We start from the raw sequence: 55,339 nt of genomic DNA on the forward strand, positions 1-55,339 counted from the left end.
GCCCGCCAGCACGAAGAGCATGACCACGCCCAGGATGACCGCGGCCCCGGTGGTCCCGGCGATGCGCGCGGCCTGCTCGGCCGGCAATCGGGCGAGCGCGGCGACCGCTGCCGCCAGCAGCCCGGCCACGGCCAGCACGGGCAGCAGCAGGCGCGCGCGCCACAGGGGCAGGCGCTGGCACACGGCCACGGCCAGCACGCCCGCCAGCAGCGAGGCGAAGGTGACGAGCAGGGTCGGCAAAAAGATGTCCGCCGCATTGAAGCCCGCGCCCAACCCCTGCTTGAGGGCCAGGCTCTGGCGGATGGCGATGACCGAGGTGGGAATGAGCGTGAGCCCCGCGGTGTTCATCACCACGAACAGGATCTGCGCGTTGCTGGCGGTGTCGGGCTGGCTGGCGTTGAGGGTCTGCAACTCCCGCATGGCCGTGAGGCCGAGCGGCGTGGCGGCGTTGTCCAGGCCCAGCAGGTTGGCCGAGAGGTTCATGGTCATCGCGCCCTGCGCCGGGTGGCCGTCGGGCACGCCGGGGAACAGCCGTCGCAGCAGCGGCGCGGCGGCGCGGGCGAGCAGCTCGATCATGCCGGCGCGCTCGCCCACGCGCAGCAGGCCCAGCCACAGCGCCATCACGCCGGCCAGGCCCAGCGAGATCTCGAAGCCCGAGCGGGCCGCATCGAACAGCGCGGCCAGCAAGGCCTGGAAGATGCCGTCCGCGCCCAGCAGCCAGCGCACGACGGCCGTGGCGAACGCCACGGTGAAGAACCCGATCCAGACCCAGTTGAGCGCCATGGCCGGGATGGTAGCCGCACGGACCCTAGAGAAATCCGATCCAGCGCCCCGCCAGCACGGCACCCAGCCACAGCGCGAGCGACACCGCGGCCTGCATGCGCACCCAGCCGCCGGCCTGCCCTTCGCGCAGGGCGCGCGCCCAGTGCCCGCCGGCATGCAGCGCCAGCGCATTCAGCAGCGCCAGGCCGATGACCACGACCTTGGCCAGGAACGCCGGATTGGCCAGGTAGTCGGCCGGCCGGGTGGCGAACAGCCACAGCCCGGTGGCCAGGGCCAGCGCGATCCCCGCGGCCGCCGCGCGCGACAGGAACGGACCCAGCAGCGCGAGGGGAATGCGCCGGCCGATGGCGCCCCACAGGCGCAGGTCCAGCAGCACGGCGGCGCCCACGCCCAGGCCCAGCACGGTGATGTGCAAGGCGTTGACCACCAGGTAGGCGGTGCCGGACTGGCGCAGCCACGCGGCCGGGGCCGACGCGGCCAGCGCATCCAGCAGGGGCGCGAGCCCGGCGAAATCCATGGGGGCCTTCTAGCGTTTGGGGTTCTGGATGCGCTCGGGGTAGAGGTCGTAGGTCTTGCCGCCGACCTGGATCTGCACGGCCTTCATGCGCCGCTGGGAGGCGTCCCGGTCACGGTTGCCGATGGCGGTGATGGCATCGCCCGGCTTGGCAGAGGCGGCGGTGAAACCGGAACGCTCGGTCTGCGACGGATTGCCCAGCTCCACGCGCCAGACGGCGCCCTCGGCGGTTTTCACGTCCAGCATCGGGTGGGGCGGCGCCATCTGCACGCGCTGCACGGTGCCGGCCAGCTCGGACTGGGCTTCCTCCGCCCAGGACCAGCCGTGGTGTGCCTGCGCGGGGCCGGCGATCAGCGCCGCGAGGGCGATGGCGCTACCAGCAATGGAACGGGTCATGACAGTCATCGGATACCTCCAGGCAGACATGGGAACAGGACGGCGGGGGTGCCATGAGCACCGCCCGTCGGTCAAAACGGCGCGTCGTCGTCGGCGTCGCCGGCCGCCGCTGCCGCGGGACTGCCGGCAGGCGAAGCATCGGCAGTCGCAGGCGCATCGGCGGCAGGCGCTGCGGGCGGCGTGCCGCCCAATTCGGTGCGGCCTTCGCCGCCCAGCGCCTCGATCAGGTCGGGGATCAACTTGCTGAGCTCGCCCGTGGCGATGGCCACGTCGGTGTCGAAGCCGCCGTCGTCGGCCTTGGTGCCTTCGAACACGGTGTCCAGGAACGATATCTTGCGCACCTGCAAGCCTTCGCTCAGCAAAAAGGATACGCGGTCGTCCCAGGTCATCGCGAGCTTGGTGGGCAGCTTGCCGGCGGCAATGTGCTCACGCACCTCGTCGATGTCGAGCGGATGGCGGGCATAGCGCACCACGGCCTTGGCCTCATCGGCGCTCTTGAGCTCGCATTCGCGGTCCACGCTGAAGCCCACGGGCGGCTCCTGCGTGCTGAGCCAGTGCGACATGGCGGCCTGGGGCGAGGTCTGCGTATCGAGCAGCGCCACCGACAGGCCGGGCAGCGCCTCCACCAGCAGGGTGACGACCTCGTCGGCGCGGCCCTGGCTGCTGGTGTCCAGCACCAGCCAGTGGGCCTGCGGGTCGATCCACACCCACATCGATCCCTGCTTGGTGAAGGCCATGGGCAGCAGGTCGAGCTTGGCCTCGTCTTTCAGCTCCTTGGCTTCCTTCTTGCCGGGCTTGCGGCCGGTTTCCTGCTCGATGCGTGCGGCCTTTTCCTTGACCTTGCGGTTGAGCACGGAGCCGGGAAGCATCTTGGACTCGACCATGAAGCGCAGCACCCACTGCCCGCCCACGGATTCGGCCATGAGGCCGTGGGCATCGCCCCGCGGCGGCACCCAGCCCAGCGATTTTTCCTGCGTGGCGCCGCACTCCACGAACGGCGTCTTGGCCAATGCCTCTTCCACCTGCGACAGGTCCACCTGCCATTGCGGCGCGATGCGGTACACGATCATGTTCTTGAACACGGAAATCCTTCAGCTCTGACGTTCATTGGCACACCCTGGGCGCGCGCCCGTCCGGGCGGCGCGGTGCAACGGGGTGCCATTGTCGGGGGTGCGGTCGGCGCCGGGCCCGCGGCCTGGCGTGGCTTTCACCGGCCTGGCACCCCGTTTGCTATCGATTCAATAGCTTCACAGGCAATCAATACGACGGCATGGAGCCATTTCAACCCCTCATCGCACGGACGGGGCAACCAACCCTTGTCACAACTTTACACAGCCACACGAACGCCTCACGCCGGCGTTACACAGGGGGAAGACACTGGCCCTCAACCGCTGCAACGGTCGTTGCGGCGGACCCACTCGCCCCCTGGGGCAAGAAAGGAACCACCATGTCCATCTTCTTCCAACGACGCATCGCCGGCGCTGCCGCCGCCACCGCCCTGCTGGCCGCTCTGGCCGCTCCCGCTTTCGCGCAGACCCCTGTTCCCGCTCCGTCCACGCCGCCTGCCGCCGGCCAGTCGCAGGACGGCCCGCGCCACCGCATGCCCAGCCCCGAGCAGCGCAAGGCGCACATGGAGCAGCGTGCCAACGCGCTCCAGCAAAAGCTGCAGCTCACCCCGGCCCAGCAGCCCGCCTGGGAAACCTTCAAGGCCGCGATGCAGCCGCAGGAGCGCGGCGCGCGGCTCGACCCCAAGGGGCTCGACCAGCTGACCACGCCCGAGCGCATCGACCGCATGCGGGCCATGCGCGCCCAGCACAGCGCGGAGGCCGATCGCCGCGATGAAGCCACCAAGGCGTTCTATGCCGCGCTGACCCCAGCGCAGCAAAAGACGTTCGACCAGGAAAGCCGCCGCATGCACCGCCACCCCGGCATGGGCGGCCCACGGGACGGTGAGCACGGCAAGGACGGACGCCACGGCGGCCCACGGGGCGATCGCCCGGCCGTGCCGCCGGTGCCCGCACCCGCGCCTCAGTAAGTAAGCGGTCGGTCCCTGGGGGTTTGCGCACAGTCCGGACATCCCTGCATACCCCCCGGTCAGATCCCGACCGATCAGTACGGTTGAGGCGACTGCCTACAACGCACCCCCCGATGGGCGGCATACAGTGGGTTACACACGTTGTGCAAACCCACAGTCATTCCATCGAGGGAATTTCCATGCCGATCACCCACCTCCTGCGTTCCCGCGCCCTGTTGCGCGGGAACGCTTTTTTTGTGGCTCTGGCCTGTGCCGCCGGCGCAGGCGCCGTCCAGGCCGAGCCTTCGGGCACCAGCCCTTCCGTGTACGTGCAAGGCGGCTGGGCCCGCCACCAGACCGATTCGGCCACCGTGGGGGTGACGCTTCCGTGGAACTGGCAGAGCGAGTTTTGGGGCAATGAGGTGCGCGGCTACTGGGACATCTCCGCCAGCCGCTGGTCGTTCAACGGCATCAATGGCCCGCGCGACATCACCGTGGTCGGCTTCACCCCCACTTTCCGCATGCGCCCGGACAACGGCCGCGCCAACTGGTTCTGGGAAGGCGGCGTGGGCATCACGTTTGCCGACAGCAAGTACCACATCCCCGACAAGGAATTCAGCACCCGCTACAACTTCGGCTCCCACCTGGGCGTGGGCTACAGCCTGGGTGCGCAGCGCCAGCACGAGATCGTGGTGCGGGTGCAGCACCTCTCCAACGCGGGCATCAAGAAACCCAACCCCGGCGAGAACTTCGTCCAGCTGCGCTACGCGTACCACTTCTGATCCCCCACACACCGTTTCCCGCGGCCATGCGCCGCCGGGGAAAAGCCAAGGGCCCTTCGGGGCCCTTTTTCTTTGTGTCGTCCGTGGAAGTAAGGCCCAAGCCAGACAGGCCTTTTGACCACCTCTCGGACGACGTGGGCAGCGCATTGTGGATAAGCCTGGGGATATTTCCAGGGCAACCCATGGGTTATCCACAGAAGAATCCAAAGTGCCGAAGTTGTTGTCGGCTGGCCTGCCAGTTCAACCGGCCAGCGCCACAGGGTTTGAGGCACTCCAAGTGCTTGGCGGCATTCAGGAAATTCCCCTTGTCCACAGAACGAGGCACCCTCTACTACTACTGCTATGTATTTATAGAACCTTTAATTGAATAACAGGAACTGCCAAGCCGCCGAAAAACGGACCGCCGTGCGCCGTGCCAAAAAAGGCCTGGCCCGAAAAAAATGGGGGAATTCAAACGACCGATGGCCGAAACCGCAATTGCTCGGGTTTGCAACGGCCATGTCCGGCTGCACGGGCCAGATGGCTCGGCTCTGGTGGCACCGGCCTGAGGGGTGGGCGTGCCGGCGGCCGATCGGGCAGAAAACGGCAACGGAAGGAACAAGTCTGTGGATATTTCCGGCACAACCGGCCACTTGTCCACAGCGAATGGGCCTGCGCCGGTTTTGTCCCCGCCGCAGCGACAGCGGCAGCCGGGTATCGCCCACAAGGTTCGCGGCGCGGCAACTGCATTGATCTGCAAAGGAAAAATGCAGTTATCCACAAAAAGCATGCGTGCTTACTACTACGACTATGGATTGATAAAGACATTAAGGAGAAGACAGAGAACCCAGCGCCCGCGCGTGCCCCGCGGAGGGATAGGGTGTCTGACAGAAAGGTGCTTGACGGTCAGGGAGGCGCGAAGCCTTGGGGCCCTGGGGGAGGGGGATCACCCCGTGCGTTCAGGCTGCCCAGAAGCCTTGCAGGGGCCTGCCCGGCCGCTTCAGGCCAGGCAGGTCAGACGGGCGCGTTGCGCAGGAACCGCTCGAGCACGTCTGCCGGCAGCGGACGGCTGAAGAAATAGCCTTGGTAGAGCTGGCAGCCCGCCTGGGCCAGGCGGTTGCGCTGGGCGCCGGTCTCGACGCCTTCGGCGATGACGTTCAGGCCCAGGCTGCGCGAGAGCGCGATGATGGTGTCCACGATGGCCGCGTCGTTGGGGTCGCTCAGCAGGTCGCGCACGAAGCTCTGGTCGATCTTGAGCTGGTCCAGCGGCATGCGCTTGAGGTAGCTCAGGGAGGAGTACCCGGTTCCGAAGTCGTCCAGCGAGAACCCCACCCCGTGGGCGCGCAGGGCCGACATGGTGGCGATGGTGGTTTCCATGTCCTCCACGAACAGGCTTTCGGTCAGTTCCAGCTTGAGCTGGTCGGCCGGCGCGCCGGTGAAGACCAGCGCGCGCACCACGTCGTCCACGAACCCGGCGTGGTGGAACTGGCGCGAGCTCACGTTCACCGCCATCGTGAGGTGCGACAGGGCCGGCTCGTCCTGCCAGCTGGCCAGCAGGGTGCAGGCGGTGTGCAGCACCCAGCGGCCCAGGGGCAGCACCAGGCCCGTTTCTTCGGCCAGCGGAATGAAGTCGCTCGGCGGCACCATGCCCCGCTTGGCGTGCGGCCAGCGCACCAGCGCCTCCACGCCCACGACACGGTTCAGCGCGTCCACCTGGGGCTGGTAATGGAGCAGGAATTCTTCGCGGGCGATGGCCGTGCGCAAGTCGTCTTCCAGGGCCGCCCGGGCCGTCACCACCGCCTGCATGCCGGGGTCGAAAAAGCGCAGCGTGTTGCGGCCGGCGGTCTTGGCCTGGTACATGGCCAGGTCTGCCTGCTTGAGCAGTTCGCCCACGGTGGACTGGCCATCGGTGAAGGGGGCCACGCCGATGCTGGGCGTGCTGCGGTACTGGTAGCCCTCCAGGGCATAGGGCGCGCTCAGCACCGACAGGATTTTTTCGCCCACCACCCGGGCGCTCACGGCCAGCTCGTCGGGCCGGGGGCTCAGCGCCTCGATCATCACCACGAACTCGTCGCCGCCCAGCCGCGCCACGGTATCGACGGTGCGCACACAGGTGTTCAGCCGCTGCGCCACCTGCTGCAGCAGCAGGTCGCCCTTGTCGTGGCCCAGCGTGTCGTTCAGCGTCTTGAAGTTGTCCAGGTCGATGAACAGCAGCGCCCCGCCCTGGCGGCGGCGCTGCGCCGTGGCCAGGGCCTGGTGCATGCGGTCCATGAGCAGCATGCGGTTGGGCAGGCCGGTGAGCGAGTCGAAGAACGCCAGGCGCTGGATCTCGCGCTCGGTGGCCTTGCGGTGGCCGATGTCGGTGTGGATGGCCAGGATGGATTCGGGCTGGCCGCCCTCGTCGCGCACCAGGGTCCAGCGGCCTTCCACGTCGATCGCATGCCCGTCCTGGTGGAACTGCACGATCTCGCCCGTCCACTCGCCCTGGGCCAGGGTGGCCTCGGTGGCGCGCAGGAATTCGGTGGCGTTCTGGTAGAGCAGCGTGTCGATGGTGCGGCCCAGCACCTGGGCCTGCGACCAGCCGTACATGCGCTCGGCGCCCTGGTTCCAGAACGTAATGCGGTGCTCCAGGTCGCGCACGATGATCGCGTCGCGGGCCTTGTCCAGCAGCGACGCCTGCCGGCGGATGTGGGCGTCCGACGCCTGGCGGGCCATTTCGGCGGTGGCGCGCGCCGCGAAGATGCGCAAGGTGGAGGAAACCAGGGCCGGCCGCTCCAGCGGCTCGCGGAAGATCACGAAGATCAGCCCGATCGGCCGCCCTTCGGCGTCACGCAATTGCTGGCCCACGTAGCTTTGCGCGCCCAGCGCCGCGATGGGCGAGCGCGGATACATCTCGGACACGCCGGAGGTGACGACGTATTCCGCATCGGTCGCCAGACGCAGGCTGGGCGTGCCTTCCAGCGAATATTCGGCATTGGGCTGCACCACGCCGTCCTGCACGCGCGAAAGCGTGATGGCGCGCGGCGGCTGCCCCTCCACCGGCGGCAGCAACCGGGTCACGCAGCCGGCCTGCGCGCCCAGCGCGTCCGCCATGTTGCTGGCCAGCTGCTTGAAGAATTCGGTCCCCGTGCTGGCCGAGATGGCGGCGGCGGCCTTGAGCACCACGCTTTGCAGACGCTGCTGGTCCTGGCGGGTGCGCAGGCTCTCGATGCCGAAGGCCAGGTCGTTGGCCAGTTGCTGCAGCAGCTCGGTTTCTTCGGAGCCGATCTCCAGCACGCCCGGCGGATACAGGTACAGCAGGCCGAAGGAGCGCTCGGCGTTGCGCAGCGGCAGGCTGATCACCGAGTGCAGGCCCTGCCGGAGCATGCGCTCGGTCCAGGTGGCAAACAGCGGGTCGAGCCGGATGTCGCGCACGATCACCGGGCGGCCGGTGCGCACCGCCACCCCGGCCGGGCCCTTGCCGCCCGGCTGGTCGGCCGATCCGCTCAGCTGAAGCCTTTCGATATAGCGGTCGCTGTCCTTGCCTGCGCAGGCGACGGGCTCGATGGTCTGGCGCGCGTCGTCGCGCACCATGCCGACCCAGGCCATCCGGTAGCCGCCCACGTCGGTGGCGATGCGGCAGACCTCGCGCAGCAGGTCGGCCTCGGAGGTCGCGCGCACCAGGGATTCGTTGCAGGCGGCCAGCAGCCGCTGGATGCTGCCCACCCGCGCCAGTTCCCGTTCCAGGCGCATGCGCTGGGTGACGTCGGTGGCCAGGACCTGGCGGGCGGGCACGCCGTTGAATTCGATGCCGCCGGCATACACCTCGGTGTCGATCACCGTGCCGTCTTTCTTGCAATGGCGCCGGTGCACGGCGTCGCGGCGCGCATTGTGGGGAATGTTGTGCGCCTCCCGGGTGCGGGCTTCGCGGTTGTCCTGGGGCCACAGGTCAGGCGTGGTCATGCACAGCAGTTCGGCCTCGCTGTACCCGTAGTGGCGCACCATGGCGCGGTTCACGGCCAGGATGCGCAGGGTGCCCAGCTCGTACACCCACATGGGCTGCGGGTGTGCATCGAACAGCAGGCGGTACTGCTGCTCGGACGCGTGCAACTGCGCGGCATAGCGGCGCAACTGCACCACGGCGCCCAGCGATTCGGCCAGGATCTGCACATGCGCCAGGTGGCGCTGCGAGAAAGAGGCCAGCGGATCGCCGTTGACCTTGAGCATGCCCACCACCGCATCGCCGGCGCGCACCGGCGCCGCGATGAAGGCCACCGGCCCGGGCTCGCACAGGGCGGCCGAGGGCATGGCCTGGGCAACGGCCGGTTGGCTGCAGACGGTCTCGCCCGCGTCGATGCGGTGCCACAGCTCGTAGCCTTCCAGCGGGCGCACGTCGTTCAGCGGCACGGCGCGCATGCCGGTGCTGGCCTGCACACGGGCTTTGTCGCCCTCGCGCATCACCACCATCGCGCCGCCGGCATCGGCCAGTTCCATCGCGGTGCGGGCCACCAGCTGCAGCACCTCGTCCATGGACAGTTCGAGCGACGAGATCTTCTGCTGCACGCGCACCAGTTCGGCGTGGGTGCGGGCTTCGTCCTTGGCCTGCAGGGCGCTGTCCTTTTGCGCGCTGATGTCCGTCATGCCGCCCACCATGCGGATCGCACGGCCTTCGGCGTCGCGGATCACGAAGCCGCGGTCCTGCACCCAGGCGTAGCTGCCGTCGTAGCGGCGAAAGCGGTATTCCTCGGCCCAGTGCTTGGCCGTGCCCTCGATCGCCGCGTGGATGCTCTCCAGCACCGCGTCGCTGTCTTCCGGGTGCAGGCGCATCGTCCACGATGTGCTGTCGTGCGGCAGGGTCTGCATGGGCACGCCAAACAGCGTCTGCATGCCCTCGTTCCACCACATGGAGTCGTCGTGGAGGTTCCAGTCCCAGATGGCGTCGGCCGTGGCGCGCGCCACCAGGTGAAAGCGCTCGTCGCTGGCGGCCCGCTCGGTGGCCATGCGCGCCTGGTTGCGCTGGCTGCGGCGCAACTCCAGGAGGGCCACCGCCTGCCCGGCGACCGCGCGCAGCGATTCGAGCTGGGGCGGCTGCAGCACGCACGGTTCGGCGGACATCACCACCACGGCGCCCAGCACCCACTTTTCCGCGGTGACCAGCGGCATGCACGCCACGGCGCGCACGCGCGGCCCGGCGATCACCAGCGGATGGCGGCGCAGCGTGGAATGGGCGTGCGTGTCCTGCACCTGCACCACCCGGCCGTCCACCGCCAGCGCGCACAGCGGGTGGGCCGCATCCAGCGTCTGCAGGTCGATGCCGATGCTGGCCTTGAACCACTCACGCCCCTGGTCGATGAAACCGATGGCCGCCATGGGCATGCCGCACAGCCGCGCGGCCAGCCGCACCAGTTGATCGAAAGCCTCCTCCACCGGGGTGTCCAGCACCGCGCAGGCACGCAGCGCTTCGAGGCGTTTTCCTACGGGAGCGGCCTTGGGCGGCATGCTCAGAAGGCCGGCTGACGGGAAAGTGGCCGTTGGCATGGATCGGTGGGCGACAGCACCTGCATGGGATTCGGACGCATCGGGGTCTGCGGTAGCAAATGACTACAAAAAGTAACGGTCAATGCTACACCGACACCGCCGCCGGCGGTGTTGCTTCCTGGCCCTATCGGCCTCGGCGCCGCTCGCGTACTGCCTGCGCCAGGTTCTGCAGCACCGGCACCGTCTGCGGCAGACTGATGCAGGCGTCCGTCACCGACACCCCGTGCGCCAGCGGCTGGCCGGCCACGATGTCCTGCCGGCCTTCCTGCAGGTGGCTTTCGATCATCAGGCCCATGATGCGCAGGTCGCCGCCCGCCACCTGGCCGGCGACGTCGGCCGCCACGTCGATCTGGCGGCTGTGCTGCTTGCTGCTGTTGGCGTGCGATACATCCACCATGACCTGCGCGCGCAATCCCGCCGCCTGGAGCAGCTGGCAGGCCGCGTCCACGGAGGGCGCTGCATAGTTGGGCTGCTTGCCGCCGCGCAGGATCACGTGGCAGTCGTTGTTGCCGCGCGTCTCGAAGATCGCGGACTGGCCCATCTTGGTCATGCCCATGAAGGCGTGCGGCGCCTGGGCCGCCAGGATGGCGTCGCTGGCCACCTTCACGCCGCCGTCGGTGCCGTTCTTGAAGCCCACCGGGCACGACAGGCCGCTGGCCAGCTGCCGGTGGCTCTGGCTTTCGGTGGTGCGCGCCCCGATCGCGCCCCAGCTCACCAGGTCGCTGATGAACTGCGGGCTGAGCAGGTCGAGGAACTCGGTGCCCACCGGCAGGCCCAGCGCCAGGATGTCCAGCAGCAGCGTGCGGGCCATCTCCAGCCCCTCGTTGATGGCGAAGCTGCCGTCCAGGTGCGGGTCGTTGATGTAGCCCTTCCAGCCGACGGTGGTGCGGGGCTTTTCGAAATACACGCGCATCACGACCAGCAGGTCCTGCGCCAGCGCATCGGCCTGCGCCTTGAGCTGGCGGGCGTATTCCATGGCCTGCCCGTGGTCGTGGATCGAGCAGGGCCCCACCACCACGACCAGCCGGTCGTCCTGGCCGTGCAGCACGCGCGAGATCGCCGCGCGGCTGGTCTCGACCAGTTGCAGCGCGCCGGGCGGCGTGGGCAGCCATTCCTGCAGCAGCGCAGGCGTGATCAGCGGCCGCACGGCCTTGATGCGCGTGTCGTCGATGCGGGTCGTGTCGTGGGTGGAGAGCGGGGTGGCGGTGCGGTGCACGTGGGGGGTGGGTGGGGTCGTCATGGCGGCGATTGTCGCGCGCCGCCCGCCGCCGCCCCTCGGCCCCGGTCAGGGCCGGCGGAAAGCGGTTTTCTGCCGTGACCAATAGCGCGAATCGAGCCGGTCCATCCGCACCTCGCCGCCGGTGGAGGGCGCGTGCACGAAGCGGCCCTCGCCCACGTAGATGCCCGCGTGCGTCGGCCGGCCCGCGCCGAACACCACCAGGTCGCCCGTGCGCAGGTCGCCGGTATCCACCGGCAGGCCGAAATCGCTCAGCTGCGCCACGGTGCGCGGCGGGGCGATGCCCGCGCGGCTCTTATAGACATAGCCGATGAGGCCGCTGCAGTCGAACCCGCCCTCGGGCGTGTTGCCGCCATAGCGGTACGGCGTGCCCACCAGCCCCAGCGCATGGATGGCGATGTCGCTCGACTGGTCGGGCGACAGCTGCGAATACTGCACGCTGGCGCGGGGCGAACGCGGCTGCGGCGTGGTGCCGCAGCCGGCCAGCAGCAAGGCGGCAGACAACAGTGCAAGGCAGAGGGAGGCACGCATGCGCCGAGGGTAACGGATGTGCTGCGGCACCACGCGCGCGAGGGGCTCAGCGGGGCGATGCGTCTGCGGGGGCCGCCGGCGCCGCGCCCACCTTGTGCAGCAGGTGATCCGCCAGCGTTTCGTAGAGCGGGCGCACCAGCATGCGCGACACCAGGCTGGCCAGCATGGCCGAGGCCATCAGGCTCAGCACCATGGCATGGCCGTCCACCATCTCCATCACGATGATGAAGGCCGTGAGCGGCGCCTGCGTGACCGCCGCCAGGAAGGCCGCCATGCCCATGGCGATCAGCGCCGGGGCGATGTCCGCACTGGTCAGCAGCGAGAGGTTGTGCCCCACCCCAGCGCCAATCGACAGCGCCGGCGCGAAGAACCCGCCGGGCACGCCGCACCAGGCCGTGAGCCAGGTGGCGATGAATTTCAGCGTGACATAGAACGCCGGCACATCGGCCTGCCCCGCCAGCATGTGCTTGACCGCCTCGGAGCCGGCGCCGAAGGTGGCGCCGCCGGTGGCCAGGCCGATCACCGCCACCGCCAGGCCGCCCGCCGCCGCAAAGCGCACCGGGAAGCGGGCACGCCACTGGTTGAGTCGGCCCGGCGCGCCGGTGAGCGAGGCGGTGATGAGCTTGGCGAACAGGCCGCCCAGCACGCCGCACACCAGGGCCACGCCCAGGCCGGGCAGCAGCGCGTCCCAGCCCAGGCGGGGCACGCGGATCACGCCGAAATAGGTCAGGTTGCCGAAGAACGACACCCCCATCAGCCCGGCCAGCACGATGGCCGCGATGATGAGCCCGCTGCTGCGCGATTCGAGCTTGCGAGACAGCTCCTCGATCGCGAACACCACGCCCGCCAGCGGCGCATTGAAGGCCGCTGCGATGCCAGCGGCCCCGCCCGCCACCAGCAGCGCATGGCTGGTGATGCCCGAGCGCGGCCCGAGCCAGCGCTGTGCATGCTGCATCACACCCGCCGCCACCTGCACCGACGGGCCCTCGCGGCCCATGGAAAGCCCGGCCAGAAAGCCCGCGCTGCCCAGCAGCACCTTGCCCAGCGACATGCGCAGGGACACGAAGTAGCCGCGCTGGCTGGGCGGCAGCCCCGGCTCCAGCGCCGCCATCACCTGCGGAATGCCCGAGCCCGCGGCCCCGGGAACGAAGCGGCGCGTGGCCCACACGATGGCGGCCGTGAGCGCCGGGGTCCACAGCAGCACGGCCCAGCCGCCCTGCCAATGCAGCACCTGCTCGAAGCGTGCGAACGCCCATTCCCCCAGGATCGTGAACGCCACCACGAAAAGCCCGGCCGCCGCGGCGTAGGCCAGCACGATCGCGCGTTCCACCCACCGCCAGCCGTCCGCGAACTCCTGCCGCAGGTTGTGAAGAAAGTCGGGTTCGCGATGCATGGGCAAGGGCCGGGGCCGGTGTTGGAAAAGGCATTTTTATTGTGGCATGGGCATCGCCTGCGGGCTGTTCGCGCCCGAGGCGAATCGGGCACAATCGGCGGCTCCCCCGCAGTCCCTGGCAGGCTGCGCAGGCCGTAGTGCCTTCTCTCCACCATTCTCTACAGGCCCTTACACACCATGGCATCCGTCAACAAAGTCATCATCGTGGGCAACCTCGGGCGCGATCCCGAAATGCGCACCTTCCCCAGCGGCGATCAGGTCGCCAACGTCACCATCGCCACCACCGACCGCTGGCGCGACAAGAACACCGGCGAAAACAAGGAAGCCACCGAGTGGCACCGCGTGGTGTTCAACGGCCGCCTGGCCGAAATCGTCGGCCAGTACCTGCGCAAGGGCTCGCAGGTCTATGTGGAAGGCAGCTTGCGCACCCGCAAGTGGACCGACCAGGCCGGCCAGGAAAAATTCACCACCGAAATCCGAGCCGACAGCATGCAGATGCTGGGCAGCCGCCAGGGCATGGGCGGTGGCGGCCAGGGCGGTGGTGGTGGCTACGAAGACAGCGGCTACGGTGGCGGTGGCAACGACGGCGGCTACGACAACAGCGCCGCCCCCGCGCCGGCACGCCGCCCTGCCCCGGCACCTGCGCCGCGGCCTGCAGCGCCGGCGCCCCGTCCGGCACCGGCACCCGCGGCCCAGGCCCCGCGTGCGGCCTCGGGCTTCGACGACATGGACGACGACATTCCGTTCTGAGTGGCGAAAGCCGCTTCTGCGGCTGGCGCATCAGGTCTCTCCAAAGCCCGTCTTCGAAGGGAGACGGGCTTTTTTCCATGGGTTCTGAATGGATGGAAGTCGTTTCACAGCCTCAGGAGCCGTTCGGCATTGCCATGCGCGATGAGGGACTTTTCCGCATCGCTCACAGGCAGATTTTCGATGAAGGCCTGTGCACCGTCCAGGCTCTGGTAGGGGTAGTCGATGGAATACAGAATGCGTTCCGTCCCCATCAGCGCGTGGATGAACTGAAAGTGCGGCAAGGTGAGCATGCCGCTGGGCGATACGTACACGTGTTCGCGGTACGTTTGCACGATGGGACGCTTCAGGCCAGAGGCTTCCTGCGGTATCGAGTCCTCCAGCCTTTGCAGGAAGAAGGGAACCATCTCGCCCCAGTGGCCGCTGATGACTTGCAGCCTGGGGTAGCGATCGAACACGCCGGCAAGCAGCATGCGCACGACCTGAATGCCGGCCTCGTTATGCCAACCCCAGGCAAACATGGACAGCCGCGCGCTGAGCTCGCGATCAAAGCCGCCGTAGTACGGGGCCTGCACCGCAGACAGCGGCAGGCCGGGGTGGACGTACAAAGGAACGTTCAACGCATCAAACGCGGCAAGGACCGGGGCGTAGCGGGGCTCGTCCAGGAAGTGTTCGCCAGGGCGGCCATTGATCAGCGCGCCCTTGAGGCCAAGTTCTTTCACCGCACGCTCCAGTTCGCGGGCTGCGGCCTCAGGTGCTTGCCAGGGCAGGGTGGCAAACCCTGAAAAGCGCTCGGGATGCTCCTGGCTTGCCCGAGCGAGCCGGTCATTGGCGGTGCAGTTCAGATCGATGGCCTGCGCGGCAGGCAGCCACTGGGGAAAGCCGCCATAGGACAGCACCTGCATGCCGATGCCAGCCGCGTCCATCTCGGCCAAGCGCGCATCGCCCATGTCCAGGGCCTTGCGAGCCGACTCGGCGGGCGCGATCACGTGGGGACGGGTGCGATCGGCCACCTGCTGGCCGTCGATCACGCGGCTGCCCCAGCCGGAAAGGTACGGCGCCTGGGCACGCACGAGTTCCTGCGTCGCCGCGCCGATGGCCGGATCGAGCACATGCTCTTCGACGCAGATCAGTTTCATGCCCTGGCCGCTCTTCGCACGCATCGCGGGTCCTTCAAGCCAGCAAGGCGTCGCGCAGCGCTTCGCCCAAGCGTGCAGCGGACTGCGGGTTTTGTCCGGTGATCAGCCGGCCATCGACCACCACGTTGTCGGCCCAATTGGCGGCGTGCTGGTGCATTGCACCGCGTTCTTTGAGGGTGGACTCCAACAGGAACGGCATCACCTGGGTGGACTGCACTTCCTCTTCCTCGTCATTGGTGAAGGCGGCCAGGCGCTTGCCCGCCACCAGCAGGGTGCCGTCGGAGCGGCGCGCATTGACCAAGGCTGCGGGGCCATGGCAGACCGCCGAGACGATGCCGCCTGCCGCATCGATTTCGCGGATGGCTTTGTGCACGGCAGCGCTGTCGGGGAAGTCCCACATCGTGCCGTGGCCGCCCGCGAAGAAGATGGCCGAGTAGCGCGATGGCTCCACATCGGCCAGGCGCAGCGTATGGCCGATGGCGTGGCGAAAGCCGGCATCGGCCCAGTAATGGGCGATGACCGGGTCCTTCATGTCCTCCAGTCCGTCCAGGGGCGCGGCACCGCCCTGGATGGAGGCGAATTCCACACGGATGCCGGCGGCCTGCAGTTTCTCCAGGGGATGCGTGACTTCCGCGAGATTGAATCCGGTGGGAAGGCCGGTCGCTCCTTTCACGGCATTGCTGGTGACGACGAAAAGGACGGGTTGGAGGTCTGATGCGGACAGGGCCATGATCGAAGGGTGTGCTTTGGAGAAAGGAAGGGGGTGCGAAGACCAGAAGGTGGCTTGCCTGGTTTTCGTGGGTCGATGCGACGGTCTGGGCGGCGCCGGCATGGCGCCGGAATTTCAGGCGTTGCCTGGTGCGAAAAGCATTTCCCAATTCAGGAATGGCCCGAGGGGAATCACTTCCCAGTCGATCAGCCCGGCCTGGGCCAGAGGCAGTTCGCGCAGGGCTTGCCTGGCTGCCTCGACAGAATCGCACTCCGCGATGATGGCCACGCCGGGCCGGTCTTGGCGCAAGTAGATGTCGCGCACGATGCCACGGCTGTGAAGCTGCCAAGCGTGGCGTGCTTCGTTCAGCATGTGGGGCTGATACTGGTCCAGGCTGGCGCCCGGTTGGGGGATGTCGAGACAAAGCAGTTTCATGAGAGAGGGGCTCCTGAATGGACGCGTGGATTCCAACGCACTGCAGGATGTTATTGCGGAAAATTAAGAATCAATGTTTCGATAAAATCCGATCCAAAGCGATTTAATTTCTACAATAGGCGATGCAAACGCAGAGGCAGGCACCCGTGCAAGATGACTCGAATTCACCCATGCCTCTGGTCAAAGGCGTTCCGGAGTGCCAGGAGCGGTTCGATGGGGTCGCGGTGTTCCTGGAGGTCGTGCGCCTGGGGAGCTTTGCGCGTGCCTCCGAGCACCTCGGCCTGACGCGTTCGGCCGTTGGCAAGGCGATGGCACGTTTGGAATCCCGGCTGGAGACGCGGCTGTTCCATCGCACCACGCGCGTGCAAAGCCTGACCGACGATGGCCAGATCTACCACGACCACTGCCTGCGGGCCCTGTCGGAATTGCAGATCGCCGAGGCACAGATGGAGTCCGGCCGGCACGAGGTGGCCGGACGGCTGCATGTCTCCATGCCCGTGCTGTTCGGGCGGCACTGCGTGGCGCCCCTCTTGCTCGAACTGGCCCGGCAGCACCCTTCGCTCGAACTGCTGCTGAGCTTCAGCGACCGGCCTGTGGATGTCCTGGCCGAAGGTTTCGATCTCGCCATCCGCAGTGGCGTGCTGGGCGCCGAGAGCGATGGTCTGCGCGCACGCAAGCTGGTGGTTCAACGCAAGCGGGTGTGTGCTTCGCCGGCCTATCTGGCTGCCCATGGAACACCGCAGAGCGCCGCCGAACTGGCCGGGCACAGCATCCTGCTGTATCGGCGCGCCACCCGCATCCACGTCTGGCAATTGCCGGACGCCGCGGGACAGATCGTAGATACGCCCTTGCGTTCACGCCTGCAGCTCGACGATCTGGAGGCCATCGCGGACGCGGCCACGGCGGGAATGGGCTTGGCATGGCTGCCGGAATGGCTGGTGCAGGACCGCCTGCGCACGGGGGCACTGGTCAGCCTGCTGGACGACCAGCCCGGCGCCTCCATGGATTGCTATGCCCTGTGGCCTCGCGCCTCGCACATGCCGCTGCGCCTGCGGCTGGCGGTCGATTGGTTGGTCGACCGATTGCCGAAAGTCGCGGGCCTGCAGGAGGCGGATGCCCACCATCGGCCCGCGGCCGATCGGCAGGCTCCGTGAATCACGCGGGGTTCATCCGCTCGAACAGGGCTTCGCCCATCTTGCGCGAGCCTGCCGACAGGCCCACCATGACTTCATCCTTGCCGTTTTCCAGTTGAGCGATCGCTTCGGTGGCGAAAACCTTCGGCGTCATCATCTGCTGTCCGGCGGTGCCACCGCTGCGTTGGCTTCCGCCCAGGCCGGTATCCACGATCGGCGGTGCCATTTCGACCACCCGGATTCCCGTGGCCCTCAGCTGGTGGCGCAAGCTGAGCGTGAAGGAATGCATGGCTGCCTTGGTTGCGCAATAGACGGGAATATCGGCCAGCGGCGAAAAAGCCAGGCCCGAGCTCACGTTGACGATGGTGGACTGTGGCTGGCGGCTCAGCAACGGCAGGAGCGCTCCGATCAGTTGAACGGGCGCGGTGAAATTCGTCGCCACTTCCTGCTCGATGTTTGCGAGCGCGCCGGATTCATTGAGCATGCGCCGGTATTGGACGCCCGCATTGTTGATGACGACGTTCAGTTCGGGGTGTTCGGCTTCCAGCCATTCCACCATCGCTGCGCGGCTTTCGCCGTCGGTGATATCGCATTGCCGGGGAACCAGCGCAGGCACCTGCGACTGCGCTTTCGCAAGGGCCTCTTCATTGCGGCCGCAAACGATGACGCGATTGCCGCGCTCGGAGAGTTGCTGCGCCAGCGCAAAGCCGATGCCGGCGGCGCCGCCCGTGATGAGAATGGTGTTTGCTGTGGTTTTCATATCGACGGTTCTTCCTGGTTGATCACAAGAAGGTGTGCCGACGAGACTTCAGGATTCCAGCGGGCACACCTATGGCACCGGCATGGCCGGTACAGGTGTCGCGGATACCCTGTTGGGGAAAAGCTGCTGCACCCTGCGGGGTGCAGCGACCGGGCTACCATCCGGCCTGCGCTCTTTCGACTTGGCGTTTGTAACGCACATCGTGCGATGTGGCAATCATTGGGTTTCTCTGCGCTGCGCCCGGCAATGGCCCGCAGGCTCATGGGCGCGCACGCGCTTTGCGGACCTGCAAGGCGCCTTCGCCGGTTCCGGCCGGGTGCCTCAGGTCCTGCACATCCCGGCGCGGCGGCGCGCCGAAGAGGCGGCTGTACTCACGGCTGAACTGGGAGGGGCTTTCATACCCCACCTGAAACGCCGCGGTCGAGGCGTCGGCACCCCCGGCCAGCATCAGCCTGCGCGCTTCGTTCAGGCGCAGCCACTTTTGGAACTGCAGGGGGCTCATGGCCGTCAACGCGCGGAAATGGCGGTGAAAACGCGATGGGCTCATTTGCACATGCGCGGCCAGTTCCTCGATGCGCAGCGGTTGCGCGAAGTGAAGCTTCAGCCATTCGATGGCCTGGGCAATGCGCTGGTTCTGGCTTCCCAGCGACACCATCTGCCAGAGCCGCGCCCCCTGCTCACCCATGAGCAGGCGATAGAAGATCTCCGTGCGCACCAGCGGCGCCAGCACGGGAAGGGCCTGCGGTTCGTCCAGCAGCTTGACGAGGCGCAGGAAGAGCTCGAGCAATGCCTCGGTGGTCTCGCCCAGCGCCAGTCCCGGGGCAAGCGCCGCAGGCTCCGGCGGGGCGAGCGGCCCTGCCTGCATGGCGAGCTCCGCGATGCTGCATGCGTCCAGCTTCAGCACCAGGCTCAGATACGGACGGTCGGGCCGCGCCTCGACCGCTTGCATCACCACGGGCAACTCCAGGGCCGTGATGAGAAAGCGGCCGCTGTGATAGCGGTAGATCTGGCCGCCCAGCAGCACGTGCTTGGTGCCCTGCACCGTCAGCGCGATGCTCGGCCAGGCCATGCAGTTGACGGGTGGGGTCGGCAGGTCGTGCCGGTACAGCGTGAGGCCAGGAATGGGCGTCTCGCACTGCTCGGCACCTTGCGTCCATCGCGCAACGTGCCCTGCCAGTGCCGAGCGCAGAGCTTCAAAGGCGTCCCCCGGGACCGCAGGCGGTTCTTGCTTCACTGAGTCCCTTCGAAGACCGAAAAGCACCATGGTAGGGTGTGCCTGCAGCGGGGCTCGGCAAACCCGCTGCCCGGGCAGGATCAGGCAAGAATTCGCGTGGATCTGTCTATCGCGACTGCCGCGCCCGTGCCAAGAATGGCGCATGCCGCTCAAGACCCCCTGCCCTCCCCGGCGCTTCTGGACGCTATCGCTGCTCTGCACCCCGCTGCTGACGGTGGGGTTGAGCCAGCCTGCATTGGCCCAATCAGCCCCGCCACCCTTCGTGCGGCTGGCGGAACTGGACATCGATCGGGACCAACTCGATGCCTTTCACGTGGCCGCCCGCGAACATGCCCAGGCCAGCCTGCGGCTGGAGCCGGGCATCGTTGCCTTCCACGCCGCTGCCGAAAAAGGCAATCCGGGCCGCGTGCGGGTCCTGGAGATCTATGCCGATGCGCAGGCTTACCAGGCGCATCTGCAGACGCCCCACTTTCGAAAATTTCGCTCAGCGACCGAGCCCATGACGCTGGGCCGTGAACTCCATGAAGCCGTGCCCGTGCGCCTGGGCGCCAAGGCCCGCTTGCCGCCGCAGGCCCTGGTACGCGTTGCCGAGCTGTCGATCGATCCGGGCCAGCTCCAGGCATACGAACGCGCGGTCTCCGAAGAAATCGACACGTCGATCCGTGTGGAGCCGGGCGTGCTGGCCATCTACGCGGTGGCGTTGAAAGATCGGCCGGCACAGCTGCGCTTCTTCGAAATCTATGCCGACGAAGCTGCGTACCGACAACATGTGGCGTCGCCGCATTTCAAGAAATACGTGGACATCACCCAGGCCATGATCACATCGCGCAAATTGATGGAGGCGCAAGCCCTCTTTCTCGGATTGCCTTCGCGCTGACCTCCAAAGACAAAACACAAGACCAGAGACCGCCCCATGTCGTTCCTCCCGCAATTTCCGGCCGCTGCAATGGCGTGCATCGCCCTGTGCAGCCTGACGGTTCAACCGTCGCACGCGCAAGCACCTGCAGCCAAGGCCCCGGCCTACTACCTCTCCGAGTTTGAAGTCACCGATGTGGAAGGCATCAAGCCCTACAGCGCACAGGTCGAGGCGACATTCAAGCCGTTTGGCGGGCATTACATCGCGCGGGGCGGCCAGGTCCGCTCTTTGGAAGGAGAGGCCGGCAAACGGATCGTGATGATCGCGTTCCCCAGCCTGGCACAGGCCCAGGCCTGGTACGACTCGCCGGCCTACCGGGAGATCCGGCCCATCCGTTTGCGCAGTGCAACCTCGCGCGTGTACGTCGTGGAGGGTGTCTCTGCGCCATAGGGAATGGGAGGCACCTGGGGCATGGGCGACGGTCTGCGCGGGGCTCCGATGGAGCGTCTGCGCATCCCTGCCGGTCACTGCATCGCGTTCACCGCGGCAACCGCTTTCAAGCGTTCACGGTCTCCACCAGCTTCTGGTTGAACGCCGGAATGTCGTCGGGCTTGCGGCTGCTGACCCAACGCCCCTCGACGTGCACGGTCTCGTCCACCCAGGTGGCGCCGGCGTTGCGCAGGTCGGTGGCCAGGCTGGGCCAGCTGGTCAGTGTCTTGCCGCGCACCAGGCCGGCGTCCACCAGCAGCCAGGCGCCATGGCAGATCACGGCGATGGGCTTGCCGGCCTGGTCGATGGCCTGCACGAAGGCCTGCGCCTTCGCCTCCGTGCGCAGGGTGTCGGCGTTGAGCACGCCGCCGGGCAGCAGCACGGCATCGAACCGGGCGGGATCGGCCTGGTCGAGGGTGCCGTCCACCGCGAAGGTGTCGGCCTTCTCGTCGTGGTTGAAGCCCTGCACCTGGCCGGGCTTCGGTGCAATGATCCGGGTGGCGATGCCGGCTTGGTGCAGGGCGTCGCGCGGGCCGGTCAGCTCGACCTGTTCGAAGCCGTCGGTCACGAGGATGGCGACGGTCCGGGCGCCAGCGGATGGGGTGGTGGAGGTCATTGGAGGGGTCCTTTCAAAAGCCCACCAATCTAGGGGCCGCCGTGCCCGCGGCGTGTCGGTCAAACGCCATCGTGGGGCAGGGCATCGGCCTGCATGGCGGGGCGTCAGCCGCGCTCGCGCCAGCGCTCGATGCCCTCGAACAGCGCCATGCCGGCGAGCAGGGCGGCCACGAACCACACGCCGTTCGGCACGCCCATGCCCAGCAGCACCAGGGCCGGGCCGGGGCAGATGCCGACCAGGCCCCAGCCGATGCCGAACAGCACGCTGCCGCCCACCAGGCGCGCATCGATGCCGTGCGCAGCGGGCCACTGCAGCGGTGTGCCGCGCAGCGTGGTGCCCCGGCGGCGCGCGAGCGCAAACGCCACCAGGGCCACGCCCACGGCGCCGCCCATCACCAGGGCGAGCGACGGGTCCCAGGGCCCCGCGATGTCCAGGAAGCCCAGCACCTTGGCCGGGTCGGCCATGCCGGACACCAGCAGCCCCAGCCCGAAGACCAGGCCCGCGGCGAATGCAATCAGAACGGTCATGGTGCGTTCCTTCCGGTCAGGCCAGGTGCCGCAGCACGAAGACCGTGCCCATGCCGGCGGCCATGAAGACCAGCGTGGCCACCAGCGAGCGGGCCGACAGGCGCGACAGCCCGCACACGCCGTGGCCGCTGGTGCACCCTGCCCCGTAGCGCGTGCCCACGCCCACCAGCAGGCCTGCAGCGATGAGCAGGCCCGGGCCGGCGTCGATGCGCACCGTCGGCAGCGGCGCGGCCAGCGCATAGGCCAGCGGCGCCGCGATCAGGCCCGCCACGAAGGCCAGGCGCCACGCCCGGTCGCCGCGCCGGGGCCGCAGCAGGCCGCCCACCACGCCGCTGATGCCGGCGATGCGCCCCGCCAGCAGGAAGAATCCCCCGGCCGCCAGGCCGATGAGCGCGCCGCCCGCCAACGCGGTGCCGGGGGTGAAAACGTTCCAGTCGATGGCCATGCGGTTCACTCCTTGGGGCAGTAAAGGCGGTACAGCACCGCCAGGATTTCAAGCAGCGAGGCATCGGCCACGCGGTAGTGGATGTTCTTGCCCTCGCGCCGGGTCTCCACCATGCCTTGGGTGCGCAACACGCCGAGCTGCTGCGACAGCGTGGGCTGCTGGATGCCCAGGCGCGCCTGCAGGTCGCCCACGCACTGCTCGCCTTGCGACAACTGGCACAGCAGCAGCAGCCGGTCTTCGTTGGCAAGGGCCTTCAGGGCCGAGACTGCCTGGCTGGCGGCCTGGCGCAGGCGCTCGGGGTCGATGGGGGTGGAGTCCATGGGAAGATCGATGCAAAAGCCGTCACAAGGCTGCCGAAAGGCCGGCGTTGGATTCAATATATCAAACAATATAATATCTGTGGAAAGATTATTGACCGCTGAATCGATTGAAAGGCCACCCGCCATGCCCCGCACCACCTCCGTCCAGCCGTTCTTCGACTCCGCCACGGGCACGGTGACCTACCTCGTGTGGGACCTGGCAACGCGGTGCGCCGCCGTCATCGACCCGGTGCTCGACTTCGATGCCGCCGCGGGCCGCACCGCCACCCGCTCGGCCGATGCGGTGCTGGCCTGCGTGCGCGAGCGGGGGCTCACGGTGCAGTGGATCCTGGAGACCCATGCGCATGCCGACCACCTGTCGGCCGCGCCGTACCTGCAGGCGCAGGCAGGGGGCCGCATCGCGGTGGGCGAGCACATCCGCGCGGTGCAGGCCGCCTTCGGCCGGCTCTTCCCTGCCGAAACCGGCGCTGCGGACGGCAGCCCCTTCGACCATCTGCTGCGCGACGGCGAGACGCTCCTGCTGGGCGCCACGCCGCTCATCGCCCTGTGGGTGCCGGGGCACACGCCGGCCGACATGGCCTATCTCGTGGACGGCGCGGCCTTCGTGGGCGACACGCTCTTCATGCCCGACGTGGGCACGGCGCGGGCGGACTTTCCCGGGGGCGATGCCGCCACGCTCTACCGTTCCATCCAGCGGCTGCTGGCGTTGCCGGGCAACACGCGCGTGTTCGTGTGCCACGACTACCCGCCTGCCGGGCGCGAGCCGCAGTGGGAGACCACGGTGCAGGCGCAGCGCGAGGACAACATCCACGTGGGCGGCGGCGTGGCCGAGGCGGATTTCGTCGCCCTGCGCCGCGCGCGCGACGCCACGTTGGGCGCACCGGCGCTGCTGCTGCCGTCCCTGCAGGTCAATGTGCGCGCGGGGCAACTGCCGGCTGCCGAGGCGAACGGCATCGCCTACCTGCGCATTCCGCTGAACGCGTTCGGAACGCCGCCGGCCACCTGAGCCCGGGCGTTGTCGGGCCGTGCGGGATCGCTCCTACCTGGTAACAGGCGCCGGGCCCACTGCCCTGGCCCCGGCGCGGGGCGAAGCTGTGGACATCCGGCGCACCGTTTTTCGGATCGCGTCCCCACCGACCCGCCCCAAGGAGCCCGCCATGCGCACCCCCATCGTTCCCGACACCGCCATCGACCCCACCGACGATCCCACGGCGGAAATGCCGGAAGGCGACGACATCAACGACCACCTGGAAGCCGAGCAGGATGTTTCGGACGGCATCGAGGACATCTCGGTGCAGGCGTTCGACGATCCGCGCAGCGGCGGCCCGCTGAACTTCGACGACGGCACCGACATGGCCCACCCCCGAGGCAAGACCGGCCGCGATGGCGGCACCTGGGCAGCCGAGGGCAGCGACAGCGGCGAACTGGAGCCGCCAGCCGAGATGCTTTCCGACCGCAACGGCCCGAGCGACCCGGACGCCAAACGCAACGGTTGAGCCGGCGCGGCACGCGTGCCAAGAGAAAAGGGGCGCCCATGCGCCCCTTTTTCTTTTGCTATTAAATTAATAGCTATATGCCCTAGTGGAATATGCGGTGGCGGCCGAAAAGGCCTCAAGTCCCCTCGGGGCCGCCGCAGGTTCTGCCTCCCTCAGTGCACCACCATCAGGTGAAACGGCCACACATACGCCTGCAGCGTCACGTACAGCCCCACCAGGCAGGCCAGCGCGATCGAGTGGAAGAACACGTAGCGCAGGATGTCGCCCTCGTGGTTGAACCAGCGGGTGGCCGTCGATGCCACCACGATCGACTGCGCGTCGATCATCTTGCCCATCACCCCGCCCGAGCTGTTGGCCGCGCCCATGAGATTGGGCGACAGCCCCAGCTGCTCGGCCGCGACCTTCTGCATGCCGCCGAACAGCACGTTCGAGGCCGTGTCCGAGCCGGTGAGCGCTACGCCCAGCCAGCCCATCAGCGTGCCGAAGAACGGGTAGAACACGCCCGTGTTGGCGAAGGCCAGCCCCAGCGTGGTGTCGGTGCCCGAATACCGCGTGAGCGTGCCCAGGGCCAGCATCAGCACGATGGTCAGCAGCGAAAAGCGCACCAGCCACACCGTCTTGAAGAACGTGCGCGCGATGGCGACGGGGTGGTACTTCATGAAGAACGCGCTCACCACCGCCGACAGCAGGATGGCGGTGCCGGTGGCCGACAGCAGGTTCAGCGTGTACACCGCGCCTTCCTTGGTGGGCGTGGGCACCACGGGCGGCACCTTCTCGATCAGGTTGTGCAGGCCGGCCATGGGAAAGGCGGGCGCGAACAGGCTGTTGAGCCAGGCCTTGACCGGCGGCAGACCCCAGATGAACACGAACACCGACAGGATGATCCAGGGCATCCAGGCGGCCACCAGTGCGGCGCGGCTGTGCTGGGTGACGGGCTGGGGCGGCTTGGCCTCCGCTGCGCTGATGTCGCGTCCACGCAGCGAGGGCGACGTCCACACCGTCTTGGGCTTCCATACGCGCAGGAACGCCACCAGCGACGCCATCGACACGATGGCCGCGATGATGTCCACCAGCTCAGGGCCGATGAAGTTGGACACCAGGTACTGCGGCACGGCGAACGCCACCCCCGTCACCAGGATGGCGGGCCAGATCTCCCACATGCCCTTGCGGCCCGCGAAGGCCCAGATCAGCCAGAACGGCACCAGCAGCGAGAAGAACGGCAACTGCCGCCCGACCATCGCCGTCACCTCCATCAGGTCGTAGCCGTGCACCTTGGCCAGCGTGATGACCGGCGTGCCCAGCGCCCCGAACGCCACCGGCGCGGTGTTGGCGATGAGCGACAGGCCCGAGGCCGCGAGCGGCGAGAAGCCCAGCCCGATCAGGATGGCCGCCGTCACCGCCACCGGGGTGCCGAAGCCCGCCGCGCCCTCGAAGAACGCGCCGAAGCTGAAGGCGATCAGCAGCAACTGGATGCGCCGGTCGCCGGTGATGCCCGAGAGCGAATCCTGCAGCACCTTGAAGCTGCCGTTCTGCTCGGTCAGCTGGTGCAGGAAGATGATGTTCAGCACGATCCAGCCGATGGGCAGCAGGCCGGTGAAGCCGCCGTACAGCGCCGCCCGCCCGGCCATGTCGGCCGGCATGCCGTAGGCGAAGACGGCCACCAGCAGCGCCGCGATCAGGCCCAGCCCGGCCGCGATGTGCGCCTTGATGTGGAAGAAGCCCAGCGCGGCCAGCATCACCACCACCGGAATCGCGGCCAGCGCGGTGGAAATGATCATGTTGCCGAACGGGTCGTAGATTTGCTGCCAGGTCATGGATTTGTCTCCGGTGTTCTATCGGTGTGCGGACCGCGGGGCCCCGTGCCGCGGCCCTCTGTCGGGGCCTGCGCTGGCCCAATGTAGAAATTTGCGGCGGGCGCAGCGTGAAAAACCTTCGCTGGCCGCGTGAAGGCTTTTCAAACCGCGTCAGTTCCGTGTCAGCCACCGCGCTGCGGATGGCGCGCTGTCCGCCCGGCCGTTCGGTCGGTCAGTCGTGCAGCGCCTGGCGCAGCCAATCGACGAACGCCGCGCACTCCCAGCGCTCGAGCGCCCCGGCCTTCCAGCACAAAAAATAGTCGTGCGGGGACGGCAGGCTGTCGCGCGACAGGCGCACGAGCTGGCCGCTCTCCAGCCAGGGCTGCCCCGCGCGCAGGCGCAGCAGCGCCACGCCGAAGCCGGCCACCGCCGCGTCCCAGGCCATGCCCAGGTCGTTGAACTGGCTGCCCACCACCGGTTCGGGCTGGGAGATGCCGCACGCCTTGAACCAGGTGCGCCACGGCTCCAGCGCGCAGCGGATGAAGCGCACGCGCGCCGCCGCCTCTTCCGTCGCCAGGCCGTCCAGCGGACCGATCTCGGCCAGGTATTCGGGGCTGCACACCGGCGTGATCCGGTCGGCGAAGAGCTGCACCGATTCGCGGTCGGGAAAGTCGCCGGTGCCAAAGCGCACCTCCACGTCGGCCTCCTCCGCCATCATGTGGTGCACCGGCAGCGACACTTGCAGCTGCAGCTCGATGTCGGGATAGGCGTGGCGAAACTGCGCGATGCGCGGCAGCAGCATCTGGCGCGCGAAGGTCGGCGTCACGCCCAGGCGCAGGCGCGTGGCCTGGCCCACGCCCAGGGTGCCGGGCACGTGCTGCAGCGCAGCGATGGCCTCGCGCACCCGCTCCAGGTAGGCGGCGCCGGCGGGCGTCAGGCTGAAATCGCCGCGCGCGAAGAGCTTGACGGCCAGCAGTGTCTCCATCTGGCGGATGCGGTGGCTCACCGCGCTGGGCGTCACGCTCATCTCCTCGGCCGCGTGCGTCACGCTGCGCAGCCGCGCCAGTGCCTCGAACGCCAGCAGGCCCTGGATCGGCGGAATGCGCGGCGGGGCCATGCGTACAGCCGGCCCGTCAGGCGACGGTGGTGGCCGACGCGATCACGCCGCCCCCGAGGCACACCTCGCCGTCGTACAGCACGGCGGACTGGCCCGGGGTGACGGCCCACTGCGCGTCGGGAAATTCCAGCGCGAAGCCGCCGTCCGCCTGCGGATCGATGCGGCAGGGCGCATCGGCCTGCCGGTAGCGCGTCTTGGCCGCCAGCAGGCCGGCGGCGGGCGGCGCGCCGGCCACCCAACTCGCGTCGCCTGCCTGCAGCGTGTGCGACTGCAGCCAGGGGTGGCCATGGCCCTGCACCACGCGCAGCACGTTCTTGTCCAGGTCCTTGCGTGCCACATACCAGGGCGCATGGTCGCCGCCGCCGCGCGCCGGCTGGCCGGACGGCGCTTTCGTGCCTGCGCCCTTTTCCTTCACGCCGCCGATCCCCAGGCCCTGGCGCTGGCCCAGCGTGTAGAAGCTCAGTCCCTGGTGGCGGCCCAGCGTGCGCCCGCGCTCGTCCTGGATCGGCCCCGCCGCATGGGCGATATAGCGGTTCAGGAACTCGCGGAACGGCCGCTCGCCGATGAAGCAGATGCCGGTGGAATCCTTCTTCTTGGCGTTGGGCAGGCCGATCTCTTCGGCGATGCGGCGCACCTCGGTCTTGTGCAGTTCGCCCACGGGAAACAGCGTCTTCGACAGCTGGGCCTGGTTCAGGCGGTGCAGAAAATAGCTCTGGTCCTTGGAGGGGTCCAGTCCCTTGAGCAGTTCAAACAGGCCGCTCGCCGCGTTCTGCCGCACCCGCGCGTAATGGCCGGTCGCGATCTTCTCGGCGCCCAGGCGCATGGCGTGGTCCAGGAAGGCCTTGAACTTGATCTCGGCGTTGCACAGCACGTCGGGGTTGGGCGTGCGGCCGGCCTGGTACTCGCGCAGGAACTCGGCGAACACGCGGTCCTTGTACTCGGCGGCGAAGTTCACGTGCTCGATCTCGATGCCGATCACGTCGGCCACGGCGGCCGCATCCACGAAGTCGATGTTGGAGGAGCAGTATTCGCTGTCGTCGTCGTCTTCCCAGTTCTTCATGAAGATGCCGACGACCTCATGGCCCATGGCTTTCAGCAAATGGGCGGTGACCGCGGAATCCACGCCGCCGGACAGGCCGACGACGATGCGGTGCTTGGGAGTTGCAGTCATGCCCGGGATTGTATTTTTTATGCCGCCGCGGCCGGGGGCATGCTGGCAGAACGCTTCAAGGCCGGCAGGGCATGCTGCAAGGTTTTGCCTTTGATGCTATTAAATAAATAGCATTGGAGGCAATGAATACGGCGGCAGCGGGGGGATTGGACGCTGATGCACCGCCTTGCGGCACAGCCTTGTTCAGGGCGGGGGCTGCAGCACGCTCGCGTCGGTGTGGATCAAGTCCAGCGGATAGCGCTTGCCGGCCAGGTAGTCCTCGATGCACTGCAGCACGAGCGGGCTGCGGTGTCGGTCGGCGCAGCAGCGGATCTCGTCGAGCGTCATCCACACGGTGCGCACGATGCCGTCGTCCAGCGTGCGCCAGGCATGCACCGGTCCCACCGAGCCCGCGAAGGCAAAGCGCAGGTAGGTGATGTCGTCGCCCGTGCGGGTGCGCGTGAAGCGGTTGAGGTACACGCCCACCAGCGCCGTGGGGGTGAAGTCGCAGGCGGTTTCCTCCAGCACCTCGCGCACGCAGCCGTCGATGGGCGACTCGCCCGGATCCAGGTGCCCCGCCGGGTTGTTCAGCCGCAGCCCGTCGGCCGTGTCTTCTTCCACCAGCAGGAAGCGGCCGTCCTGTTCGATGACGGCGGCCACGGTGACGTTGGGTTTCCAGCGGTTCGGCATGGCGGCATTATGACGAGGGGGCATGTCAGGCCGTGTAGGGAAGGCGCGACAGGTGAGCGATGTGTAACGGAGCCCCGATCGGCAATGCAAGGACGGGGACAGCGAGAGCTAATACAACGTGACGGGCCCGTTTTGCTCTTCCTGGACGATCCTGTCCATGGGTATTCCGGCATCCGGGGTTTCGCATTTCCATTCCTGAAGTGGAGGGCCGACGATGAGCACGGTATTGAAACAGACAGGCACCGAAGCGAGGGTCCGACAACTCCCTTGCTCCCCTGGTGGCTGACAGGCAGACGCGGCATTGGCCTCCAAACAAACCCATCACCCTTTGAGCAGGATGCGCCATGCGAGGCATGCGAAGACACGCCCGCGCACGCACTCCCCGCACCCCCGGCGAAGTGACCGGAGGGCCAGTCCGCTCCTGAAAAGGACCCCACGATGCAAAATTTCAAAGACCCCGCGCTGACCCGGCGAGACCTGTTCGTCGTGGGGGCCGCCTCGGCTTCGGCGGTGGCCGCCACGGGCGCTGGTGCAAGAACCGCGGCCACACCCGCCGTATCCGAGCCGCCCACGCGCGGCGCGGCGCCCCAGGGCGAGAAGACCCTGCCGGTCCGAATGACCATCAATGCCCAGCAGCACACCCTGTCGCTGGACACCCGCACGACGCTGCTCGACGCCCTGCGCGAGCACCTTCACCTCACCGGCACCAAGAAGGGGTGCGACCACGGGCAGTGCGGCGCCTGCACGGTCATCGTCGATGGCCGCCGCATCAATGCCTGCCTGACCCTGGCGGTGATGCACGAGGGCGCGCAGGTCACCACCATCGAGGGCCTGGGCCAGCCGCAAAAGCTGCATCCGATGCAGGCGGCTTTCGTCAAGCACGACGGCTACCAGTGCGGCTACTGCACGCCGGGCCAGATCTGCTCGGCCGTGGGCATGCTCGACGAGATCAAGGCCGGCATTCCCAGCCACGTTAGCGGCGACCTCACGGCGCAACCCCTGCTCTCGGCCGACGAGATCCGCGAGCGCATGAGCGGCAACCTTTGCCGCTGCGGCGCCTATTCCAACATCCTGGATGCGATCACCGAAGTGGCCGCAACGAACGGGGGTGCCGCATGAAGCCATTCACCTACGAACGCGCGGCCTCCGTGCAGGCCGCTGCGGCGGCTGCCGCAGGCAATCCGCAGGCCCGGTTCATCGCTGGTGGCACGAACCTGCTGGACCTGATGAAGCTGCAGATCGAGGCGCCCACGCACCTCATCGACATCAACGGCCTGGGCCTGGACGCGATCGAGCCGACGCCCGAGGGCGGGCTGCGGATCGGCGCGCTGGTGCGCAACACCGACCTGGCCGCCCATGCCGGCGTGCGGCGCGACTACGGCCTGCTGTCGCGCGCCCTGCTGGCTGGTGCGTCAGGCCAGTTGCGCAACAAGGCGACCACCGCCGGCAACCTGCTGCAGCGCACGCGCTGCCCCTACTTCTACGACACCAACATGCCGTGCAACAAGCGCCAGCCGGGCGCGGGCTGCGCGGCCATCGGCGGCGTCACGCGCCAGCATGCGGTGGTAGGCGCGAGCGAGGCCTGCATCGCCACGCACCCGAGCGACATGGCCGTCGCCATGCGGGCGCTGGATGCGGTGGTCGAGACGGTGCGGGCCGATGGCCAGCCGCGCCGCATTCCCATCGCCGACTTCCACCGGCTGCCGGGAAACACCCCGCACATCGAGACCGCGCTCGAGGCCGGCGAATTCATCACCGCCGTGACGCTGCCCGCGCCGGCGGGCGGCACCCACATCTACCGCAAGGTGCGCGACCGCTCCTCGTACGCCTTCGCGCTCGTCTCGGTGGCGGCGGTGCTGCAAAAGGACGGCACGGGCCGCGTCGCGCTGGGCGGCGTGGCGCACAAGCCCTGGCGCATGGCGTCGGCGGACGCGGCCCTGCCGCAAGGCGCGCAGGCCGCCACGGCGCAACTGCTGGGCGCGGCGCGCCCCACCCACGAGAACGCATTCAAGGTGGCCCTGGTCGAGCGCACGCTTGCTGGCGTGCTGGCCGAGGCGAAAGGCCAATCATGAAATTCGACACCCCCGCTTCGCACAATGCCATCGACCAGCTCAAGGTGGTCGGCCAGCCGCTGGACCGCATCGACGGCCCGCTCAAGACCAGCGGACAGGCGCGCTACGCCTACGAGCAGCACGACGTCGCGGCGCGACAGGCGTACGGCTACATCGTGGGATCGTCCATCGCCAAGGGGCGGATCGCCTCGATGGACCTGTCCGCCGCGCGTGCCGCGCCGGGCGTTCTGGCCATCGTCAATGCCCAGAACGCCGGCAAGCTCGGCAAGGGCAAGATGAACGTCGCCCGCCTGCTGGGCGGCAGCGGCATCGAGCACTACCACCAGGCCGTCGCGCTGGTCGTGGCCGAGACCTTCGAGCAGGCCCGGGCCGCCGCGCACCTGCTGAAGATCGACTACGTGAGCGCGCCCGGCGCGTTCGACCTATCGGCCGCGCGGGATTCCGCCACCGTGCCGAAGTCCTCCAAGCCGGAGAGCGCGTTCGGCAATTTCGCTGGCACCTACCCCGAGGCCCCGGTGCGGCTGGATGCCACGTACACCACGCCCGACCACACCCACGCCATGATGGAGCCGTTCGCCTCGGTGGCGGCCTGGGAGGGCGACCACCTCACGGTGTGGCTGTCCAACCAGATGATCGCCTGGACCGCGGGCGACTTGGCCAAGACGCTGGGCCTGGCGCCCGACAAGGTGCGGCTGGTGTCGCCCTACATCGGCGGCGGCTTCGGCGGCAAGCTCTTCCTGCGGGCCGACACCGTGCTGGCCGCGCTGGGCGCGCGCGTCGCAGGCCGGCCGGTCAAGGTGGCCATGCAGCGCCCGCTCATGGCCAACAACGGCACGCACCGGCCCGCGACCATCCAGCGCATCCGCATCGGTGCGGGCCAGGACGGGCGCATCACCGCCATCGGGCATGAGAGCTCGTCCGGCAACCTGCCGGGCGGCGACCCCGAGGACGCCATTGCGCAGACGCGGCTGCTGTATGCCGGCGCCCACCGCTACACGGCGCTGCGCATCTCGCAACTGGACCTGCCCGAGGGCAATGCCATGCGCGCGCCCGGCGAGGCGCCCGGGCTGATGGCGCTGGAGATCGCCATGGACGAAATGGCCGAGCGGCTGGGCATCGACCCCATCGAATTCCGCGTCCTCAACGACACCCAGACCGACCCCGAGAAGCCGGGCCGCAAGTTCTCGCAGCGCCAGTTGGTCGAGTGCCTGCGCCTGGGCGCGGAGCGCTTTGGCTGGAGCCAGCGCAGCGCGGCACCGGGCCAGCGGCGCGAGGGCCGCTGGCTGGTGGGCATGGGCGTGGCCGCGGGCTTTCGCAACAACCTGCTGATGAAATCGGCCGCGCGCGTGCGCCTGGACCGCACGGGGCGCGTGACCGTGGAAAGCGACATGACCGACATCGGCACTGGCAGCTACACCATCATGGGCCAGACGGCCGCCGAGGTGATGGGCGTCGCGCTCCAGCAGGTGGACGTGCGCCTGGGCGATTCGGCCTTTCCGGCCTCGGCCGGCTCGGGCGGCCAGTGGGGTGCCAACAACGCGACGGCCGGCGTGTACGCCGCCTGCATGAAGCTGCGCGAAACCATCGCCCGCAAGCTCGGTGCGGAGCCGGTCGATGCCGTCTTCGCCGATGGCGCGGTGCGCGTGGCGGGGCGTTCGGTGCCCCTGGGCGAGGTGGCGGGCGAGGCTGGCCTGGTGGCCGAGGACGCCATCGAATACGGAGACCTCGACAAGCAGTACCAGCAGTCCACGTTCGCCGGGCATTTCGTCGAGGTGGGCGTGGCGGTGGACACGGGCGAAGTGCGGGTGCGCCGCATGCTGGCCGTGTGCGCGGCGGGCCGCATCCTCAACCCCAAGACCGCCCGCAGCCAGGTCATCGGCGCCATGACCATGGGCGTGGGCTCGGCGCTCATGGAAGAACTGGCCGTGGACAAGCGCCGGGGCTTCTTCGTCAACCACGACCTGGCCGGCTACGAGGTGCCCGTGCATGCCGACATCCCGCACCAGGAGGTCATCTTCCTGCCGGAGACCGACCCCATCTCCTCGCCGATGAAGGCCAAGGGCGTGGGCGAGCTGGGCCTGTGCGGCGTGGGCGCCGCGGTGGCCAACGCGATCTACAACGCCACGGGGGCACGGGTGCGCGACTATCCCATCACCCTGGACAAGCTGCTGCCGCATCTGCCAGCCTACGCCTGACACCGGAGCTGCGGGCTGTGGACAACCTCGATTTCCGGGTGCTGCACACCCTGCGCGACTGGCGCCGCGCGGGGGTGCACGGCTGGCTGGTCACCGTGGTGCGGACGTGGGGCTCGTCACCGCGGCCGGTGGGCTCCATCCTCGCGCTGTCGGACCGCGGCGCGGTCGTGGGCTCCGTCAGTGGCGGCTGCATCGAGGACGATCTGATCGCCCGGTGCTGCGACCCGGCCCGGGAAGACGCACTGCCCCCAACCCCCGGCGCGCCGATGGTGCTGAAGTACGGCATATCTGCCGACGAAGCGCACCGCTTCGGTCTGCCCTGCGGCGGCACGCTGGAGTTGCTGCTGGAGTGCGACCCGGCCCTCGATTCCCTGGAGTGCCTGGTCGATGCCTTGGCCGAGGGTTGCCTGGTGCGCCGCAGCGTGCGGCTCTCCGATGGGGCGGTTACCTTGTCCGAGGCCAGCGGCGCGCAGGCCTTCCATGCCGATGCGCAGACGGTGGCCCACACCTTCGGGCCGCAGTTCCGCATGCTGCTGATCGGCGCGGGGCAACTGGCCGAATACCTGGCCACCATGGCCGGTTTCAACGGCTTCGCGGTGACGGTGTGCGACCCGCGGGCGGAGTACCGCGGTGCGTGGTCGGTGCCCAGCGCCACCCTGGCCGAGGGCATGCCCGACGATGTGGTGCTGGCCTTTCGGCCCGACCGGCGCAGCGCCGTGATCGCGCTGACGCACGACCCCAAGCTGGATGACCTCGCCTTGCTGGAAGCATTGAAGACCGATGCGTTCTATGTCGGCGCCATCGGCAGCCGGCGCAACAACGGGGCCCGGCGGCAGCGGCTGGCCGAGCACTTCGATCTGGGCGCGCACGAGTTGGCGCGTCTGAGGGGGCCGATCGGCCTGTTCATCGGCAGCAAGACCCCGGCGGAGATCGCCGTCAGCGTCATGGCCGAGGTGCTGGGTGTCCGCAACGGCGTGGCGATCCCCAGGCAGATGCAGGTGGCGCCGGCGAAGGAATGGCTGGCGGGTTGAGGCGTGCCTCCCGCCAGGGAGTGATCGGACAGAGCCCTTGCCATGCCCGCCCACCCTTTGGCATGGCGCTGCGGCTCACTTCTTGTCCATGGCCTTCTGGACTTCCGCCTGGAACGCGTCGCTGCCGCGAAGGCGCAGGTACTCCTGGTAGGCCGCCTCGTAGGCCTTTGTCTCCAGCCCGTACGAACGCGACAACTCTTCGTACCGATCGGCTCCCGAACGGCGCCACAGGGCGAGGTCCGCGATCACTTCGGCACGGGACAACTCTTGTTGCCTGGACGCGCTGTCCTGTGCGTGGGATGGCATCGCGAAGGACATGGCAAGGGCGAACACGGCAGCGGCTGCCGGAAGCATGCCGCGGCGTACTCCCGACGGGTTCGGGGCGGTCTTCATGGAAGACACGGCGGGCAATTGGGAATAAGGCATTGGAGGTTCTCCGAATCAGGCAAGCAATGGGGACCGCATCAATCGCGGGTTTTCAAATGGAGCATGGGGTGGTGCTCGTAGTGGCCGATTCCTTGTCGGATCAGCGGGTCCCCGCAGGTGAGTGCGGTGATTTCCTGGTCGTCGGCGATTTGAAAGAGCGACACGCCATAACCCCCCGCAGGGTCCATGACGGGACCATGGGCGACGATCAGCCCTTGAGCGAGCAGCTGGTCCAGGTACATCCCGTGTTGCTTCATTCCCTCCTGCTCATCGGCAGACATCGTGGGGAGAAAATCCGCGCGGGGAGGAATGAATTTGCAGAGAAAATATTTCATGGTGTGTTTTTGGTTGGGTGCGCCAAATCCTGGCATTTCCAGATTCACGCTGCGGTTTTCACGCTTTTCAAAATCGCGCCTTCGAACATTTTCGGAAGGTAGCTTTGAAGGAACAGAATCATTGCGGTCATCTTCCCCACCGGGTTGCTGAATCTGGGCTCTTTCGCCCCGATCAACCGGGTAATGGTCTGCACCACGGCATCGGGCGCTTCGGCTTCGTCGATGCCCTTTTGCGTCGCTGCATCGGCCTGCTTGCGGTAGGCGTCGTAGTCAGCGATGCGACCCGTGTTGGCCGCAACGGCGTTGTGGGCCAGATTGGTTTTGAACCAGACGGGCTCCACCATGCTGACCTTGATATTGAACGGGTCCAATTCGAACCGCAGGGATTTGAAAAACCCTTGCACCGCGTGTTTGGATGCGGAGTAATAAGACAGGTTGGGTGGGCCGATCAGGCCGACGATGGAGCTCACCGTGATGATCTGCCCCCGCTTTTGCTTGCGGAAATGGGGCAGCAAGGCGTTCGTGACCTTGACCGTGCCCCAGAAGTTGGTTTCGAACTGGTCGCGGCCCACGGCCACCGAGGTTTCTTCGGCCAGGCCGGTGACCATATAACCTGCGTTATTGACCAATACGTCCAGTTGCTGGGTATGGGCAAACAGCTGGTCGGTGAAGTGCCGGATGGATTCGTCATCATCGATATCCAGTCGCAGCATTTTGAAAGGCACCTTGCCCGCGTGCTTTTCAGGCTCGCGGCTGGTGCCGATCACATTGAAGCCTTGCTGTTGAAGCTGGTTGGCGAGCAGCAAACCGAAGCCGGAGGATGCTCCGGTAATCAAGACGGTCTTTTTCATGGGTGAGGTTCTCTGAGAGGGATAGGCAGAACTAAAGGATGGGCAGAGGACGCGAATTCATCGGGTGGTGGGATGAAGCCCCAGCCCCAAGGCGAGTGCGTGACCCGTGCAATACAAAACGGTGCTGAACAGGGATTCCTTCTAGGCATGGGAGAGGATGGACTGGCGATGGCCCGCATGTTAGTATCGATTTAATAGTGAGTCAATACTGAAACGATATGAACACCGAAAAATCTTCCGAAAGCACCTGCCCCATCGCGCGCAGCCTGGACTTCCTGGGCGATGCCTGGACGATGCTCATCCTGAGAGACGCCAATTCCGGATCGACGCGCTTCGACCAGTTCAAGAAGAGCCTGGGGATCGCGCCCACCATGCTGACCAAGCGCCTGGCGACCCTGACCGAAGAAAAGCTGCTGGAAAAGCGGCAGTACTCCGAGCGTCCGCCGCGCGAGGAATACGTCCTGACCGAAGCGGGGCGCGATTACCTGCCGGTGCTTTTCATGATTGGGGCTTGGGGTCGAAAGCACCGGGGCGAAGGCCGGCTGGTGCGCTTCGTGGACGCCGAGAACGGCACCGATATCCAGCCCGTCGCGATCGATGCGGTGACGGGCGCGCCCATCGGCACGCGTGCCATCAAAATGGTGAGCCCCGAGTAGCGGGCGCCCTCCCGAGCCCGGCAGACGCGCCGGGGCGGGTTTCGATCACCCTCCCAGGCGCGCGATGGGAGCGGCGTGAAGGCGGTTTGCCAGGCCGCGGCCGCCCTCGCCCCGCGCCCCTCTTCCTGTGGTTCAGATGCCCGAAATACGGCACACCACGCCGAGCAGTCCCGAGAGCGCCAGCACGGGCATCACGCCCCATCGGAGCCTGAACAGGGCGATCGCCGCGAGCATTCCGATGACCGCGGCTGCCGCGTCGAAGCGGCCTCCTGCGCCCTGCGGCCACAGCACGTGATACGCGAAGAAGACCGCCAAGTTGGCGATCACGCCGACCACCGCCGCGGTGATCCCGGTCAGCGGCGCGGTGAATTTCAGGTTGCCGTGGGTGGACTCGATGAACGGCCCGCCCAGCAGGATGAAAACGAACGAGGGCAGGAACGTGAAGAACGTCACGGCGGCCGCGGCCACGGCACCTGCCAGGAACAGCGATTCGGGGCCGAAGATGGCGTGGGTCCATGCGCCGACAAACGCCACGAACGACACCACCATGATGAGCGGGCCGGGCGTCGTCTCGCCCAATGCCAGCCCGTCGATCATCTGCGCGGCGCTCAGCCATTGGTGGTGATCGACGGCGCCCTGGTAAACATAGGGAAGCACGGCGTAGGCGCCGCCGAAGGTCATCAGCGCGGCCTTGGTGAAGAACCAGCCCATCTGGGGCAGCACCGCATTCCACCCGTACAGCGCGCAAAGCCCTCCCAGCGCGAGCAGCCACAGGCCGGTGCCCACCAGCAGCACCTTGCAAAACCGCGCCCAGGAAAACAGGGCATGGGCCGGCGTGGGCGTGTCGTCGCCGATGAGCGCCTGTCCAGCCGATGCGGGCGCCTTGCCATGCGCCCCGCCCCCGGAAAAGGCCTGCGGCGACACCTTGCCGCCCAAGAAGCCGACCGCGGCCGCGAGCAGCACGATGGCGGGAAACGGCACCTGCAGCGCGAAGATGGCAACGAAAGCCGCCACCGCGATGCCCCACAGCCAGCGGTTTTTCAGCGTTCTTGAGCCGACCCGATACGCGGCCTGCACGACCAGTGCGGTCACGGCCGGCTTGATGCCATAGAACACCCCCGCGATCACCGGCACATCCCCATGGGCCATGTAGAGCCAGGACAGGCCGATGAGGATGAACAGGGACGGCAGCACGAACAGCGTGCCGGCGAGGATGCCGCCCCAGGTGCGGTGCAGGAGCCAGCCGAGGTAGGTGGCCAGTTGCTGGGCCTCGGGCCCGGGCAGCAGCATGCAATAGTTCAAGGCGTGGAGAAAGCGCTTTTCCGAGATCCACCGGCGGCGTTCCACCAGTTCCGCATGCATGAGGGCGATCTGCCCGGCCGGCCCGCCGAAGCTGATGAAGCCGAGCTTCAGCCAGAAAAGCAGGGCCTCGGAAAGCGGGAGGGGTTGGGGGTGTGCCGGTGCGGCGTCGTCGGGCAAGGCGGTGTCCATGGCCACTTCCATGAGAGCTTGCAGCACTTGGACGGGACACCGTCTACCCGGAAGGGACGGGAGGCTGGGTTCCCGGTGCGCGCATGTTATCGCCGCCGCTGCGGCCATGGAAGGCCCCGGGGCGGATCATGGCGCGCGCGTCAGCCCGCCATCCACCCGCAAGTTTTGCCCCGTGATGTACGCCGCCCCGTCCGATGCCAGGAAGGCGACCGTCGCGGCAACTTCCGCCGTGGTGCCGTAGCGCTGCAGCGGCACCGCGGCGCGGCGCTCTTCCCACACGGGCAGGCTGTCGATCCAGCCGGGCAGCACGTTGTTCATGCGCACGTTGTCGCCCGAGAAGCTGTCCACGAAGATGCGGGTGAACGAGGCCAGGCCGGCGCGCATGACGGACGATGCCGGGAACAATGCGCTGGGCTCCAATGCCCAGGCCGAGGAGATGTTGACGATCGCGCCGCTGCGCTGCTTTTGCATGATGGGCGCCACCAGGCGCGTGGGCCGGATCACGTTCAGCAGGTAGGTGTTCATTCCGTCGAGCCATTGCTCGTCGGACAGGTCCAGCAGCGGCGCCCGCGGCCCGTGCCCCGCGCTGTTGACCAGCACGTCGATGCGGCCCCAGCGGCGATGGGCCAGATCCACCAGCCGGCCCAAGTCTTCCACCGACTGGTTGGACCCGGTGACCCCGACGCCCCCCAGTTCCTCCGCCAGCGCCTGCCCCTTGCCGGAGGAAGAAAGAATGCCGACGTGAAAGCCATCGGCCGCTAGGCGCCTTGCTGCGGCCGCACCCATGCCCGTGCCACCGGCGGTGACGAGGGCTACTTTTTCTACTGCCATTGCCTGTCCTTGCCTGTGCTTGCATGCCTTCGTCGGCACACAGGAATTGTTGGGCAAATGGTTGATTTCAGGGCGGCGGAATGCACCAGATGGCCTGTTCCGATTCAGTAGAAAATCTGCACCCATGACCGATCCCCTGGGGCGCATGCCCTCGCTCAATGCGCTGCGCGCCTTCGAAGCCGCCAGCCGCCACCTGAACTTCCGCCTGGCCGGGCTGGAACTGGGCGTGACACAAGGCGCGGTGGCGCAGCAGATCCGCGCGCTGGAGGCGGAACTGGGCCTGAAGCTTTTCGAGCGCCTGCCCCGCACCTTGGCGCTGACGTCCAACGGCCAGCGGTACATCGTCGGCGTGCGGCGGGCGTTCGAACTGCTGGCCGAGGCCACGGAAAGCCTCGTCCCCCAGCCCCTGCGACTGACGGTGAGCGTCACGCCCACCTTCGCCACGAAGTGGCTCATCCCGCGGCTGGATGGGTACACGCGACGGCACCCCAGCGTCGATTTGCGCATCCTCGCCACGGAGCGCCTGGCGCACTTCCACAACGAGGCGGTGGATCTTGCCGTGCGCTATGGCCGGCCGCCGTTCGGCCCCGGGCTGTCCGCCGACCTGCTGTTCGAGGAATGCCTGGTGGCCGTCTGCAGCCCGCTGTGGCAGGACCGAAGCGCGCAGGCCGGCGGGGGCGCAGCGCAGGTGCTTTTGCACGATGCCCAGTCGCCGTGGGAGGTGTATTTCGAGCAGTGCGCGCCGCTGGCCAGGGTGCCAGCAGCGCGCGCCATGCATTTCAACCAGACCACGCTGGCCATCGACGCCGCCGTCATGGGGCAGGGCATTGCGCTGTCCCAGCAGGAGTTCGTGGCGCAAGACCTCGCCGCGGGGCGCCTGGTGTTGGCGTTTCCCGATGCCTTGCGCACCGGCGCGGGGTACTACCTCGTGGCCCCCCGCAAGCAGCGGCACCCCGAGCCGGTCGCGGATGTGAGGCGCTGGCTGCTGAGCGGGGCGGGCTGAACGCCTCTTCTACGGGCCCTGCCCGTCCAGTCAACGCCCCGCCTTCGCTGCCGCAGCGACCGCCGGAGCGGGCCGCAGCACCAGCCACAGCGCCGCGGCGATCAGCCCGCCGCCGGCCGCATGCGCAGCCGTGGCGGCCTCGCCCAGCACCAGCCAGCCCCAGGCCACGCCGAACAGCGGCACCAAAAAAGTGACCGACAGCGCCTTGAGCGGTCCCACGTCCGCGATGAGCCGGAAATACAGCACATAGGCCAGGGCCGTGCACAGCAGCCCCATGGCAAGCATCGCGGCCCACACCGCGGGCGGCGCGGCCATCCAGGTGGCGGGCAGGCCGGGCTCGCGCCACACCTCCCAGGCCGCGAACGGTGCCAGCACCAGCACGGCGCCCCACTGGCTGCCCACCGCCACCAGGCGGCTGTCGAGCCCGCCGCGCGCGGTGATCCAGCGCCGCGTGAGAAAGCCTGCCGCGCCGTAGCAGGCCGTGGCCACCAGGCACGCGCCCATGCCGGCCAGCACCTGCGGCGACAGGGCCACGGGCCCGGTTTGCGCCAGCACGGCCACACCGGCCATGCCCAGCAGCACGCCGGACGTGCGCGCGGCGGTGATCCGCTCGCCGAAGGCCGCCGCGCCGATCAGCACGCCCATGAGCGGCGTGGTCGCATTCAGGATGGCGCTGTAGCCCGCCGGCAGCGTGCGCGCCGCGAGCGCGAACATCAGGAACGGCACCCCCGAATTGACCACGCCCAGCACCAGCGCCGCGCCCAGCTTGCCGTGAAAGGCCGGTCGCAGCCGCGCGAACGCCAGCAACGCCATCAGCCCGGCCGCCGCCAGCGCCACGCGTCCGAAGGCCGTGGGCACCGCGCCCAGCACCGGCACGGCGATGCGCATGAACAGAAAACTGCCGCCCCACAGGGCGGCCAGGGCGAACAATCGAATCAGGCTGGCAAGGGTCATGGACGGCGCCGGCGGGGCACGGACCCCGCCGGATCGGCAAAACGAAACGACGAAACCGAAGGCATCCGCAAGGCCCTGGCGGGCCCGGGCCGCCCCGGCGCTGGAGGCCCATTCTTCGAAATCCGGCGGGCTCTCGCAAACCATTTATGCTGCACGACTGTTTATTTCTGCTCAACGGTCATGCGCCTGCCTCCCCTCATCGCCGTGCGATTTTTCGAAGCCACTGCGCGCCACCTGAGCGTGCGGCGTGCCGCCGTCGAGCTGCACGTCACGCCCGGTGCGGTGTCACAGCAGATCCGCAAGCTGGAGGAGTTCCTGGGCTGCACGCTGTTCGAGCGCCTGCCGCGCGGACTGGCACTCACGCGGGCGGGCGCCGAATACCAGTCGGCCTGCAGCGATGCGCTCGCGGTCATCGGCCATGCCACCTCGCGGGTGGCCGCCGGCGCGCGGCGCGTGGTGCTGGTGAGCTGCACGCCCGGCTTCGCCGTGCAGTGGCTGGTGCCGCGCCTGCAGGACTTCCAGCAGCACGCGGCGGGCCTGGACGTGCACGTGAGCACCACCAACCGCACGGTCGATCTGGCCGGCGATGGCGTGCATTTCGCGGTGCGCCACGGCATGGGAAAGTACCCGGGCCTGCGGGCGGAAGCGCTGCTGGCCGACGATCTGGTGCCCGTGTGCAGCCCACGCCTGATCGCACCGCGGCGCATCGCGCGGGCCCGTGACATCGATGGCCCCCGGCTGCTGCACGACGAGCATCGGGGCGATTGGCGCCTGTGGTGTGAAGCCCACCGTATGCCCCGGCTAAACACCGATCAGGGCGTGGTGTTCGCCGATTCCAACGGCGCGATCGAGGCCGCTGTGGCCGGGCGGGGCTTTGCGCTGGTGCGCCGCGCCCTCATCGCACGTGAATTGGCCACGCGCGCATTGATCGGCGTGCAGGCCGGCGCGCTGGCCACGCCGCTGGCCTATCACTTGGTGTACGCGGCGCCCGCGCTCATCGATCCGGAATTGCGGCGCTTTCGTGACTGGATCGTGGCGCAGGCCGGGCAGGAGAGCGGCGGCGGCGCCGCGTGAACGGCCGAGCGGTGGCAGGCCTTCAATCCTCCGTCAAAGCCCGCACCATATACACCGCGCCTTCTCCGTAGGTGGCCAGCCGCTGGCGCTGTACGGCATGCTGCAGCGGCGCGGGCGCATATCCATGCCGCGCCCAGTAGCCCTGCGATCCCTGCACCGACACCAGCGCGCTGTGGCGCAGCCCTTCGCTGCGCGCCGTGGCCCAGGCCGCTTGCAGCAGCACCCGCGCGAGGCCCTGCCCCGCGAGCGCGGGCGACACGGCCATGTCATGCAGGTACAGCGTGTCGGGTGCTTCGGCGGGCTCGAAATCGCCGTGCAGCGGCGTGACCTTGGCCCCCACCGAGCGGTAGGCCGCCAGATAGGCGACAAGGCGGCCGTCGCGCGCCAGGGCCAGCGAGCATTGCGTCGGGCAGGCCAGGCGGCGCAGGAACACGGCGTGGCTTTCCTCGAAGCCCTCGCCGTAGCAGGCGCGCTGCACCTGCAGCAGGCCGGGCAGATCGGCCACGGCCAGCGGGCGCGGCAGAGACGGTGCAGGCGGCGGGAGGGCGGAGCGATCGTGGGCAGGCATGGGAGTCGGCGGTGCGATGGAGCGGACGGAGCGGCGCAAAAAGGGCTGCGAGGGGCCTGCAAGCGCGGGCAATGCGGGACACAAGCGAAGGCCTTCATGCTATGGCAGTCCCCCAAACCCCCGCGCAGGCGCATTTCTTGCTCGATGGCATCGCCAAACGCAGGCAAACCGTCGGCATTTGGCCCATTCGTTCGCAACCGGGCAAGCCCCGAGCGCCCACTGGTGAGAGAATTTCCGCACCGCTGCCCTGCCCCACTGATGCCAGACCACCATGTCTTTAAGCCGATTACTCCGCCTTTTCGGGGCCCTCGTGGTGCTGGCCGCGATGCTGCTGGTCGGCCGCATCGCCACGACGGAGTACCAGTCGGTGCGCGCGTCGGCGGCCAGTGTGGAGGCCATCGACCAGTTGCGCGCGGGGCTGCTGGCCGCCGAGATGGTGTCGCGCGAGCGCGGCCCCACCAACGGGGCGCTGGGCGGCCCCTCGCCGCTGCCCGCTGAACTGCAGCAGCCGCTGGCACAGGCCCGCGCCCGCACCGACCGCGCCTTCGACACGCTGCACGGGGTGCTGTCCTCGCGCTCGGGCGATCCCATGCTGACCGACAGCGCGCGGCGCGTGGCCGCCGCCAAGATGGCGCTGGCCACGGCCCGGGCGGCGGTGGACGAGGTGGTGGCCCAGCCGCGCCAGGAGCGGGCGCCCGAGTCGATCCGCACGGCCGTCTACGGCATGGTGGCGATCGTGCCGTTGCTGGCGCCGGTCACGAGCAGCCTGGCCAATGCCGCCCGGCAGCACTACCCGGCCCTGGCCGATGACGTGCAGGTCGCGCGCCTCACGGCCGAGCTGCGCGAGTTCGCGGGGCTGCTGGGCTCGCATTTCACGGCGGCGCTGGCGCGCCAGCAGCCGTTCACGGCCGAAGAGCGCCGCGCCATCGAGCAAACGCGCGGGCGCATCGCGCAACTGCGCTTTCTGATCGAGCTGCGGCTTTCGGTGCCCGAGCAGCCGCGCCCCATCGCCCAGGCGTGGCAGATCGTGCAGCAGCGCTACTTTCGCGACACCGGCCCGCTCATCGACCGCATGATCGCGGCGGGCGAGGGCAATGGCCGCTACGGGCTGGACGCCGCGGGCTTTGCCGCGCTCTATGTGCCCGACATGAACACCATCTTCGACGTGCGCGACACGCTGCTCAACCAGCTGCGCGAGCGTGCCAGCGCCGAATACACCCGCGCGGTGCGCATGCTCGGCCTGGTGGCCGCCGGCTCGGTGGTGCTGCTGGCACTGCTGCTGGTGGCGCTGTCGATGGTGCATCGCCGCGTTCTCAGCCCGCTGGTGCAGACCGCCCGGGCGCTGAAGGCGCTGGCCAACAACGACCTCGACGCGCCGTTGCCGCAGCCCACGGCCAACGACGAGATGGCGGCGGTGATTCGGGCCGCGCGCGAGCTGCAGCTGCAAACGCGCCAGCGCGAGGCCCTGGAGCGCGAGCGCAACAGCCTGATCGCGCAATTGCGCGAGCAATCCAACACCGACTTCCTCACCGGCCTGCCCAACCGGCGCGCCTTCTTCGATGCGGCGGAAAGCGTGCTCGCGCAGGCCCGGCGCCACGGCTTCGGCGTGGTCATCGTCATCCTGGACGTGGACCGTTTCAAGCTGCTCAACGACCAGTGGGGCCATGCGGTCGGCGACCAAGCGCTGGTGTCGGTGGCGCGTGCGCTGCGGGCCGAGCTGCGGCTGGGCGATCTGGTGGGCCGCTTCGGTGGCGAAGAATTCGTCGTGCTGCTGAGCCACTGCGACCCGGCGCACGGCGTGCGGCTGGCCGAGCGGCTGCGCGAGGTGGTGGCCAGCCTGCAGTTGCTGCTGCCTTCCTCGCCCGAGCCGCTGCGCGTGACGGCGAGCTTCGGCGTGGCCGATTCCGGCCGCCACGGCCTGGTGCTGGACCAGCTGCTGTCGGAGGCCGACGCGGCCATGTACCGTGCCAAGGAAACGGGCCGCAACCGCGTGGTTCTGGCCGAGCCGCGGGTGGACACGGGCTCCGGGGAGCTGATCATTCTCTGATGCTGCGGAGTGTGTGCTATTGAATTAATAGCAATGTGCCCTAGTGGATATTGCAGCGGAGGCCCTTTTGACCCATGGCCGCTTTTGACCCGTTCCAAGCGGGTCGAACGCCAGGCTCGCTGACCCCTGGCGCAGCACCGGATCGGTGTTCAGCGCGGCAGCACGGGCGGCTGCACGAAGTCTTCGAGCGACAAGCCCTTGTCCCGCAGCAGCGCCTCCAGCACCGGCTGCAGGGCCCCCAGGCTTTCCTGCACCGCCTCGCGCACGGTGTCCACCACCACCTGCGTGCTGCGCTCGATCTCGATGTTGAGGCGGTCGCCCGCCTGCTTGTGCTCGAACACCGTGGCGCGGCGCGTCTCGGGGATCAGCCACACCTCGAACCAGCCCTCGGCGCGGTTCACCTCGGAGACCGTCAGGCTCGCGCCGTGGATGGCGATGTAGCCCTTGGCGAAGATGTACTTGCGAAAGGCGGGCGGGATGTCCACGCGCCACACGCGGTTGTTGTCCGACTCGCGCACGCCCTGCAGCGTGGTGGCGAAGTCGATGTGGCCCGACAGCGGGTGCCCGCCGATCTCGGCGCCGTCCTTGGCCGCGCGCTCCACGTTCACCCGGTCACCCACGGCGTAGCTGCCCAGGGTGGTCACGTTCAGGCTCTGCAGCACCACGTCGAACGCCGCCGCGTTGGGCGGCAGCAGCTCGGTCACCGTGAGGCACACGCCATCCACCGCCACGCTCGCGCCCACGGCGAGGTCCTGGCAGAAGCCGGGCGGAAAATCGATGATGAAGGTCCGCAGGCCTTCGCGGTCATGGATGGCGGCGAGGGCCGCCGTGGCTTGGACGATGCCAGTGAACATGCGTGTGGATTCCCGGTGCGTGGAAAAAGGCCGCCGGGGGCAGCGCCGCGCAACCGGGTGCCCCGAGGGTGCGGCGATTTTGCCACCCGGGTCGCGGCCCGCCGCCGGCAGGGTTTCAGCGCGCGCGCAGCAGCTCGCCCACTTCCAGCAGCACCAGCTCGTTGTCGTCGGCCTGGTTGGGCTCGCGGCTGGAGCTGAACGGCAGGTTGTTGTCGTTGCCCACCACGATGTGCGTGGCGTCCACCACGTCCACGTTCTCGATGGTGAAGAACGGGAAGGCGAGCACGCCGTTGCTCAAAGGCTTCTTCGCCAGGCGCTGCGGGTCCTGGATGTTCAGCAGGTCGATGTAGCCCACCTTGCGCAGTTCGGCGCCCGCGTTGGCTTCGGTCAGCTCCACCTTGTACACGCGCTTGAACTTCGCCAGGTCGTGGAAGCAGTCCGTGCGCTTCTGGCCCTCGGGACAGGCCTTGTCGGCCGTGCCCTCGCCGTTGTCGCGCTCGATGATCAGGCCGGTGTTCTCGTCGATCATGTTGAAGTCGCCGATGGCATGGTGGTTGGCCTCCAGCACGTACTTCCAGTGGCGGCCCGTCCACTTTTCGGCGCGCACGTCGAACTCCAGCACGCGCAGGTATTGTTTGCCGCCTTCCACCGATTCATAGGCCTTGGCCGATTCGTTCCACACCGGGCCTTCCAGCAGCGCGTAGAGCTTGCTGCCGTCCCTGGACGACGCCATGCCCTCGAAGCCCTTGGAGCGCTTGATCTCGAAGGCCGGCGCCTTGGCGTCGGGCGCGCCCGCGGCGGTGATGGCCGGGTGGTCGGGCGAGCGCACGACCTTGCCGTCCACCTGCGTCTCGAACACGGCCAGCACGCGGCCGGACAGGTCGGCCTTGATGAGGTAGGGGCCGAACTCCTCGCCGATCCACAGCGCGCCGCCGGCGAACTGGAAGCTTTCGGGGTCGAAGTCCGAGCCGGTCAGGTAGCGTTCCTTCGTGCCCTCTTCGGCGATGCGGAACGGCACCTTCTTGTCCGGGTCGTGCAGGAACACCGTCTTCTGGCGCTTGAACTGGCCGCTTCGGAAGTCCACCGTGTAGTGGTTCAGGTACAGCATGAAGTCCGGCGAGTTGGCCTTGGCCCCCGCGCCGTTGTCGGTCAGGATCCAGAACGACCCGTCGGCCATGCGCTTGATGCCCGAATGGCCCTGCGCTGGCTGGCCCTGGAAGGGCAGCGACACGCCCGTGGGCCGGCCGGCGGAGGTGCCTTCCACGCTGCCCAGCTTGTCCGCGCGCTGCGGCGTGGTGAACTTGCCGCTGGTCTGCAGATCGGCCGGGGCATTCCTGGGCGCGGGAATGAAGGTCTGGGCGGGCAGCACCGCGTGGCCGGGAAGGCCTGCTGGGCGTGGGCGGGCAGCACGGCGGCGGCGCATGCAAGAAGGGCGAAGGGAGCGAGGCGGGAGAGGGGGAACATGCGAGCGGCTTGTGTGGAACAAAAGCCGGACGATGCATAGGTTGCGTGACAGGCGAGTGACGCATGCTGTCGGAGAGGGCTGTGTGTACGCAGGCGCCGCTGGGTCCCAAAGGCCCGCGGGCCTTTTATTTTTCAGTCCAGTGCAAGTACTTCAATTTTCCGTCCGTGGTCCATATCTCGGCCAGCCCGCCAGCCCGTAATAAGTACTCTTTTCCGTCGATGGTGGCCTTGAAGTAGCAAGGGAGCCACGTGTAGTCGTGCAGATTCATTTCCCAGATGGCCGTGGCCTCATTCAGCCCCTGATTGAACTGCTCCAGCGAGAGATTGAATGCTTCACACGCCATCGATGACGAGGGCGGAATATCCGGTTCGACGACTTTCTCGATACTGCTGGCTTTCAGTGTTGTCCAGGGCCTGTAAAAAAACATGCCATAGACCGCAAGGGCAAGTCCCACAGCGGCAAAAATGAAAACTTGGTTCTTCACTGAAATTTCAATACTCCACTTGTGCTGCTTCGGTCGCCAATTTGAAAGAGACGACCGGGTGTCGATAAATGGCCGTGCGTTTCAAATCGAGGTGGCTCAAAAGCGCACTGACAAGCCAGACGGATGCCGCATTTTGCGCTGCGGTCGGTGGCGAGTAGACCCGCTTTTCAGACACGCCAACCACTTCGATGCCGATGGAGTCCAAGTTACTGGGGTAACGCAAGTCCGCAGGCTTTTTCATTTCTAGTTGGTGCACCGCTAGCCTCTTTTCATCGGTCGTACCAGGGCCCGCCCAAATTGCTTTCAGCTTCTTTGTAGTGTCCGGCGAGCACGTCACCGTATCCTGACAAAGGGATCGAATCACCCCGACGTGATGGCAAACCCGGTCGATCCGCGCCGTCTGGTAGATCATGCCGCCCGGCGCGATCAGAAAGTGGGCGCCGACACTTCGCCAGTAGTAGGCCAGCAGCGTGGGAAAAGCGCTCCGGCTATTGGTCTGGTGAAGGATGATGCCGTTCACGCTCTGCAGCTCGCCATGCTCGAGATTCGGATAGCGGTTAGGCAGTATCCGCGTGCCGTGGATCATCCCATCGACGATTTTCATTATTCCTCCCCCTCCAACGGCCGCTTTTTATTCGTGATGCCATCGGCTCGGCTGCGAGCGTTCCCTTGATCCGTGGCGGCCGAAGCATAACCGCGGAGAAAATCGATGTTCAGCCTTTCCTTTCCCGATGAATCATCCGCGCCGCCAACCGATTACCGGCGCTGCGCGCCCAACGCCGCCCCCACGATCAGCGCCCCGCCAAGCCATTGCACCGGGCCCAGGCTTTCCCCCAGCCACAGCACTGCGAACAGCGCGCCCCAGGCGGGTTCGGTGCCCATCAGCAGCCCCACGCGGCTGGGCGCGGTGTGTTTCAGCGCCCAGTTCTGCGCGATGAAGGCGAACACCGTGCAGCCCAGCACAAGGTACAGGCTCGCGGCCCAGAAGGCGCCCTCGGCCGGCAGGGCGGGCAGACCGCCCGGCAGCGACAGGGCCACCAGCAGGCAACCCAGCCCCACCATGGCGGACTGCACGGCGGTGAGCAGCAGCATGGGCGCCTGGGCATGCCGCCGGGTGAGGCGGCTGGTGGCGCACACGGTCACGGCGCGCAGCGCGGCGGCGGCCAGCATCAGTCCGTCGCCCAGGCCCCACTGCATCTGCAGGCCGCCGCCCGCCAGCAGCGCCGCGCCCAGCAGCGAAACGGCCGCAAAGCCGAACACGGCGCCGGACGGCCGCTGGCCCAGCATCCACCACTCGGCAAACGGGGTGAACACCACGCACAGGCTGATGAGGAAGGCCGCCTGGCTGGCCTGCGTGTGCGCCACGCCATAGGTCTCGCACACGAAGATCGCCATCAGCAGCGCGCCCAGCGGCAGGCCGGCGCGCAGGGCGCCTTGCCATTGCGCCCGCGTGGCCCGCAGGCACGCCGGGGCCAGCAGCGCCGCCGTGAGCAGGAAGCGCACGGCCAGAAACCCCAGCACCGGGTAGAACGCCAGCGCCCCCTTGGCCACGCCGTAGCTGGTGCCCCAGACGACCGCCACCAGCAGCAGGACGAGGTCGGCGCTGCGCAGCAGCGTGGCGGGGCGGGCAAGGGGCAGCGTGGTCATGCGGCGATCGTAGATTCATGCCGTGCCATCGATAATGGCCGCTCAGAGAACAACATTGGTTCCCCATGCGCACAAATGACGCCCTGGATTGCCTGCCCGACATGGCGGTGTTCGCCCGTGTGGCGGCGGCGGGCAGTTTTTCGGCGGCGGCGCGCGAGCTGGGTCTGACCCCGTCGGCCGTGAGCCGCCAGGTGGCGCGCCTGGAGGGCGTGCTGCGCGTGCGGCTGCTGGAGCGCACCACCCGGCGCCTGCGCCTGACCGAGGCGGGCCATGCGGCGTTCGCGCGCTGCCAGGGGCTGGAGTCGTGCGCGCGCGAGGTGCTGGCGCTGGCCGGCCACCATGCCGACGTGCCCAGCGGCCTGGTGTGCATGAGCGCGCCCAAGGCCTACGGGCGCCAGCGCCTGCACCCGCTGGTGCCGTCGTTCCTGGCCGCGCACCCGCAGGTGGACGTGCAGCTGGTCATCACCGACCGCACCGTGGACCTGTTCACCGAGCACATCGACGTGGCGGTGCGCATCACCGACGCGCCGCCCCCGGGCCTGGCGGGCCGCCCGCTGGAGCCGGTGGAACACGTGGTGTGCGCCAGCCCGGCCTACCTGTCGCAGCGCGGCCTGCCGGAACACCCGCGCGACCTGGCGCAGCACGACTGCCTGCCCCTGGGCGAGGACGAGCGCGACCGGCACTGGCGCTTCGAGCGGCCGGGTGGCGGGGGTGGCGCAGCGGAATCCGCCGTGGTGAAGGTGCGCGGCCGCTACGTGGCCAACCACAGCGAGGTGCGGTGCGAAGCCGCCCTGGGCGGCCTGGGCATCGCCTCGCTGCCGGGCTTCACGGCGCAGGCGGCCCTGGCGGCCGGCACGCTGGTGCGCGTGCTGCCCGGCTGGCGCCACACCACGGCGTATTCCGGCACGGCCTGGCTGCTGTACCCGCCCAACCGCTTTCTGCCGTCCCGCGTGCGGGCCTGGATCGACCATGTGGCGCAGGGGCTGGCCGCGCGGCCCGCATGAGGGGCCCGCGCGGCGCCTGCTGATCCCTGGCGGTCAGTCCTCGTGCGTGTCGTGCGTGGCCGCGCTGCCCCGGCGCCAGTAGCCCGAGGCCTTGACCCACTTGGGGTAGGCGCCGCGCTCGCCCACCAGGTGCGCGCGCAGGGCCTTGGCCACGGCCGATTCGCAGGCCACCCAGGCGTGGAAGTCGCCCGCGGGCAGGGTCTGCGCGCGCAAAGCCTGCAGCAGGCCCTCGGCGGTGCCGGCTTCGGCGCCCTGGCGATGCACCCAGACGATGCGGGCATCGGCGGCGGTGGGCAGGGGCTGCTCGTCGGCCGGGCCGTCCACCTCGGCCAGCACCAGCACGGGCGCGCCGGCGGGCAGTTCGGTGAGGCGGCGGGCGATGGCGGGCAGGGCCGTGTCGTCGCCGATCAGCACGTAGCCGTCGAACGCGGTGGGAATGACCATGGAGCCGCGCGGGCCGCCCACGCCCACCGTCTGCCCGGGCGCGGCCTGCAGCGCCCATTGCGTGGCCGGGCCCGCGTCGTGCAGCGCGAAGTCGATGGTGAGGGTGCGTGCAGCAATGTCGTGTTGGCGCGGCGTGTAGTCGCGCATGGTGGGCCGGGGCGAATCGGGCGCCAGGCCCCCGGTGTCCGCCGGCACGGGAAAGTCGATCCGGCCCGTGGCGGGGTCGGGCAGGATGAGCTTCACGTGGTCGTCGAAGCCCGCGCTGTCGAAGCCCTCCAGGTCGGGGCCGGTGAGGACGATGCGCACGCAGTGCGGCGTGACGCGCTCGGCGCTTTGCACGGTGAGGATGCGCCGGCGCAGTTCGTGGCGCATGCGCTGGGGCGCGCGGGCCGCCAGGAGTTCGGCGGAAGGCTGCTGCGCTGCAGCGGCGGAGGGGACGGCCAGGGTGGTCGACGGGGACGGTGTGGTCATTTCAGGGCTTTCTGCCGGGGCGATGCCGGCGTTGCGGAGGGAGGCCAGGGCGTCGTGGGGCGCACTCCGGGCAACGGGGGGGCCGGGGCGGTCGCTCTGGGGCGTCCTGCAGGCCGGCGGGGAACAGGTTTTAAAGGCGCTCGATCTGCCGCGCCGCGGCGTCCAGCGCATCGGCGATGGCATGGATCTGCGCCTCGGCCAGCGGCTCGCGCGCCAGGCGAAGGTGCAGCGCATGGCGCAGGTTGTGCACGGCGCGCTCGATGGGCGCCGGGCGCTCGCCATGCCCGCCGCCGCGCATCGGCAGGCCGCTGGCCATGCGGGCCAGCAGCGCGTCCACCTCGGTGCGGTGCTCGGCCAGGTGGTCGCGCCCCGCATCGGTCAGCGTGTGCAGCTTGCGGCCGCCATCGGCGGTGACGGTGACATGCCCCATCTCTTCCAGCAGGGTGAGCGTGGGGTAGATCACGCCGGGGCTGGGGCTGTAGGCGCCGTTCAGCCGGTCTTCGATGGCCTTGATGAGCTCGTAGCCGTGGCGCGGCTTGTCGGCGATGAGCTGCAGCAGCACGAGGCGCAGGCCTCCGTGGCCGAACACGCGGCCGCCGCCACCGCGCCGCCCGCCGGGGCCGGCGCCGTGCAACTGGGAAATGTCAAGATCTTTCATTGTTTTTCCGATATATCTTTTTCAATAAGATATATCGAAATACGAGGCGCAATCCAACGGTTGCGTAATGCCCCCGGCCGCAAAAGGGTCAGGCGAAGGCCGCCGCGTGCCCGCGCGTGAACGCCTCTTCGAACACCGAATAGCCCGACCAGTCCGCGTGCGCGAACGCCAGCCGCGCCGTGCCGGGCGTGGGCGGCACGGCCACGCGCTCTCCATTCGATAGCTGGTAGCGCTTGCTGGATGGGCGCTGGGGGGCGATCCGGCCCAGGAACGCCTGGGTGCCGGGCACCGGGATCGACATGGCGTGGCCGTAGCGCGTGATCTCCATGCGCCGGGCGTGCCGGGCCAAGTCGGGGTGCGGCGCGGCCAGCCCCTGGAGGATGGCGTCGCGCCAGTGCGCCCAGGGTTGCTCCGCCAACTGCCGGCGGCCATCGGTCACGTCGCCCAGCGCCTGGTAGTAGGTGAGCACGGTGGCGGCCGGGCGCGGGTCCAGCCGCTGGTGGCCGGCGTTCACGTAGCCCAGGCCGCCGGGCGTGGGGTCGGCGTAGAGCACGTTGTCCCAGGCGGGGGCCGCGCCTTCGCGGTCGGCCAGGGGGGCATCGATGTGGATGTTGGCCACCAGCCAGGGCGCCCACGACAGGCGCTGCGCCGCCTGCTGCAGGAAGCCGGGCGGGTTGCGCACCACGCGCGCCGCGACGAAGACCGGCAGCGCCACGATGCAGCGGCGCGCCTGCCAGCGCTCCACGCTCTCGCTGGCGTGGTGGAACACGTCCACCTCCACGCCCTGGCGCGTTTCCTCGATGCGCAGCACCGAGCTGCCCGTGCGCAGCTGCCCGCCGGCCTGCAGCGGCGCGGCCAGGCGCTGGGTGAGCCAGCCGTTGCCTTCGGGCCAGGTGAGCACGCCCTCGCGGTCTTCGGTGGCCGCATCGCCGGGGGCATGGAAGCCGTGGCGGCTGGCGAAGTAGTGGATGCCCGCCCAGGCCGACACGCGCCCCGTGCCGGCGCCGTAGTCGTCGCGGCAGCAGTAGTCCAGGTACCAGCGCAGGTGCGTGTCGTCAAAACCCTCCTGCTCCAGCCATGCTATGAAAGTAATAGCATCAAGCCCTAGATGAATCTGCGCCAGGGGCTGATTGGGCTTCCATCCTTTGAGCGCCGGCATGGTGAAGGGCGCTGCGCGGCCCAGTTCGGCCACGCGGGCGGAAAAGCGCCGGTACTGCGCCAGCGTCTCGGCGCCCACGCCCTGCACGGGCAGCAGCCCGTCCTGCCACTGGCCCTGGAAGAACAGGCGCTCCTGCGGGCTGTGGCACAGGTGGCGCTCGTCGTAGCGCCAGCGCCCGGCCACGCGCTGGCGCAGGCCCAGCTCTTCCAGCAGGTCCTGCACCTCGCGCGCGCTGTCGCCCGGCACGGGCAGGTAGTGCGCGCCCAGCGGGCAGGCCATGCCGGCCACGCTGCCGGCGCGGCTGTTGCCGCCGGCGGAGTCTTCCAGCTCCAGCACCACGAAGTCGTCGGTGCCGGCCAGCCGCAGCGAGCGCGCAGCGGCCAGGCCGGCCACGCCCCCGCCCGCGATCACCACCTGGGTGCGCCGGACGATGTCGGGCTCGATCGGCCCGCCCTTCTGGAGCCGGTCGCGCAGCGCATGGCCGCGCGCCATGTCGATTCCGGCGAAGCCGCCCTCCAGTTCGGGCGGTGCGCCGCACCCGGCAAGGGCGGCAGCAGCGGCCGAGGTGGCCGAGGCGGCGAGGAATTGGCGGCGTTGCATGGTGGGCGATGCGGCCGGGCGGCCAGCGCGGTCAGTGGGCCGCCACCTTACCCCACTCCTGTTCGTAGGTGTGCACCAGCACCTGGTTGGACAGGCGGTTGACCTCGGCCGGCACGCGCGCCATGTCGCGCGGAAAGTCGAACAGCAGCGCCAGCGTGGGCACCGACAGGAAGCGCAGCCCCTCGGGCAGCGCCTGCGGCAGGTGCCAGGGACGGCGGCTGGCGATCACGAAGCCCCATTCCCCGAAGCTGGGCACGTGGGCGTGGTACGGCGCCGTGCGCAGCCCCAGCGATTCGATGGTCTGCACCACCGTCCAGAAGCTCTGGCGCGCCACCAGCGGCGAGGTGGTCTGCACCACGGCATAGCCGCTGGCGGACAGGCGCTGCGCCAGCAGGGCGTAGAAGCTGTTGGTGTAGAGCTTGCCGATGGCGAAGTTGGTCGGGTCGGGAAAATCCACCACGATCACGTCGAAAAAGTCTTGCGCTCCCACGCTCCCCGCTGCGCGTGGTTCGCTGCCCCCCGAGGGGGCCTCCGCGCGTTGGGGCGGCCCGGCGGCGCTGGAGTCCTGCGCCCCCACGTTCCCCTGCTGCAGCCACTGGAACGCGTCGGTGTTCACGACATGCACCTTGGGGTCGGACAGCGCCCCGCCGTTCAGCCGCGCGAGCGTGGGGTCGTCGGTGAACAGGCGCGTCATCGCCGGGTCCAGCTCGACCAGCGTGACCGATTCGACCGAGGGGTACTTGAGGATCTCGCGCACCGCCATGCCGTCGCCGCCGCCCAGCACCGCCACGCGCCGCGGCCCGGCGCCGCCCGAGGCGAACGCCGCCATCGCCGGGTGCACCAGGGCCTCGTGGTAGCGGTACTCGTCGCGCTCGGCGAACTGCAGGTTGCCGTTGAGGTACAGCCGGTGCCCTGCCTTGCCCTCGGTGACCACGATGCGCTGGTAGGGCGTCGCGCGGCTCACCACGATGCGGTCCTGGTAGAACTTGTCCTCGGCAAAGCGCGTGATGTGCTCCGCGCCCACCAGCCCCGCCAGCAGCACGCCGAATACCGCCACGCAGGCCAGCACGTGCGCCCGCAGGCGCCGCAGCTCGTGGCGAAACAGCCAGACCGCCCACAGCGCCACCGCCGCGTTCATCAGGCCGAACAGCAGCCCGGTGCGGATCAGCCCCAGGTGCGGCACCAGCAGCAGCGGGAAGGCCAGCGACACGGCCAGCGCACCCAGATAGTCGAACGTGAGCACCTGCGAGACCAGGTCTTTCAGCACCGCGTTGCGCTTCAGGATGCGCATCACCAGCGGAATCTCCAGCCCCACCAGCGTGCCCACCAGCAGCACCATGCCGTACAGCAGCACGCGGAACGCGCCCGGCGCATAGGCATTGGCGAGGAACAGCGTGGCCGGCAGCGCGCCGCCCACCAGCGCCACCAGCAGCTCGATGCGCAGGAAGTGCGCGGGCAACTGGCGCTCGAAGTAGCGCGACAGCCACGATCCCACGCCCATCGCGAAGAGGTAGGTGCCGATGATGGTGGAGAACTGCAGCACCGAATCGCCCAGCACGTACGAGGCGAGCGCGCCGGCCGCCAGCTCGTAGAGCAGGCCGCAGGCGGCGACCACGAAGACGCTGGCGAGCAGCGCGATGTCGATGGGGCGCGGCGCGGGCGCGGCGGTGGCTGTGGTGGAGGGCAAGGAAGCGTCCGGCATCACTGCTCCCATGCTTCGCCCAGCGCTTCGGCTTGCTGCAGCACCAGTTCGACGGCGCTGTCGGCTTTGTCGGGCGGGTATTTGTACTTGCGCAGGATGCGCTTGACCATCAGCCGCAGGCTGGCGCGAACGCTCTCGCGGCGGGTCATGGCCGGGCCTCGTGCTGGCCCAGCAAGATGGTGCTCAATGCCTGGTTGACGTAGTAGTTGCCGCGCCCGATCTTTCGCTTTTGCACGAAGCCGCTGGCCGCCAGCGCATCCAGGTATTTGGTGGCGGTGAGCCGAGAGACCTGCAGATCCCGCTGCAAAAAATCGATCTTGGTGTAGGGGTGCGTGAACAGGTTGTTGATCAAGTCCTGGCTATAGAACTTGTGCTGCGCCCGGATGCGGTGTTTGTAGTCGAACAGTGCCGTCTTGATGGCATGGATGGTGACCAGGGTCTGGGCGGCGGTCTGCTCCACGGCGTCCAGCATGTAAAGCACCCAATCTTCCCAGGTGTCGTCGTCTCGCACCGTC

At 68.5% G+C, this 55,339-nt stretch carries 55 protein-coding genes and 1 pseudogene (2 of these 56 cut by a window edge); 17 read left to right on the plus strand and 39 right to left on the minus strand.

Going from position 1 to position 55,339, the window contains the following annotated elements; translation table 11 throughout:
- From M5C98_RS24045 to M5C98_RS24060, 4 genes are all read right to left on the minus strand, one after another.
- On the minus strand, positions 1-783 hold the 5' portion of the coding sequence (locus M5C98_RS24045; RefSeq protein ID WP_272550064.1) for a nucleoside recognition domain-containing protein. The gene continues 471 nt to the left of window position 1, outside the view; 783 of the gene's 1,254 nt are visible here — the first part of the coding sequence; the start codon lies at positions 781-783; its stop codon lies off the left edge, out of view.
- A gap of 25 nt (positions 784-808) precedes the next feature.
- The gene (locus M5C98_RS24050) at positions 809-1,300 is read right to left on the minus strand and encodes a DUF2214 domain-containing protein (RefSeq protein ID WP_272550065.1); all 492 of its coding nucleotides are present in this window, start codon (positions 1,298-1,300) and stop codon (positions 809-811) included.
- A gap of 9 nt (positions 1,301-1,309) precedes the next feature.
- Positions 1,310-1,702, minus strand: a complete 393-nt coding sequence (locus M5C98_RS24055; protein WP_272550066.1) for a DUF6152 family protein — start codon at positions 1,700-1,702, stop codon at positions 1,310-1,312.
- Between the two features lie 62 nt (positions 1,703-1,764).
- A complete protein-coding gene (locus M5C98_RS24060) occupies positions 1,765-2,775 on the minus strand; it encodes a recombination-associated protein RdgC (protein WP_272550068.1) in 1,011 nt (336 codons plus the stop codon).
- 365 nt (positions 2,776-3,140) lie between these two features.
- On the opposite strand from M5C98_RS24060, the gene M5C98_RS24065 reads away from it, so the two are divergent.
- Positions 3,141-3,728: a Spy/CpxP family protein refolding chaperone gene (locus M5C98_RS24065; protein WP_272550069.1), complete on the plus strand. Its 588-nt coding sequence runs from the start codon at positions 3,141-3,143 to the stop codon at positions 3,726-3,728.
- Positions 3,729-3,907: 179 nt separating this feature from the next.
- The gene (locus M5C98_RS24070; protein ID WP_272550070.1) at positions 3,908-4,489 is read left to right on the plus strand and encodes an acyloxyacyl hydrolase; all 582 of its coding nucleotides are present in this window, start codon (positions 3,908-3,910) and stop codon (positions 4,487-4,489) included.
- 993 nt (positions 4,490-5,482) lie between these two features.
- Here the strand turns inward: M5C98_RS24070 and M5C98_RS24075 are convergent.
- From M5C98_RS24075 to M5C98_RS24090, 4 genes are all read right to left on the minus strand, one after another.
- Entirely contained in the window at positions 5,483-9,946 is a 4,464-nt protein-coding gene (locus M5C98_RS24075) for an EAL domain-containing protein (RefSeq protein WP_272550071.1), read from the minus strand.
- Between the two features lie 163 nt (positions 9,947-10,109).
- A complete protein-coding gene (locus tag M5C98_RS24080) occupies positions 10,110-11,225 on the minus strand; it encodes a 3-deoxy-7-phosphoheptulonate synthase (protein ID WP_272550073.1) in 1,116 nt (371 codons plus the stop codon).
- A gap of 45 nt (positions 11,226-11,270) precedes the next feature.
- Positions 11,271-11,753: a C40 family peptidase gene (locus tag M5C98_RS24085; protein WP_272550074.1), complete on the minus strand. Its 483-nt coding sequence runs from the start codon at positions 11,751-11,753 to the stop codon at positions 11,271-11,273.
- A 46-nt stretch (positions 11,754-11,799) separates the two neighbouring features.
- Positions 11,800-13,146 (minus strand): chloride channel protein, encoded by a 1,347-nt coding sequence (locus tag M5C98_RS24090; RefSeq protein WP_272550075.1) that lies wholly within the window; start codon positions 13,144-13,146, stop codon positions 11,800-11,802.
- Positions 13,147-13,323: 177 nt separating this feature from the next.
- On the opposite strand from M5C98_RS24090, the gene ssb reads away from it, so the two are divergent.
- Complete coding sequence (ssb, locus tag M5C98_RS24095) at positions 13,324-13,896, plus strand: single-stranded DNA-binding protein (protein ID WP_272550076.1); 573 nt, start codon at positions 13,324-13,326, stop codon at positions 13,894-13,896.
- A gap of 104 nt (positions 13,897-14,000) precedes the next feature.
- Here the strand turns inward: ssb and M5C98_RS24100 are convergent, their stop codons facing one another.
- The 3 genes from M5C98_RS24100 to M5C98_RS24110 form a co-directional block, all read right to left on the minus strand.
- A complete protein-coding gene (locus M5C98_RS24100) occupies positions 14,001-15,056 on the minus strand; it encodes an amidohydrolase family protein (protein ID WP_272550077.1) in 1,056 nt (351 codons plus the stop codon).
- Positions 15,057-15,066: 10 nt separating this feature from the next.
- A complete protein-coding gene (locus tag M5C98_RS24105) occupies positions 15,067-15,762 on the minus strand; it encodes a type 1 glutamine amidotransferase domain-containing protein (RefSeq protein WP_272550079.1) in 696 nt (231 codons plus the stop codon).
- A gap of 114 nt (positions 15,763-15,876) precedes the next feature.
- Positions 15,877-16,176: a superoxide dismutase gene (locus M5C98_RS24110; protein WP_272550080.1), complete on the minus strand. Its 300-nt coding sequence runs from the start codon at positions 16,174-16,176 to the stop codon at positions 15,877-15,879.
- A gap of 170 nt (positions 16,177-16,346) precedes the next feature.
- Here M5C98_RS24110 and M5C98_RS24115 point away from each other — a divergent pair, with 170 nt between their 5' ends.
- A complete protein-coding gene (locus tag M5C98_RS24115) occupies positions 16,347-17,330 on the plus strand; it encodes a LysR family transcriptional regulator (protein WP_272550081.1) in 984 nt (327 codons plus the stop codon).
- Between the two features lies 1 nt (position 17,331).
- Here the strand turns inward: M5C98_RS24115 and M5C98_RS24120 are convergent, their stop codons facing one another.
- Positions 17,332-18,069 (minus strand): SDR family oxidoreductase, encoded by a 738-nt coding sequence (locus M5C98_RS24120; RefSeq protein ID WP_272550083.1) that lies wholly within the window; start codon positions 18,067-18,069, stop codon positions 17,332-17,334.
- A gap of 259 nt (positions 18,070-18,328) precedes the next feature.
- The gene (locus tag M5C98_RS24125) at positions 18,329-19,303 is read right to left on the minus strand and encodes an AraC family transcriptional regulator (protein WP_272550084.1); all 975 of its coding nucleotides are present in this window, start codon (positions 19,301-19,303) and stop codon (positions 18,329-18,331) included.
- A 142-nt stretch (positions 19,304-19,445) separates the two neighbouring features.
- Here M5C98_RS24125 and M5C98_RS24130 point away from each other — a divergent pair, with 142 nt between their 5' ends.
- The gene (locus M5C98_RS24130) at positions 19,446-20,180 is read left to right on the plus strand and encodes a putative quinol monooxygenase (protein WP_272550085.1); all 735 of its coding nucleotides are present in this window, start codon (positions 19,446-19,448) and stop codon (positions 20,178-20,180) included.
- A gap of 36 nt (positions 20,181-20,216) precedes the next feature.
- A complete protein-coding gene (locus M5C98_RS24135) occupies positions 20,217-20,609 on the plus strand; it encodes a DUF1330 domain-containing protein (protein ID WP_272550086.1) in 393 nt (130 codons plus the stop codon).
- Between the two features lie 106 nt (positions 20,610-20,715).
- Here the strand turns inward: M5C98_RS24135 and M5C98_RS24140 are convergent, their stop codons facing one another.
- The 4 genes from M5C98_RS24140 to M5C98_RS24155 all read right to left on the minus strand — a co-directional run bounded on the left by M5C98_RS24140 (position 20,716) and on the right by M5C98_RS24155 (position 22,556).
- Positions 20,716-21,264: a type 1 glutamine amidotransferase domain-containing protein gene (locus tag M5C98_RS24140; protein WP_272550088.1), complete on the minus strand. Its 549-nt coding sequence runs from the start codon at positions 21,262-21,264 to the stop codon at positions 20,716-20,718.
- Positions 21,265-21,368: 104 nt separating this feature from the next.
- Positions 21,369-21,791 carry a DUF6691 family protein gene (locus M5C98_RS24145; protein ID WP_272550089.1) on the minus strand — a complete coding sequence of 141 codons (423 nt, stop codon included), beginning with the start codon at positions 21,789-21,791 and terminating at the stop codon, positions 21,369-21,371.
- A 16-nt stretch (positions 21,792-21,807) separates the two neighbouring features.
- A complete protein-coding gene (locus M5C98_RS24150) occupies positions 21,808-22,236 on the minus strand; it encodes a YeeE/YedE family protein (protein WP_272550090.1) in 429 nt (142 codons plus the stop codon).
- Positions 22,237-22,241: 5 nt separating this feature from the next.
- Positions 22,242-22,556, minus strand: a complete 315-nt coding sequence (locus M5C98_RS24155; RefSeq protein ID WP_272550091.1) for an ArsR/SmtB family transcription factor — start codon at positions 22,554-22,556, stop codon at positions 22,242-22,244.
- A gap of 124 nt (positions 22,557-22,680) precedes the next feature.
- Here M5C98_RS24155 and M5C98_RS24160 point away from each other — a divergent pair, with 124 nt between their 5' ends.
- Together M5C98_RS24160 and M5C98_RS24165 are read left to right on the plus strand one after the other, a co-directional pair.
- Positions 22,681-23,562 (plus strand): MBL fold metallo-hydrolase, encoded by an 882-nt coding sequence (locus tag M5C98_RS24160; protein WP_272550092.1) that lies wholly within the window; start codon positions 22,681-22,683, stop codon positions 23,560-23,562.
- Positions 23,563-23,713: 151 nt separating this feature from the next.
- Positions 23,714-24,052, plus strand: a complete 339-nt coding sequence (locus tag M5C98_RS24165; RefSeq protein WP_272550094.1) for a serine/threonine protein kinase — start codon at positions 23,714-23,716, stop codon at positions 24,050-24,052.
- A gap of 152 nt (positions 24,053-24,204) precedes the next feature.
- Here M5C98_RS24165 and M5C98_RS24170 read toward each other — a convergent pair whose 3' ends face one another.
- From M5C98_RS24170 to M5C98_RS24185, 4 genes are all read right to left on the minus strand, one after another.
- The gene (locus tag M5C98_RS24170) at positions 24,205-25,866 is read right to left on the minus strand and encodes an L-lactate permease (protein WP_272550095.1); all 1,662 of its coding nucleotides are present in this window, start codon (positions 25,864-25,866) and stop codon (positions 24,205-24,207) included.
- Positions 25,867-26,077: 211 nt separating this feature from the next.
- Positions 26,078-26,962 (minus strand): LysR substrate-binding domain-containing protein, encoded by an 885-nt coding sequence (locus M5C98_RS24175; RefSeq protein ID WP_272550096.1) that lies wholly within the window; start codon positions 26,960-26,962, stop codon positions 26,078-26,080.
- Between the two features lie 16 nt (positions 26,963-26,978).
- On the minus strand, positions 26,979-28,133 hold the full coding sequence (mnmA, locus tag M5C98_RS24180; protein WP_272550097.1) for a tRNA 2-thiouridine(34) synthase MnmA: 1,155 nt from the start codon (positions 28,131-28,133) through the stop codon (positions 26,979-26,981).
- Between the two features lie 183 nt (positions 28,134-28,316).
- Complete coding sequence (locus M5C98_RS24185) at positions 28,317-28,802, minus strand: NUDIX hydrolase (RefSeq protein WP_272553385.1); 486 nt, start codon at positions 28,800-28,802, stop codon at positions 28,317-28,319.
- A gap of 438 nt (positions 28,803-29,240) precedes the next feature.
- Here M5C98_RS24185 and paoA point away from each other — a divergent pair, with 438 nt between their 5' ends.
- Genes paoA through M5C98_RS24205 form a run of 4 tightly spaced genes read left to right on the plus strand, consistent with a single transcriptional unit; the run spans position 29,241 to position 34,100 of the window.
- Positions 29,241-29,921: an aldehyde dehydrogenase iron-sulfur subunit PaoA gene (paoA, locus tag M5C98_RS24190; protein ID WP_272550099.1), complete on the plus strand. Its 681-nt coding sequence runs from the start codon at positions 29,241-29,243 to the stop codon at positions 29,919-29,921.
- Positions 29,918-30,874: an FAD binding domain-containing protein gene (locus M5C98_RS24195; protein ID WP_272550100.1), complete on the plus strand. Its 957-nt coding sequence runs from the start codon at positions 29,918-29,920 to the stop codon at positions 30,872-30,874. Before paoA ends, M5C98_RS24195 begins: the two co-directional genes overlap by 4 nt.
- On the plus strand, positions 30,871-33,069 hold the full coding sequence (gene paoC / locus M5C98_RS24200) for an aldehyde oxidoreductase molybdenum-binding subunit PaoC (protein WP_272550102.1): 2,199 nt from the start codon (positions 30,871-30,873) through the stop codon (positions 33,067-33,069). Before M5C98_RS24195 ends, paoC begins: the two co-directional genes overlap by 4 nt.
- Positions 33,070-33,086: 17 nt before the next feature.
- Positions 33,087-34,100 carry an XdhC family protein gene (locus tag M5C98_RS24205; protein WP_272550103.1) on the plus strand — a complete coding sequence of 338 codons (1,014 nt, stop codon included), beginning with the start codon at positions 33,087-33,089 and terminating at the stop codon, positions 34,098-34,100.
- A 75-nt stretch (positions 34,101-34,175) separates the two neighbouring features.
- Here M5C98_RS24205 and M5C98_RS24210 read toward each other — a convergent pair whose 3' ends face one another.
- The 3 genes from M5C98_RS24210 to M5C98_RS24220 are packed head-to-tail and all read right to left on the minus strand — an operon-like array spanning position 34,176 to position 35,712.
- A complete protein-coding gene (locus tag M5C98_RS24210; RefSeq protein WP_272550105.1) occupies positions 34,176-34,526 on the minus strand; it encodes a DUF4148 domain-containing protein in 351 nt (116 codons plus the stop codon).
- A gap of 38 nt (positions 34,527-34,564) precedes the next feature.
- Positions 34,565-34,861, minus strand: coding sequence for a YciI family protein (locus M5C98_RS24215; RefSeq protein ID WP_272550107.1), 297 nt, complete (start codon positions 34,859-34,861; stop codon positions 34,565-34,567).
- A 44-nt stretch (positions 34,862-34,905) separates the two neighbouring features.
- On the minus strand, positions 34,906-35,712 hold the full coding sequence (locus tag M5C98_RS24220) for an SDR family NAD(P)-dependent oxidoreductase (RefSeq protein ID WP_272550109.1): 807 nt from the start codon (positions 35,710-35,712) through the stop codon (positions 34,906-34,908).
- A gap of 218 nt (positions 35,713-35,930) precedes the next feature.
- Between M5C98_RS24220 and M5C98_RS24225 the strand changes: the two genes are divergently transcribed.
- Positions 35,931-36,368, plus strand: a complete 438-nt coding sequence (locus M5C98_RS24225; RefSeq protein WP_272550110.1) for a winged helix-turn-helix transcriptional regulator — start codon at positions 35,931-35,933, stop codon at positions 36,366-36,368.
- Between the two features lie 132 nt (positions 36,369-36,500).
- On the opposite strand, the gene chrA is transcribed toward M5C98_RS24225, so the two are convergent.
- On the minus strand, positions 36,501-37,859 hold the full coding sequence (chrA, locus tag M5C98_RS24230; RefSeq protein WP_272550112.1) for a chromate efflux transporter: 1,359 nt from the start codon (positions 37,857-37,859) through the stop codon (positions 36,501-36,503).
- A gap of 126 nt (positions 37,860-37,985) precedes the next feature.
- Positions 37,986-38,690 carry an SDR family oxidoreductase gene (locus tag M5C98_RS24235; RefSeq protein WP_272550113.1) on the minus strand — a complete coding sequence of 235 codons (705 nt, stop codon included), beginning with the start codon at positions 38,688-38,690 and terminating at the stop codon, positions 37,986-37,988.
- Between the two features lie 124 nt (positions 38,691-38,814).
- Between M5C98_RS24235 and M5C98_RS24240 the strand changes: the two genes are divergently transcribed.
- Positions 38,815-39,693, plus strand: coding sequence for a LysR substrate-binding domain-containing protein (locus M5C98_RS24240; protein ID WP_272550114.1), 879 nt, complete (start codon positions 38,815-38,817; stop codon positions 39,691-39,693).
- 30 nt (positions 39,694-39,723) lie between these two features.
- On the opposite strand, the gene M5C98_RS24245 is transcribed toward M5C98_RS24240, so the two are convergent.
- Complete coding sequence (locus M5C98_RS24245; protein ID WP_272550115.1) at positions 39,724-40,647, minus strand: DMT family transporter; 924 nt, start codon at positions 40,645-40,647, stop codon at positions 39,724-39,726.
- A gap of 180 nt (positions 40,648-40,827) precedes the next feature.
- Here M5C98_RS24245 and M5C98_RS24250 point away from each other — a divergent pair, with 180 nt between their 5' ends.
- A complete protein-coding gene (locus tag M5C98_RS24250) occupies positions 40,828-41,721 on the plus strand; it encodes a LysR substrate-binding domain-containing protein (RefSeq protein WP_272550116.1) in 894 nt (297 codons plus the stop codon).
- 22 nt (positions 41,722-41,743) lie between these two features.
- Here M5C98_RS24250 and M5C98_RS24255 read toward each other — a convergent pair whose 3' ends face one another.
- Positions 41,744-42,289, minus strand: a complete 546-nt coding sequence (locus M5C98_RS24255; protein ID WP_272550117.1) for a GNAT family N-acetyltransferase — start codon at positions 42,287-42,289, stop codon at positions 41,744-41,746.
- Between the two features lie 271 nt (positions 42,290-42,560).
- Here M5C98_RS24255 and M5C98_RS24260 point away from each other — a divergent pair, with 271 nt between their 5' ends.
- Positions 42,561-44,336, plus strand: coding sequence for a GGDEF domain-containing protein (locus M5C98_RS24260; RefSeq protein ID WP_272550118.1), 1,776 nt, complete (start codon positions 42,561-42,563; stop codon positions 44,334-44,336).
- A 149-nt stretch (positions 44,337-44,485) separates the two neighbouring features.
- Here the strand turns inward: M5C98_RS24260 and M5C98_RS24265 are convergent, their stop codons facing one another.
- From M5C98_RS24265 to M5C98_RS24285, 5 genes are all read right to left on the minus strand, one after another.
- Positions 44,486-45,190 (minus strand): riboflavin synthase subunit alpha, encoded by a 705-nt coding sequence (locus M5C98_RS24265; protein WP_272550120.1) that lies wholly within the window; start codon positions 45,188-45,190, stop codon positions 44,486-44,488.
- Positions 45,191-45,305: 115 nt separating this feature from the next.
- Positions 45,306-46,613 (minus strand): esterase-like activity of phytase family protein, encoded by a 1,308-nt coding sequence (locus M5C98_RS24270; RefSeq protein WP_272550121.1) that lies wholly within the window; start codon positions 46,611-46,613, stop codon positions 45,306-45,308.
- Between the two features lie 166 nt (positions 46,614-46,779).
- The gene (locus tag M5C98_RS24275) at positions 46,780-47,139 is read right to left on the minus strand and encodes a hypothetical protein (RefSeq protein WP_272550122.1); all 360 of its coding nucleotides are present in this window, start codon (positions 47,137-47,139) and stop codon (positions 46,780-46,782) included.
- Positions 47,140-47,146: 7 nt separating this feature from the next.
- Entirely contained in the window at positions 47,147-47,743 is a 597-nt protein-coding gene (locus tag M5C98_RS24280) for a peptidoglycan recognition protein family protein (protein ID WP_272550123.1), read from the minus strand.
- A gap of 152 nt (positions 47,744-47,895) precedes the next feature.
- The gene (locus tag M5C98_RS24285; RefSeq protein ID WP_272550124.1) at positions 47,896-48,786 is read right to left on the minus strand and encodes a DMT family transporter; all 891 of its coding nucleotides are present in this window, start codon (positions 48,784-48,786) and stop codon (positions 47,896-47,898) included.
- A gap of 65 nt (positions 48,787-48,851) precedes the next feature.
- On the opposite strand from M5C98_RS24285, the gene M5C98_RS24290 reads away from it, so the two are divergent.
- The gene (locus M5C98_RS24290) at positions 48,852-49,790 is read left to right on the plus strand and encodes a LysR family transcriptional regulator (protein WP_272550126.1); all 939 of its coding nucleotides are present in this window, start codon (positions 48,852-48,854) and stop codon (positions 49,788-49,790) included.
- A 33-nt stretch (positions 49,791-49,823) separates the two neighbouring features.
- Here M5C98_RS24290 and M5C98_RS24295 read toward each other — a convergent pair whose 3' ends face one another.
- The 6 genes and pseudogenes from M5C98_RS24295 to M5C98_RS24320 all read right to left on the minus strand — a co-directional run.
- A complete protein-coding gene (locus M5C98_RS24295; RefSeq protein ID WP_442867209.1) occupies positions 49,824-50,705 on the minus strand; it encodes a siderophore-interacting protein in 882 nt (293 codons plus the stop codon).
- 130 nt (positions 50,706-50,835) lie between these two features.
- Entirely contained in the window at positions 50,836-51,363 is a 528-nt protein-coding gene (locus tag M5C98_RS24300) for a PadR family transcriptional regulator (RefSeq protein ID WP_272550127.1), read from the minus strand.
- Positions 51,364-51,451: 88 nt separating this feature from the next.
- On the minus strand, positions 51,452-53,122 hold the full coding sequence (locus tag M5C98_RS24305) for an NAD(P)-binding protein (RefSeq protein ID WP_272550128.1): 1,671 nt from the start codon (positions 53,120-53,122) through the stop codon (positions 51,452-51,454).
- A 31-nt stretch (positions 53,123-53,153) separates the two neighbouring features.
- Entirely contained in the window at positions 53,154-54,824 is a 1,671-nt protein-coding gene (locus M5C98_RS24310) for a polyamine aminopropyltransferase (protein ID WP_272550129.1), read from the minus strand.
- A pseudogene (locus M5C98_RS24315) lies at positions 54,824-54,970 on the minus strand (type I restriction enzyme endonuclease domain-containing protein); the annotation flags it as partial. The gene M5C98_RS24310 and the pseudogene M5C98_RS24315, both read right to left, overlap by 1 nt.
- Positions 54,970-55,339: the final stretch of a Fic family protein gene (locus M5C98_RS24320; protein ID WP_272550131.1), read on the minus strand. It continues 713 nt past the right edge of the window; only the last 370 of its 1,083 coding nucleotides appear in the window; its start codon lies beyond the right edge, outside the window — the gene reads right to left on this strand; its stop codon occupies positions 54,970-54,972. The gene M5C98_RS24320 and the pseudogene M5C98_RS24315, both read right to left, overlap by 1 nt.

The organism is Acidovorax sp. NCPPB 3576 (assembly GCF_028473605.1).
Taxonomy (GTDB): Bacteria; Pseudomonadota; Gammaproteobacteria; order Burkholderiales; family Burkholderiaceae_C; genus Paracidovorax.

Coding starts and splice junctions, on each gene's coding strand:
- M5C98_RS24050 (WP_272550065.1), bottom strand. CDS start 1,300: ATGGATTTCGCCGGGCTCGCGCCCCTGCTGGATGCGCTGGCCGCGTCG.
- M5C98_RS24055 (WP_272550066.1), bottom strand. CDS start 1,702: ATGACTGTCATGACCCGTTCCATTGCTGGTAGCGCCATCGCCCTCGCG.
- M5C98_RS24065 (WP_272550069.1), top strand. CDS start 3,141: ATGTCCATCTTCTTCCAACGACGCATCGCCGGCGCTGCCGCCGCCACC.
- M5C98_RS24070 (WP_272550070.1), top strand. CDS start 3,908: ATGCCGATCACCCACCTCCTGCGTTCCCGCGCCCTGTTGCGCGGGAAC.
- M5C98_RS24075 (WP_272550071.1), bottom strand. CDS start 9,946: ATGCCGCCCAAGGCCGCTCCCGTAGGAAAACGCCTCGAAGCGCTGCGT.
- M5C98_RS24080 (WP_272550073.1), bottom strand. CDS start 11,225: ATGACGACCCCACCCACCCCCCACGTGCACCGCACCGCCACCCCGCTC.
- M5C98_RS24085 (WP_272550074.1), bottom strand. CDS start 11,753: ATGCGTGCCTCCCTCTGCCTTGCACTGTTGTCTGCCGCCTTGCTGCTG.
- M5C98_RS24090 (WP_272550075.1), bottom strand. CDS start 13,146: ATGCATCGCGAACCCGACTTTCTTCACAACCTGCGGCAGGAGTTCGCG.
- ssb (WP_272550076.1), top strand. CDS start 13,324: ATGGCATCCGTCAACAAAGTCATCATCGTGGGCAACCTCGGGCGCGAT.
- M5C98_RS24100 (WP_272550077.1), bottom strand. CDS start 15,056: ATGCGTGCGAAGAGCGGCCAGGGCATGAAACTGATCTGCGTCGAAGAG.
- M5C98_RS24105 (WP_272550079.1), bottom strand. CDS start 15,762: ATGGCCCTGTCCGCATCAGACCTCCAACCCGTCCTTTTCGTCGTCACC.
- M5C98_RS24110 (WP_272550080.1), bottom strand. CDS start 16,176: ATGAAACTGCTTTGTCTCGACATCCCCCAACCGGGCGCCAGCCTGGAC.
- M5C98_RS24115 (WP_272550081.1), top strand. CDS start 16,347: ATGCCTCTGGTCAAAGGCGTTCCGGAGTGCCAGGAGCGGTTCGATGGG.
- M5C98_RS24120 (WP_272550083.1), bottom strand. CDS start 18,069: ATGAAAACCACAGCAAACACCATTCTCATCACGGGCGGCGCCGCCGGC.
- M5C98_RS24130 (WP_272550085.1), top strand. CDS start 19,446: ATGCCGCTCAAGACCCCCTGCCCTCCCCGGCGCTTCTGGACGCTATCG.
- M5C98_RS24135 (WP_272550086.1), top strand. CDS start 20,217: ATGTCGTTCCTCCCGCAATTTCCGGCCGCTGCAATGGCGTGCATCGCC.
- M5C98_RS24140 (WP_272550088.1), bottom strand. CDS start 21,264: ATGACCTCCACCACCCCATCCGCTGGCGCCCGGACCGTCGCCATCCTC.
- M5C98_RS24145 (WP_272550089.1), bottom strand. CDS start 21,791: ATGACCGTTCTGATTGCATTCGCCGCGGGCCTGGTCTTCGGGCTGGGG.
- M5C98_RS24150 (WP_272550090.1), bottom strand. CDS start 22,236: ATGGCCATCGACTGGAACGTTTTCACCCCCGGCACCGCGTTGGCGGGC.
- M5C98_RS24155 (WP_272550091.1), bottom strand. CDS start 22,556: ATGGACTCCACCCCCATCGACCCCGAGCGCCTGCGCCAGGCCGCCAGC.
- M5C98_RS24160 (WP_272550092.1), top strand. CDS start 22,681: ATGCCCCGCACCACCTCCGTCCAGCCGTTCTTCGACTCCGCCACGGGC.
- M5C98_RS24165 (WP_272550094.1), top strand. CDS start 23,714: ATGCGCACCCCCATCGTTCCCGACACCGCCATCGACCCCACCGACGAT.
- M5C98_RS24170 (WP_272550095.1), bottom strand. CDS start 25,866: ATGACCTGGCAGCAAATCTACGACCCGTTCGGCAACATGATCATTTCC.
- M5C98_RS24175 (WP_272550096.1), bottom strand. CDS start 26,962: ATGGCCCCGCCGCGCATTCCGCCGATCCAGGGCCTGCTGGCGTTCGAG.
- mnmA (WP_272550097.1), bottom strand. CDS start 28,133: ATGACTGCAACTCCCAAGCACCGCATCGTCGTCGGCCTGTCCGGCGGC.
- M5C98_RS24185 (WP_272553385.1), bottom strand. CDS start 28,802: ATGCCGAACCGCTGGAAACCCAACGTCACCGTGGCCGCCGTCATCGAA.
- paoA (WP_272550099.1), top strand. CDS start 29,241: ATGCAAAATTTCAAAGACCCCGCGCTGACCCGGCGAGACCTGTTCGTC.
- M5C98_RS24195 (WP_272550100.1), top strand. CDS start 29,918: ATGAAGCCATTCACCTACGAACGCGCGGCCTCCGTGCAGGCCGCTGCG.
- paoC (WP_272550102.1), top strand. CDS start 30,871: ATGAAATTCGACACCCCCGCTTCGCACAATGCCATCGACCAGCTCAAG.
- M5C98_RS24210 (WP_272550105.1), bottom strand. CDS start 34,526: ATGCCTTATTCCCAATTGCCCGCCGTGTCTTCCATGAAGACCGCCCCG.
- M5C98_RS24215 (WP_272550107.1), bottom strand. CDS start 34,861: ATGAAATATTTTCTCTGCAAATTCATTCCTCCCCGCGCGGATTTTCTC.
- M5C98_RS24220 (WP_272550109.1), bottom strand. CDS start 35,712: ATGAAAAAGACCGTCTTGATTACCGGAGCATCCTCCGGCTTCGGTTTG.
- M5C98_RS24225 (WP_272550110.1), top strand. CDS start 35,931: ATGAACACCGAAAAATCTTCCGAAAGCACCTGCCCCATCGCGCGCAGC.
- chrA (WP_272550112.1), bottom strand. CDS start 37,859: ATGGACACCGCCTTGCCCGACGACGCCGCACCGGCACACCCCCAACCC.
- M5C98_RS24235 (WP_272550113.1), bottom strand. CDS start 38,690: ATGGCAGTAGAAAAAGTAGCCCTCGTCACCGCCGGTGGCACGGGCATG.
- M5C98_RS24240 (WP_272550114.1), top strand. CDS start 38,815: ATGACCGATCCCCTGGGGCGCATGCCCTCGCTCAATGCGCTGCGCGCC.
- M5C98_RS24245 (WP_272550115.1), bottom strand. CDS start 40,647: ATGACCCTTGCCAGCCTGATTCGATTGTTCGCCCTGGCCGCCCTGTGG.
- M5C98_RS24250 (WP_272550116.1), top strand. CDS start 40,828: ATGCGCCTGCCTCCCCTCATCGCCGTGCGATTTTTCGAAGCCACTGCG.
- M5C98_RS24255 (WP_272550117.1), bottom strand. CDS start 42,289: ATGCCTGCCCACGATCGCTCCGCCCTCCCGCCGCCTGCACCGTCTCTG.
- M5C98_RS24260 (WP_272550118.1), top strand. CDS start 42,561: ATGTCTTTAAGCCGATTACTCCGCCTTTTCGGGGCCCTCGTGGTGCTG.
- M5C98_RS24265 (WP_272550120.1), bottom strand. CDS start 45,190: ATGTTCACTGGCATCGTCCAAGCCACGGCGGCCCTCGCCGCCATCCAT.
- M5C98_RS24270 (WP_272550121.1), bottom strand. CDS start 46,613: ATGCGCCGCCGCCGTGCTGCCCGCCCACGCCCAGCAGGCCTTCCCGGC.
- M5C98_RS24280 (WP_272550123.1), bottom strand. CDS start 47,743: ATGAAAATCGTCGATGGGATGATCCACGGCACGCGGATACTGCCTAAC.
- M5C98_RS24285 (WP_272550124.1), bottom strand. CDS start 48,786: ATGACCACGCTGCCCCTTGCCCGCCCCGCCACGCTGCTGCGCAGCGCC.
- M5C98_RS24290 (WP_272550126.1), top strand. CDS start 48,852: ATGCGCACAAATGACGCCCTGGATTGCCTGCCCGACATGGCGGTGTTC.
- M5C98_RS24295 (WP_442867209.1), bottom strand. CDS start 50,705: ATGACCACACCGTCCCCGTCGACCACCCTGGCCGTCCCCTCCGCCGCT.
- M5C98_RS24300 (WP_272550127.1), bottom strand. CDS start 51,363: ATGAAAGATCTTGACATTTCCCAGTTGCACGGCGCCGGCCCCGGCGGG.
- M5C98_RS24305 (WP_272550128.1), bottom strand. CDS start 53,122: ATGCAACGCCGCCAATTCCTCGCCGCCTCGGCCACCTCGGCCGCTGCT.
- M5C98_RS24310 (WP_272550129.1), bottom strand. CDS start 54,824: ATGCCGGACGCTTCCTTGCCCTCCACCACAGCCACCGCCGCGCCCGCG.